At 73.8% G+C, this 43,119-nt stretch carries 41 protein-coding genes and 3 pseudogenes (1 of these 44 cut by a window edge); 21 read left to right on the forward strand and 23 right to left on the reverse strand.

Annotated features, from left to right (window positions below; genetic code table 11):
- Positions 1-232, reverse strand: partial view of a dioxygenase gene (locus tag ACFWP2_RS17380; protein ID WP_380451973.1) — the 5' portion only. It extends 551 nt beyond the left edge of the window; only the first 232 of its 783 coding nucleotides appear in the window; its start codon is at positions 230-232; its stop codon lies beyond the left edge, outside the window.
- Between the two features lie 127 nt (positions 233-359).
- Here ACFWP2_RS17380 and ACFWP2_RS17385 point away from each other — a divergent pair, with 127 nt between their 5' ends.
- Complete coding sequence (locus ACFWP2_RS17385; RefSeq protein WP_380452057.1) at positions 360-824, forward strand: MarR family winged helix-turn-helix transcriptional regulator; 465 nt, start codon at positions 360-362, stop codon at positions 822-824.
- Positions 825-882: 58 nt separating this feature from the next.
- Here the strand turns inward: ACFWP2_RS17385 and ACFWP2_RS17390 are convergent, their stop codons facing one another.
- Both ACFWP2_RS17390 and ACFWP2_RS17395 read right to left on the reverse strand, forming a co-directional pair.
- Positions 883-2,097 carry an RNA polymerase sigma factor gene (locus tag ACFWP2_RS17390; RefSeq protein WP_380451975.1) on the reverse strand — a complete coding sequence of 405 codons (1,215 nt, stop codon included), beginning with the start codon at positions 2,095-2,097 and terminating at the stop codon, positions 883-885.
- Positions 2,098-2,178: 81 nt separating this feature from the next.
- Positions 2,179-2,550 (reverse strand): YciI family protein, encoded by a 372-nt coding sequence (locus ACFWP2_RS17395; RefSeq protein WP_380451977.1) that lies wholly within the window; start codon positions 2,548-2,550, stop codon positions 2,179-2,181.
- Between the two features lie 306 nt (positions 2,551-2,856).
- Between ACFWP2_RS17395 and ACFWP2_RS17400 the strand changes: the two genes are divergently transcribed.
- Positions 2,857-3,318: a molybdopterin-dependent oxidoreductase gene (locus ACFWP2_RS17400; RefSeq protein ID WP_380451979.1), complete on the forward strand. Its 462-nt coding sequence runs from the start codon at positions 2,857-2,859 to the stop codon at positions 3,316-3,318.
- A gap of 127 nt (positions 3,319-3,445) precedes the next feature.
- Positions 3,446-3,964 carry a GNAT family N-acetyltransferase gene (locus ACFWP2_RS17405; RefSeq protein ID WP_380451981.1) on the forward strand — a complete coding sequence of 173 codons (519 nt, stop codon included), beginning with the start codon at positions 3,446-3,448 and terminating at the stop codon, positions 3,962-3,964.
- Positions 3,965-4,076: 112 nt separating this feature from the next.
- Here the strand turns inward: ACFWP2_RS17405 and ACFWP2_RS17410 are convergent, their stop codons facing one another.
- Positions 4,077-5,105, reverse strand: a complete 1,029-nt coding sequence (locus ACFWP2_RS17410) for a LacI family DNA-binding transcriptional regulator (protein ID WP_380451983.1) — start codon at positions 5,103-5,105, stop codon at positions 4,077-4,079.
- A gap of 230 nt (positions 5,106-5,335) precedes the next feature.
- Between ACFWP2_RS17410 and ACFWP2_RS17415 the strand changes: the two genes are divergently transcribed.
- Entirely contained in the window at positions 5,336-6,289 is a 954-nt protein-coding gene (locus ACFWP2_RS17415) for a DUF4436 family protein (RefSeq protein ID WP_380451985.1), read from the forward strand.
- 104 nt (positions 6,290-6,393) lie between these two features.
- Here the strand turns inward: ACFWP2_RS17415 and ACFWP2_RS17420 are convergent, their stop codons facing one another.
- From ACFWP2_RS17420 to ACFWP2_RS17440, 5 genes are all read right to left on the reverse strand, one after another.
- Entirely contained in the window at positions 6,394-7,155 is a 762-nt protein-coding gene (locus ACFWP2_RS17420) for a GNAT family N-acetyltransferase (RefSeq protein WP_380451987.1), read from the reverse strand.
- A 139-nt stretch (positions 7,156-7,294) separates the two neighbouring features.
- Positions 7,295-8,389 (reverse strand): WD40/YVTN/BNR-like repeat-containing protein, encoded by a 1,095-nt coding sequence (locus ACFWP2_RS17425; protein ID WP_380451989.1) that lies wholly within the window; start codon positions 8,387-8,389, stop codon positions 7,295-7,297.
- A gap of 150 nt (positions 8,390-8,539) precedes the next feature.
- Positions 8,540-9,982 (reverse strand): dihydrolipoyl dehydrogenase family protein, encoded by a 1,443-nt coding sequence (locus tag ACFWP2_RS17430; RefSeq protein ID WP_380451991.1) that lies wholly within the window; start codon positions 9,980-9,982, stop codon positions 8,540-8,542.
- Positions 9,979-10,317 carry a hypothetical protein gene (locus ACFWP2_RS17435; protein WP_380451993.1) on the reverse strand — a complete coding sequence of 113 codons (339 nt, stop codon included), beginning with the start codon at positions 10,315-10,317 and terminating at the stop codon, positions 9,979-9,981. The genes ACFWP2_RS17430 and ACFWP2_RS17435 overlap by 4 nt, the downstream gene beginning before the upstream one ends.
- Before the next feature lie 151 nt (positions 10,318-10,468).
- Positions 10,469-11,203 (reverse strand): alpha/beta fold hydrolase, encoded by a 735-nt coding sequence (locus ACFWP2_RS17440; protein ID WP_380451995.1) that lies wholly within the window; start codon positions 11,201-11,203, stop codon positions 10,469-10,471.
- A gap of 242 nt (positions 11,204-11,445) precedes the next feature.
- On the opposite strand from ACFWP2_RS17440, the gene ACFWP2_RS17445 reads away from it, so the two are divergent.
- On the forward strand, positions 11,446-12,408 hold the full coding sequence (locus ACFWP2_RS17445) for a helix-turn-helix transcriptional regulator (protein ID WP_380451997.1): 963 nt from the start codon (positions 11,446-11,448) through the stop codon (positions 12,406-12,408).
- A 90-nt stretch (positions 12,409-12,498) separates the two neighbouring features.
- On the opposite strand, the gene ACFWP2_RS17450 is transcribed toward ACFWP2_RS17445, so the two are convergent.
- Positions 12,499-12,888, reverse strand: coding sequence for a thioredoxin family protein (locus ACFWP2_RS17450; RefSeq protein WP_380451999.1), 390 nt, complete (start codon positions 12,886-12,888; stop codon positions 12,499-12,501).
- Between the two features lie 173 nt (positions 12,889-13,061).
- On the opposite strand from ACFWP2_RS17450, the gene ACFWP2_RS17455 reads away from it, so the two are divergent.
- Genes ACFWP2_RS17455 through ACFWP2_RS17465 form a run of 3 tightly spaced genes read left to right on the forward strand, consistent with a single transcriptional unit; the run spans position 13,062 to position 15,034 of the window.
- Entirely contained in the window at positions 13,062-13,637 is a 576-nt protein-coding gene (locus ACFWP2_RS17455; protein WP_380452001.1) for a hypothetical protein, read from the forward strand.
- 51 nt (positions 13,638-13,688) lie between these two features.
- The gene (locus ACFWP2_RS17460) at positions 13,689-14,246 is read left to right on the forward strand and encodes a sigma-70 family RNA polymerase sigma factor (protein WP_380452060.1); all 558 of its coding nucleotides are present in this window, start codon (positions 13,689-13,691) and stop codon (positions 14,244-14,246) included.
- Positions 14,243-15,034 carry a zf-HC2 domain-containing protein gene (locus ACFWP2_RS17465; protein WP_380452003.1) on the forward strand — a complete coding sequence of 264 codons (792 nt, stop codon included), beginning with the start codon at positions 14,243-14,245 and terminating at the stop codon, positions 15,032-15,034. The genes ACFWP2_RS17460 and ACFWP2_RS17465 overlap by 4 nt, the downstream gene beginning before the upstream one ends.
- On the opposite strand, the gene ACFWP2_RS17470 is transcribed toward ACFWP2_RS17465, so the two are convergent.
- The 4 genes and pseudogenes from ACFWP2_RS17470 to ACFWP2_RS17485 all read right to left on the reverse strand — a co-directional run bounded on the left by ACFWP2_RS17470 (position 15,002) and on the right by ACFWP2_RS17485 (position 18,138).
- Positions 15,002-15,733, reverse strand: a complete 732-nt coding sequence (locus ACFWP2_RS17470; RefSeq protein ID WP_380452005.1) for a hypothetical protein — start codon at positions 15,731-15,733, stop codon at positions 15,002-15,004. The genes ACFWP2_RS17465 and ACFWP2_RS17470 overlap by 33 nt on opposite strands.
- A complete protein-coding gene (locus ACFWP2_RS17475; RefSeq protein ID WP_380452007.1) occupies positions 15,730-16,395 on the reverse strand; it encodes a hypothetical protein in 666 nt (221 codons plus the stop codon). Before ACFWP2_RS17475 ends, ACFWP2_RS17470 begins: the two co-directional genes overlap by 4 nt.
- Positions 16,396-16,697: 302 nt before the next feature.
- Positions 16,698-17,209, reverse strand: a pseudogene (locus ACFWP2_RS17480) (DUF1990 family protein).
- Positions 17,206-18,138, reverse strand: coding sequence for a YndJ family protein (locus tag ACFWP2_RS17485; protein WP_380452009.1), 933 nt, complete (start codon positions 18,136-18,138; stop codon positions 17,206-17,208). Before ACFWP2_RS17485 ends, ACFWP2_RS17480 begins: the two are co-directional and overlap by 4 nt.
- 189 nt (positions 18,139-18,327) lie before the next feature.
- Here ACFWP2_RS17485 and ACFWP2_RS17490 point away from each other — a divergent pair, with 189 nt between their 5' ends.
- Positions 18,328-18,597, forward strand: a complete 270-nt coding sequence (locus ACFWP2_RS17490) for a DUF1876 domain-containing protein (RefSeq protein ID WP_380452011.1) — start codon at positions 18,328-18,330, stop codon at positions 18,595-18,597.
- 180 nt (positions 18,598-18,777) lie between these two features.
- Here ACFWP2_RS17490 and ACFWP2_RS17495 read toward each other — a convergent pair whose 3' ends face one another.
- The 4 genes from ACFWP2_RS17495 to ACFWP2_RS17510 all read right to left on the reverse strand — a co-directional run bounded on the left by ACFWP2_RS17495 (position 18,778) and on the right by ACFWP2_RS17510 (position 23,497).
- Positions 18,778-19,218 carry a PPOX class F420-dependent oxidoreductase gene (locus tag ACFWP2_RS17495; RefSeq protein ID WP_380452014.1) on the reverse strand — a complete coding sequence of 147 codons (441 nt, stop codon included), beginning with the start codon at positions 19,216-19,218 and terminating at the stop codon, positions 18,778-18,780.
- 31 nt (positions 19,219-19,249) lie between these two features.
- Positions 19,250-20,860 carry a cytochrome bc complex cytochrome b subunit gene (locus tag ACFWP2_RS17500; protein ID WP_380452016.1) on the reverse strand — a complete coding sequence of 537 codons (1,611 nt, stop codon included), beginning with the start codon at positions 20,858-20,860 and terminating at the stop codon, positions 19,250-19,252.
- A gap of 246 nt (positions 20,861-21,106) precedes the next feature.
- A complete protein-coding gene (locus ACFWP2_RS17505) occupies positions 21,107-22,636 on the reverse strand; it encodes an MFS transporter (RefSeq protein WP_380452019.1) in 1,530 nt (509 codons plus the stop codon).
- A gap of 183 nt (positions 22,637-22,819) precedes the next feature.
- Positions 22,820-23,497 carry a TetR/AcrR family transcriptional regulator gene (locus ACFWP2_RS17510; RefSeq protein WP_380452021.1) on the reverse strand — a complete coding sequence of 226 codons (678 nt, stop codon included), beginning with the start codon at positions 23,495-23,497 and terminating at the stop codon, positions 22,820-22,822.
- Positions 23,498-23,655: 158 nt separating this feature from the next.
- On the opposite strand from ACFWP2_RS17510, the pseudogene ACFWP2_RS17515 reads away from it, so the two are divergent.
- Both ACFWP2_RS17515 and ACFWP2_RS17520 read left to right on the forward strand, forming a co-directional pair.
- A pseudogene (locus ACFWP2_RS17515) lies at positions 23,656-23,889 on the forward strand (Uma2 family endonuclease); the annotation flags it as partial.
- Positions 23,890-24,011: 122 nt separating this feature from the next.
- Entirely contained in the window at positions 24,012-24,800 is a 789-nt protein-coding gene (locus ACFWP2_RS17520; RefSeq protein WP_380452023.1) for a VOC family protein, read from the forward strand.
- 51 nt (positions 24,801-24,851) lie between these two features.
- Here the strand turns inward: ACFWP2_RS17520 and ACFWP2_RS17525 are convergent, their stop codons facing one another.
- Together ACFWP2_RS17525 and ACFWP2_RS17530 are read right to left on the reverse strand one after the other, a co-directional pair.
- The gene (locus tag ACFWP2_RS17525; RefSeq protein ID WP_380452025.1) at positions 24,852-25,310 is read right to left on the reverse strand and encodes a hemerythrin domain-containing protein; all 459 of its coding nucleotides are present in this window, start codon (positions 25,308-25,310) and stop codon (positions 24,852-24,854) included.
- 162 nt (positions 25,311-25,472) lie between these two features.
- Positions 25,473-26,069, reverse strand: coding sequence for a TIGR03086 family metal-binding protein (locus ACFWP2_RS17530; protein WP_380452027.1), 597 nt, complete (start codon positions 26,067-26,069; stop codon positions 25,473-25,475).
- Positions 26,070-26,279: 210 nt separating this feature from the next.
- Between ACFWP2_RS17530 and ACFWP2_RS17535 the strand changes: the two genes are divergently transcribed.
- From ACFWP2_RS17535 to ACFWP2_RS17555, 5 genes are all read left to right on the forward strand, one after another.
- Positions 26,280-26,849, forward strand: a complete 570-nt coding sequence (locus ACFWP2_RS17535) for a DoxX family protein (RefSeq protein ID WP_380452029.1) — start codon at positions 26,280-26,282, stop codon at positions 26,847-26,849.
- A 283-nt stretch (positions 26,850-27,132) separates the two neighbouring features.
- Positions 27,133-29,415: a collagenase gene (locus tag ACFWP2_RS17540; protein ID WP_380452031.1), complete on the forward strand. Its 2,283-nt coding sequence runs from the start codon at positions 27,133-27,135 to the stop codon at positions 29,413-29,415.
- Between the two features lie 290 nt (positions 29,416-29,705).
- On the forward strand, positions 29,706-31,988 hold the full coding sequence (locus ACFWP2_RS17545; protein WP_380452033.1) for a collagenase: 2,283 nt from the start codon (positions 29,706-29,708) through the stop codon (positions 31,986-31,988).
- 217 nt (positions 31,989-32,205) lie between these two features.
- Complete coding sequence (locus tag ACFWP2_RS17550) at positions 32,206-33,312, forward strand: LLM class flavin-dependent oxidoreductase (protein ID WP_380452035.1); 1,107 nt, start codon at positions 32,206-32,208, stop codon at positions 33,310-33,312.
- Positions 33,309-33,932, forward strand: a complete 624-nt coding sequence (locus ACFWP2_RS17555) for an FMN reductase (protein ID WP_380452037.1) — start codon at positions 33,309-33,311, stop codon at positions 33,930-33,932. Before ACFWP2_RS17550 ends, ACFWP2_RS17555 begins: the two co-directional genes overlap by 4 nt.
- 134 nt (positions 33,933-34,066) lie before the next feature.
- Here the strand turns inward: ACFWP2_RS17555 and ACFWP2_RS17560 are convergent, their stop codons facing one another.
- On the reverse strand, positions 34,067-34,504 hold the full coding sequence (locus ACFWP2_RS17560) for a winged helix-turn-helix transcriptional regulator (protein ID WP_380452039.1): 438 nt from the start codon (positions 34,502-34,504) through the stop codon (positions 34,067-34,069).
- A 106-nt stretch (positions 34,505-34,610) separates the two neighbouring features.
- Between ACFWP2_RS17560 and ACFWP2_RS17565 the strand changes: the two genes are divergently transcribed.
- From ACFWP2_RS17565 to ACFWP2_RS17580, 4 genes are all read left to right on the forward strand, one after another.
- Positions 34,611-36,053 (forward strand): MFS transporter, encoded by a 1,443-nt coding sequence (locus ACFWP2_RS17565; RefSeq protein ID WP_380452041.1) that lies wholly within the window; start codon positions 34,611-34,613, stop codon positions 36,051-36,053.
- Between the two features lie 165 nt (positions 36,054-36,218).
- Entirely contained in the window at positions 36,219-37,268 is a 1,050-nt protein-coding gene (locus ACFWP2_RS17570; RefSeq protein WP_380452043.1) for a Dyp-type peroxidase, read from the forward strand.
- A 38-nt stretch (positions 37,269-37,306) separates the two neighbouring features.
- Positions 37,307-38,104: a family 1 encapsulin nanocompartment shell protein gene (locus ACFWP2_RS17575; protein WP_380452045.1), complete on the forward strand. Its 798-nt coding sequence runs from the start codon at positions 37,307-37,309 to the stop codon at positions 38,102-38,104.
- Between the two features lie 232 nt (positions 38,105-38,336).
- Positions 38,337-40,508, forward strand: a complete 2,172-nt coding sequence (locus tag ACFWP2_RS17580) for an ATP-binding protein (protein ID WP_380452047.1) — start codon at positions 38,337-38,339, stop codon at positions 40,506-40,508.
- Here the strand turns inward: ACFWP2_RS17580 and ACFWP2_RS17585 are convergent.
- Positions 40,477-41,163, reverse strand: coding sequence for a hypothetical protein (locus tag ACFWP2_RS17585; protein ID WP_380452049.1), 687 nt, complete (start codon positions 41,161-41,163; stop codon positions 40,477-40,479). The two genes, ACFWP2_RS17580 and ACFWP2_RS17585, sit on opposite strands and share 32 nt — an antisense overlap.
- Complete coding sequence (locus ACFWP2_RS17590) at positions 41,160-42,551, reverse strand: hypothetical protein (protein WP_380452051.1); 1,392 nt, start codon at positions 42,549-42,551, stop codon at positions 41,160-41,162. Before ACFWP2_RS17590 ends, ACFWP2_RS17585 begins: the two co-directional genes overlap by 4 nt.
- Positions 42,552-42,922: 371 nt before the next feature.
- On the opposite strand from ACFWP2_RS17590, the pseudogene ACFWP2_RS17595 reads away from it, so the two are divergent.
- A pseudogene (locus ACFWP2_RS17595) lies at positions 42,923-43,119 on the forward strand (DUF1967 domain-containing protein); the annotation flags it as partial.

Consider the following 43,119-nt stretch of genomic DNA (forward strand, 5'->3'; position numbering starts at 1 on the left):
AGTAGTGCTCGGGGAAGCCCCAGAAGTCGTACACCAGCGGGATGGTGGTGACGGCGCCGAGGGCGAGCGGGGCCTCCTCCCAGTGGGCGGAGACCATGAGGACGGCCTTGGGCCGGGGCAGGTCGGCCGACCAGGCGGCCAGCTCGCCCGGCCAGATCGGGTCGTCGGCCAGCGGCGGCGCGCCGTGCGACAGGTACAGGGCGGGCATGCGCTCGGGGGCCGCGGTGCTCATGGCGTCCTCCTCGGGACCGTTCGACCGATGGGTGATGCAGATAGTTCAAATTTGAACGTCTACTGGACCGACGGTACACCTTCGTTCGAATTTGAACAACAGGAGTAGGCTTCGTCCCATGTCCCCACTGAACGAACCCCGCTGGCTGGACCCGGACGAGGCCGCCGCCTGGCGGGGCTTCGTCACCGCGAGCAACCTGCTCAACCGGCGGCTGGAACGCCAGCTCAAGGAGGACTCCGGGCTCTCCCACCAGCAGTACGAGATCCTGGTGCACCTGTCCGCCGCCCCCGGCGGCTCGCTGCGGATGACCGAACTCGCCGACAAGCTGGTCACCTCCAAGAGCGGCCTCACCTACCAGGTCACCCAACTGGAGCGGGCGGGTCTGGTCGCCCGCCGCTCCTGCCCCAGCGACGTGCGCGGCGTCATCGCCGAACTCACCGAGCAGGGGCGGGAGGCGCTGCGCCAGGCCGCGCCCGGGCACGTCGCCCTGGTGCGCGAGCTGCTGATCGACGTGCTCACCCGCGAGCAGCTCACGGTGCTCGCCGAGGGCCTCGGCGCGGTCAGCGCCCGGCTGCGCCCGGAGGACGCCTAGCCTGTCCCCTCTGCCCCCCTGCCCCGCCCCCCGAATCCCGCCCTCGCTCCGCTCCGGTTCAGCCGAGCGCCGCCGCCCGCTCCAGCAGCAGCTTCCGCTCCCGCTCGTTGCGGGTCAGCCCCGCCGCCCGCTCGAACTCCGCCCGGGCCTCCGCCACCCGCCCCAGCCGGGCCAGCAGATCGCCCCGCACGCTCGGCAGCAGGTGGTAGCCGCGCAGCGCCGGTTCCGGCGCCAGCTCGTCGACCAGCTCCAGCGCCGCCGCCGGGCCCTGGGACATCGAGACCGCCACCGCCCGGTTCAGCGCCACCACCGGGGAGGGCGACAGCACCAGCAGCCGCTCGTACAGCGCGGCGATGGTCGCCCAGTCGGTGTCCGCGTAGCGCCGCGCCTTGGCGTGGCAGGCGGCGATCGCGGCCTGCACCGAGTACGGTCCGATGCCCGCCCGCTGCAGGGCGTCGAAGCCGCGGCGGATCAGCAGCCCGTCCCAGTGGGCCCGGTTCTGCTCGGCCAGCAGCAGGGGCCGCCCGTCCGGCCCGGTCCGGGCGGCCGTGCGCGAGGCCTGGAACTCCAGCAGCGCGGCCAGTCCGTGCGCCTCCGGTTCGGCCGGCATCAGCGCGGCCAGCACCCGGGCCAGCCGCAGCGCGTCCTCGCACAGCTGGGGGCGGACCAGGTCGTCCCCCGCGGTCGCCGAGTAGCCCTCGTTGAAGATCAGGTAGATGACCTCCAGCACCGAGGAGAGCCGCTGCGCCCGGTCCTCCCCGTACGGCACCTCGAACGGCACCTCCGCCTTCGCCAGCGTCCGCTTCGCCCGGACGATCCGCTGCGCCACCGTCGACTCGGGCACCAGGAAGGCGCGGGCGATCTCCGGCGTGGTGAGGCCGCCGAGCAGTCGGAGGGTGAGGGCGATCCGCGAGTCCGCCGGGAGCACCGGGTGGCAGGCGGTGAAGATCAGCCGCAGAAGGTCGTCGTCGATGTCGTCGGGCTCGGCCGGCTCCGGGGGCGGCACGTCCTGAGCCGACCGCCCCACCTCGGTGAGCTTGCGGGCGTAGACCTCCCGGCGGCGGACCAGGTCGATCGCCCGGTGCCTGGCGGCGACCGTCAGCCAGGCGCCCGGATTGTCGGGGACGCCCTCCCGCGGCCACTGCTCCAGCGCGGCCACCACCGCGTCCTGCGCCAGCTCCTCGGCGATGCCCACGTCCCGTACGATCCGGGCGACCCCGGCGATGATCCGCCCGGACTCGATCCGGAACACCGTCTCCACGGCCACCGCCACGGTTCTTCGGGTAACAGCCCTCTCCGTCACGGCCACCCATCAGAGCAGCCGACGGAGAGGGAGGCAATCACCGCCGCGGGGTTACTTCGGTGGCTCGGGCATCTCGTCGATCCGCCGGACCTCCGCCTCGACCGGCCAGTGCACGGGGTGGGCCTGGAGGAAGCGCCGGGTCCACTCCAGGGCCTCGGCGTGGTCCTTGCACTGGAGGATGGCGTAGCCGCCGACGACCTCCTTGGTCTCGGTGAACGGCCCGTCGGTACAGCCGATCTTCCCGTCGTTCCAGGTCAGCCGGGTGCCCTGGGAGGTCGGGGTGAGGCCGGCGGTCTCCAGCATCACGCCGGCCTTGGTGATCTCCTCGAACAGGGCCCCCATCCGCTGCTCGAAGCCCGGATCCGGTTCCCATCCGTCGCGGGCCTGCTCGTCGATGCGGATCAGCGTCATGAAGCGCGGCATGGTGACTCCTCGGTCGTGCGGGCGGGGCCTCTCCCCGCCCCTCACCCCTGCGTCGAACGGGCCGACGTGTGATCGACACCCGCTGCGGAGAATTCTTCCGGCTCCGGCCGCTCCATGCCCGCTCCGCGCCCGGTTCGCGACCGGTCCGGGATCGCTCCGCGACCGGTCTGCGACTGATCCACGACGGGGCCCCGCACCTGCGAGCTGAAGTCCATCCGATCCATCGCATCTGCGAATGCCGGGCCCGCCGCTCGGGTAGTCCTCCTCGCGGGCCGCGGCGCCGCGGCCCGCGAGGAGGGAGCACCCATGACCCCGCCGAGAGCCACCGTCCGACTCCACGGCCACCTCGACCGCCCCGCCGAGCTGACGGTGGCGCAACTGCGCGCCCTCCCCGCCCGCCGCGTCGAGGTCAGCTTCGACTGCCGGACCGCGGGCGAGCGGCGCCACGGCTACGAGGGCCCGGCGCTGCTGGACGTGCTGCGCGCCGCCCGTCACCGGATCGACTTCTCCGGCCGCAAGCAGCGGCTGAGCTTCCTGCTCTCCGTGGCCGGCGCCGACGGCCACCGGGTGGTGGTCTCCTGGGCCGAGATCGACCCGGACTTCGGCGGCCAGGAGATCCTGCTCGCCACCAGCATGGACGGCGCCCCGCTGGACGCGGCCGGCCCGCAGCTCGTCGTCCCCGACGACCGCTGCGGCGCCCGCTACGTCAGCTCCGTCACCGCCGTCTGGCTCGGCCCCCTCGGCGACCCGGCGCGCCCCGCCGTCTGACGCCCGGCCGCCCGGCCGCCCACCTCACGGACCCTGCCGTCCAGGCCCGGCGGCCGCACGCCGGAAGGGCCGGACGGCGGTCCGAAAACACTCGCCGGAGCCGGGTTTCCGTGCCAACATGCCCCATATGGGGACGATTCTGCACGGCACCTTGGTCACGCTCCGCCCGGCCACCGGCGACGACATCCCGGCGCTGGCGGCCATCCGCGGCACGCCCGAGGTGTTCTCCCGCTGGCGGGGCGGCGAGGACCTGGCCGGCGAGGTCGCCAACGACCTGGAATCGCCCGGCACCGAGACCTTCGCGATCGACCTCGGCGGCAAGGTGGTCGGCGCCATCCAGTGGTACGCCAACAACGACGACGAGTACCGGCACGCCGGGATGGACCTCTACCTCGACCCGACGGTGCACGGCCTGGGCCTGGGCACCGACGCCGTGCGCACCATGGCCCGGCACCTGGTGCACGACCACCACTACCACCGGCTGGTGATCGACCCGGCCGCGGACAACCTCGCCGCGATCCGCTGCTACACCAAGGTCGGCTTCCGTACCGTCGGCACCATGCGCCAGTACGAGCGCGGCCCGGACGGCACCTGGCACGACAACCTGCTGATGGATCTGCTCGCGGACGAGCTGCTCGAAGGCTGAGGGGCCCGGCCGGGCCTTCGCCCCCCGACTCCTTGCCCCGACTCCTTGCCCCGACTCCTTGCCCCGGGCCCCCTTGCCTCCGGCGTCAGGTCCCCCGCGTCAGGCCCCCGCGTCAGGCCCGGGCCGTGGCCGGCGGGCAGCCGCAGGAGCGCCGGACCACCAGCTCGGTCGGGAAGGTGCGGGTGCCCTGGGCGCGGCGCTCCGGCCCGCCGAGGACGAGTTCCAGCGCGGCGCGGGCCATCTCGTCCTGCGCCGTGGTGACGGTGGTCAGCGCGGGCCCGGCGATCACCGCCTCCGCGATGTCGTCGAAGCCGACCACCGCGAGGTCCTCCGGCACCCGGATGCCGAGGTCGTCGGCGGCCCGCAGCAGGCCGATCGCCTGGTCGTCCGTCGCACAGAACACGGCGGACGGCCGGTCGGGCCGGGCGAGCAGGACGAGCGCCTCGGCGTGCGCCCGGACCCGGTCGAACGGCGCCGGGAAGAGCCGCCCCTCGGTGGGCAGCCCGGCCTCCCTCAGCGCGGCGGCCCAGCCGGCCGTCCGCCCGGTGACCGGGTCGTGCGGGCTGAGCGCGAGGGTGCCGCCGAAGCAGTGCACCTCGGCGTGGCCGTGCCCGAGCAGGTGGCGGACCACCTCGCGGGCGCCGCCCTCGTCGTCCGCGACCACGGCGACGCCGCCGGCGCTCTCGGTCCGGTGGTGCAGCAGCACGACCGGGGTGCCGTCGGCCACGTCGAAGCCGGTCAGTCCGGGGGTGGCCGGGTCCTGGGTGACCAGGATCAGACCGTCCACCTGCATCCCGAGGAACGCGCGGATGTAGTGGGCCTCGCGCTCGTCGGCGTAGTCGGAGTTGCCGATCAGCAGCAGCCGGCCGTGCTCGGCGGCGGCCTGCTCGACGGCGTGAGCGAGCCCGGCGAAGAAGGGCTGGCGGGCGTCCGGCACCACCATCCCGAGCAGGTCGGTCCGCTGCCGGGCCATCGCCTGGGCGACCCGGTTCGGCCGGTAGCCGAGCTCCTCGACCGCCGCGAGCACCCGCGCCCGGGTCGCCGCCGCCACCGGCCGCGGCCCGTCGTTGATCACATAACTCACGACTGCCGTGGACGTCCCCGCCACCCGCGCCACATCGTCCCGTGTCACCCTCGCCATGACCGTTGAGCCTACACAGCCCCTCCGAGCGGCCTCTTTGCCGAGTCTCCGGCGGACTCCGCGGCCGGGTACCCGGCCGAGGCCCCGGCCGTGGTTCCCCGCCGGATTCCCGGCCGAGGCCCCGGCCGCCCCGATCGGCCCCGTGCGGTTGCGCCCCGGCCCCGGCCGCCCGGAGGGTGGCGGGACAGGTGGCGCCCGGAGCCGCCACCGCCGACCGTGGGAGCAGGCCGATGAGCGCGCCGCCGCACCGGCGGGCCGTCCGGAGCACGCGCCCGGCGGCCCGGCCACGGGTCCGCATCCACGCCCGGGTGCGGGCCGCGCGGGGCTCGGCGCCGGTGCCCAGGGTCGCCCCCTGGCGCCCGTACGCGGTGCTGGCGGCGATCCTGCTGTTCTGCGCGGCCGGGTTGCTGCTCTACCTCGACGAGCGCTCCAGCCGCGGCCACGCCCAGGTGGTGGGCGCCGCGCCCGGGCCGGACTTCCTGGAGGTCGACGTGACGCTGCAGCGGGTGGACGCGGCCGCGCAGACGCTCACCGCGAAGGTCCTGGTCCAGCCGCACGGCGCCCTGGGGCAGGCGGACAGCCTGCTGGTCCCGGCCGGGGACGTGGTGCTGGAGACCACCTCGCTGGAACAGACCACGCTCAGGTACCCGGCCGGCCAGCCGATCGGCTCCAGCGCGGTGGCCTTCAACCTCTTCGACGGGCGGGTCTCGGACTACCCGTTCGACCACTACAACGCGTTCGTCGGGTTCCAGGCCACCGTCGGCGGGCGGCCGGTCCCGGTGGTGATCGGCCTGATCGAGGCCGACCCCTCCTTCGTCTTCCGGCGGACCCGGGAGGCGAGCGAGGACAGCGGCATCGTGGTGACCGAGCGGATCAGCCGCTCGCGCAGCACCTTCATCCTGGCCTGGTTCATGATGGCCGCGATGTGGGCGCTGGCGCTGTCCGTGCTGGTGGCGGCCGGGCTGATCGTCCGGCAGCGGCGCGGCATCGTCTGGCCCGCCCTCGGCTGGATGGCGGCCACGCTGTTCGCCCTGGTCGGCATGCGCAACGCCGCACCCGGCAACCCGCCGATCGGCTCGCTGCTGGACTACGCGGCGTTCTTCTGGGCGGAACTGCTGGTCGCGGTCGGCCTGACCATGGTCGTGGTGCGCGGCGCCCGCGTCGAGGGCGGCCACAGGCCCTAGCGGGCGCCGTCCGCCACCGGGAGGCGTGGTGTGTCAGACACGCCTCAGTACGCGTACGCCGCGGTGACGTCGGCCGACAGGCCCCGCAGCCGACAGCTCCGCGGTCAGACCGCCTGGGCCGCGTCGGGCACGACCACCGTGAGCGAGGTCTCCCGGAGCAGGAAGTCGAGCGACTCGTAGAGCCGGCGGGCCGGGTTGCCCTCGGACACCACCAGCGTCACGTCGGCGTGTCCGCGCGCCGCGGCGTCCCCGAGGGTGCGGCGGAGCAGGTCGGCGCCGAGGCCGCGGTAGCCGCGCTCCGGGTGGCGGAAGACGTCGGCGACCCAGGGCAGGCCGTCCCGGTCGGTGAGCACCAGCCCGCCGACCACGCGGTCCTCGGCGTCCACCGCGAGCAGGCTGGACGGCAGCACCGGGCCGATGGTCTTCCCCGCGAGCAGCGGGGCGATCCGCTCGGCCAGCACCTGGGCGTCCTCGCCCGGGTAGAAGTCGACGTGGCCGGGGGCGAAGGCGGCCCGCCAGGCCTCGTACAGCTCCTCGGGCGCACGGTCGCAGGGCACCGCGCGCAGGCCCTCGCGCAGCGGCGTTCCGGCCCAGTCGGCGGGCGGGGGGTCGGCGCGCAGGTCGCGGCGGAAGGTGTGGGCGTGCCGCAGCACCCGCGCGCCGTGCGCCACCAGTTCCCGCCCGAGCGCGGGCGGTCCGGAGACCACCCACCCGGCCAGCTCGGCCCGGATGAAGCCGACGGCGTCCGCCGACTCGTCCAGGACCTCCAACAGGTCGGCCCAGGGCCGCCCCTCCCGCTCGTCCAGCAGGTAGCGCAGCACCGGCTCGCCGTCGGCACCCCGCCTGACCACCCAGTCCTCGGCCATGGCCCACCCCACAATCTCGCCCGTGGGTCTCGCCCACGATCCCGCCCACGATCCCGCCCACGATCCCGTTCACGATCCCGCGATCGTTCGTACGGCGGCCCATGCTCACCGAGGCGTCGCGGCCGGGCAACCGGTTATTTCAGGCCACCACCGCGGCCCGGACGCAGAGCACGTCCGGCAGGTGGGAGAGCAGCAGCGACCAGCTCTCGCCTTCGTCCCGGCTGCCGTACACGTCGCCGGTCCGGTTGCCGAAGTAGATGCCCGCCGGGTCGGCGTCATCGGTGCGCAGGGCGTCACGCAGCACGATGCCGTAGTGGTCCTCGCCGGGCAGGCCCTCGGCGAGCTGCTGCCAGCTGGTGCCGCCGTCGGTGGTGCGGAAGACCCGGCAGCGGCGGCCGGGCGGGATGCGGTCGTCCGCGCCGCCGAGCGGGAAGAGGTAGGCGGTGTCGGCCCGGCGCGGGTGGGCGGCCACCGCGAACCCGAACTCGGCGGGCAGCCCGTCCACGATCGAGCGCCAGCTGCCGCCCCAGTCGTCGCTGCGGTAGACGCCGCCGTGGTTCTGGAGGTAGAGCCGGTCCGGGTGGACGGGGTCCGGGGCGATCTTGTGCACGCACTGGCCGAACTCCGGGTACTGGCCCTCCTCCGGGAAGAACTCGGCGCGCAGGCCGGTGTTGGAGGGCTGCCAGCTGTCGCCGCCGTCCTTGCTGCGGTAGACGCCGCCGCTGGAGACGGCGACCAGCAGCCGTTGCGGGTCGCGCGGGTCGGTCAGGATGGTGTGCAGGCCCTGGCCGCCGTAGCCGGCGCCCCACTGCGGCCGCTGTGGGTGGTTCCAGAGCGGTTCGACCAGCGCGAAGCTCTCGCCGCCGTCGGTGGAGCGGAACAGCGCGGCCGGTTCGGTGCCCGCGTAGACGACGCCGGGGGCCTCCGCTCCGGCGGGATGGAGCTGCCAGACCCGGGTGAGCGAGGCGCCGGTGGACTCGGGGAAGCGGATGGCCGGCTGCGGCGGCTCGTACCAGGTGGCGCCGAGGTCGTCGGAGCGCCAGACCGACGGCCCCCAGTGGCTGCTGTCGGCGCCGACCAGGATCCTGGTCCGGCCGTCGCGGCGGTCGACGGAGACGGAGTAGATCGCGTTCATCGGGAAGTGCGGCCCGCTGAACTCCCACGTCAGCCGGTCGCGGCTACGGCCGAGAAAGAGGCCCTTCTCGGTTCCGACGGCCAACAGCACCTCGGTCATGCCTCACACCACCTGGTCACGTGCACGGCCCCCCGGGACGGCCCCCGACTGCCAGTGTCCCGCCGACCACCGGTGGTCACATCTCGCCGCGCCGGTCACCCGGGAGGCCGACGGGAACGTCGGCCTCCCGGGCGGCCACGTGCTGACGGGCTACCCCCGGCAGTCCTCCAGCAGCCGCAGCCAGACCTCGCTGATCGTCGGGTACGAGGGCACCGCGTGCCAGAGCCGGTCGATCGGCACCTCGCCGACCACCGCGACGGTCGCCGAGTGCAGCAGTTCGGCCACCCCGGGGCCGACGAGGCAGGCGCCGACGAGCACCTTCCGGTCCAGGTCGAAGATCACCCGGGCCCGGCCCCGGTAGTCGTCGCCGTAGAGCGAGGCCCCGGCGACGGAGCCGATCTCGTGGTCGACGGTCTTCACCCGCAGCCCGGCCGCCTCGGCGGCGGCCCGGGTGAGGCCGACGGCGGCGACCTCGGGCTGGGTGAACACCACCTGGGGCGCGCCCGCGAGGTCGGCGGACGCGGCGTGCGCGCCCCAGCGCGAGGTGTCCAGCGGGCGCCCCTGGGCGCGGGCGGCGATCGCGGCGCCGGTGATCCGGGCCTGGTACTTCCCCTGATGGGTGAGCAGCGCCCGGTGGTTGACGTCCCCGGCGGCGTAGAGCCACTCGCCGTCCACGCCGAGCACCGTGCAGCTGTCGTCCACCTCCAGCCAGTCGCCCGGCTTCAGGCCGACCTGCTCCAGCCCGACGTCGGCGGTGCGCGGGGCCCGGCCGGTCGCGTACAGCACCTCGTCGGCGGTCAGCGTCCCGCCGCCGTCGAGCGTGAGGGTCACCGGCCCGGAGCCGTCCGCCCGCTTCAGCGCGGTGACCTCGGTGCCGAAGCGGAGGTCCACCCCGGTGGCGCGCAGGCCCTCCGCGACCAGCTCGCCCGCGAACGGCTCCATCCGCGGCAGCAGCCGCTCGCCGCGCACCAGCAGCACCACCTCGGAGCCGAGCGCCCGCCAGGCGGCGGCCATCTCCACCCCGACCACGCCGCCGCCGATCACGGCCAGCCGCCCGGGGACGGTCTGCGAGCCGGTCGCCTCCCGGTTGGTCCACGGGTGGGCCTCGGCGAGCCCCGGGACGTGCGCGGGCAGCACCGGGCGGCTGCCGGTGCACACCGCGACGGCGTGCCGGGCGGTGAGCACCCGCTCGCTGCCGTCCTCGGCCTCCACCGTCACCGTCCGGACCCCGGCCAGCCGGCCGTGGCCGCGGACCAGCTCGATGCCGGTGTCCCGCAGCCACTTCACCTGGCCGTCGTCCTTCCAACCGGAGGTGAAGGAGTTCCGCCGGGCCAGCACCGCGGCCGGGTCCAGCCGCCCGTCGCCGACCGCCTCCCGGGAGCCGGCCACCGCGCGGGCCTCGGCCAGCGCGGCCACCGGCCGCAGCAGCGCCTTGCTGGGCATGCAGGCCCAGTACGAGCACTCGCCACCGACCAGCTCGGCCTCCACGATCACGGTGCGCAGCCCGGCGGCGACCGTCCGGTCCGCCACGTTCTCGCCGGTCGGGCCGGCCCCCAGGACGATGACGTCGTACTCCTCGGCGGTGCTGGTCATGCCCTGTCCTCCGTCGTCTCGATGGCCACCCCGGCCCGCGCGGCGGGGGTGACCGGCGTGCGGTCGCAGATGTCGAGCGGCCGGGCGCGCCGGTCCCGGCCGCCGGTCGGGGCGGCCCTGCGGGAGAGCGGGCCGCGGCCGCCTTCGGTTCCGTACCCGAGCCCGACCGGGAGCGCCCGCGGCGGCCACCGCTCGTGCCCGTCGCGCGTCCGCGGGGTGCCCGCGGTGCGGGAGCCGGGCACGACGCGCGGCGGGGCGGACCGCCCCGCGCCGCGGCCCGTCCGGAACTCCGGCACGGTGTCCGGTGGTTCGGTACGGCTGGGCTGCTCGCGCACGGGTGCTCGCTCTTCGCTCGGGTACGGCGTGGGCCCCATCCTGCCGGTCCGGGCGCGGTTGCGCGACGGACGGACACGCGGAGGGCGCCGTCGGGCACACCGTTGGGCACGGACGGGACAGGCCGGGGCCCGGGGCCGGCGAAGGGGCGGCTCAGAGCGCGGCGAGCTCCGCCAGCAGCGCCGCCGTGTCGGCCGGGCGGGAGAACATCGGCCAGTGCCCGGTGGGCAGTTCGCGCAGCTCCCAGTTCGGCCCGGACATCCCGGCGAAGTACGGGTGCCCGGCGGCGATCAGCTCGCGCACCTGGGAGAGCGGGAAGGAGCAGGAGACCAGCGCCTGCGGCAGCGCGGCCCCGGCGCCGGTCAGCCGCAGCCGGTCCCGGAACGCCCCGGCCGGGTGCGGGGTGGCGTGGGAGCGGATGCGCGCGAGGGTGGCCTCGTCCAGCCCCGCCACGCTCGCGCCGTGCTCGGCCAGGTACTCCCAGGACGGCATCGGGAGGCGGCCGTCGACCACCGAGGCCTCGGCCGTCTCCCGGTAGTCGGGCTGCCAGACGTCCTGGACCGCGGAGCCGTCGATCAGCGGGCCGCTGTCCAGGTAGACCACCCGGCGGATCCGCTCCGGCATCCGGTCGGCGAGCCCGCCCACCGGGGCGCAGGCGCCGCTGTGCCCGACCAGGACGACGTCCGACAGGTCCTCCCGGACCAGCAGCCCGGCGAGGTCCGCGATGTGGTCCTCCAGCCCGAACTCACCCGCCTCGACCGCGCGTTCGGCCACCCCGGGCAGGCTGACGGCGTACACGCGGTGCCCGGCCGCACGCAGCGGCGCGGCCACCTCGTCCCAGGCCCAGGCGCCGATCCAGAATCCGGGGACCAGTACGAACGTGCTCATGGCGGATCACTCCTTCGTCGGTGGGATGGCTGGGGAGGCCTCGACGGGCCGCGGAGGCGTCGACGGGCCCGTGGAAGGACCGCGCCGAGGTGGGGCCTCCTCCACCGCCGACTCTAGGATCGGATCCGGACAGAAGTCGCCCGGATTTCCTCCGCGTCGCCGTCGCGCCTCCGGAAGGGCGACACGGAGGCCGTACGGCGGAGGCCAGGAGAGCGGCGGCCAGGAGAGGGGAGGAGCGCACGGTGGAGCACCCGGTCAGCCGAATCCTCACCCTGCTGGAGCTGCTCCAGGACCGCCCCGGCCTGACCGGCGCCGAACTGGCCGCCCGGCTCGACGTGGACGAGCGCACCGTCCGCCGCTACGCCGCCCGGCTCGCCGAACTCGGCATCCCCGTCCAGGCCGACCGCGGCCGCTACGGCGGCTACCGCCTGCGGCCCGGCTACCGGCTGCCCCCGCTGATGCTCAACCCGGAGGAGGCCGCCTCCGTCGTGCTCGGCCTGCTGGCCGGCCGCAGCTCCGGCCTGGCGGTGGGGGAGGAGGCCACCGAGACCGCCCTCGCCAAGATCCAGCGAGTGCTGCCCCCACCGCTGCGCGACCGCGTCCGCGCCGTCGAACAGACCCTGGGCCTCACCGCCGTCCCGGCCACCGGCCCGGGCCCGGCCGCCGCCGCGCTGTTCACCCTGGCCGAGGCGGCCCGCCGACGGCGCCGGGTGCGGCTCGCCTACCGGGACCGCGAGGACCGGCCCAGCGAGCGCGAGTTCGACCCGTACGGGCTGGTCTTCCACTCCGGGCGCTGGTACACCACCGGACTCGACCACCGCAGCGGCGAGCCGCGCACCTTCCGGCTGGACCGGATCACCCGGGTGGAGCAGGGCGAGGCCGGCTTCGAGCCGCCCGAGGACTTCGACCCGGTCCAGCGGGTGGTGGAGTCACTGGCCGCCGCGCCCTGGCGGCACCGGGTGGAGGTGGAGCTGGAGCTCGGCCTCGCCGAGGCCCGCCGCCGGCTGCCGCCCGCCGTCGGCACGCTCACCGAACTCGCCGAGGACCGCGTGCTGCTGCGGGCCCGGGCGCAGAACCTCGACGGCGTCGCGGTGCTGCTGGCCGGTCTGGGCCGGCCGTTCACCGTCCGCGAGCCCGCCGCACTGCGCGCCGAGGTGCGGGCGCTCGCGGCCCGGCTCGCCGCCTGGGGCGCCGAGCCCGCCTGACCGGCCGCGGCCGGGGTACGGCGAGGGCCCGGGGAGACGGTGCTCCCCGGGCCCTCGGGCGTCCGGACCGGGCCCGGCCACGCGTCCTGATCAGGCCTGGCCGCCGGCCGCCTGCTCCTCGGCGACCTTGCGCTTCACATCGGCCATGTCCAGGCTGCGGGCCTGGTTGATCAGGTCCTCGAACACCGTCTCCGGCAGGGCGCCGGGCTGCGAGAAGACGAGCACGCCCTCGCGGATGATCGCCAGCGTCGGGATCGACTGGACCTCGAACGCGGCAGCCAGCTCGTGCTGCGCCTCGGTGTCCACCTTGGCGAAGACCAGGTCCGGGTGGCGCTCGGCCGCCTTCTCGAACACCGGGGCGAACTGGCGGCACGGCCCGCACCACCCGGCCCAGAAGTCGATGAAGACGAAGTCCTTGCCCTCCGGGCCCGGGACGATGTCGTCGAAGTTCTCCTTGGTCAGCTCGACCGTGCTGCTCATCTCGCGATTCCTTCCCTTCCGGAGGTGGCGGTTCAGACCGTTGCCCGCCACAACGGTCCCGGTCGGCGGGGTATTCCGGAGCCTTCGGCACCCGGGTTGAGCACTCGGCGGCCACCGCCCGTACGGAAGGGTGTCCGGTCCGTCCCGAACCCGTCCCCCGCGGGAGGCACCCCATGCCCAGCACACTCCGCACCCGCCGCCGGACCGTGGCGCTGACCGCCTCCGGCATCGCGGCGGCCGCCCTGATCGCCGGCTGCGGTTCGTCCGGCGGCTCCTCGCACCCGTCGAGCAGCCCGAGCGCCCCGGCGAGCGTCACCATGCAGACCGCCCAGGACCCGAAGCTGGGCACGATCGTCACCGACAGCGCCGGCTTCACGCTCTACCGCTTCGACCAGGACCGCAACAGCCCGCCGGAGTCCTCCTGCAACGGCAGCTGCGCCGTCATCTGGCCGCCCGAGCACGCCAACGGCGACGTCACGGTCAAGGGCATCGACAGCAAGCTGGTCGGCACCGTCACCCGCGCCGACGGCACCAAGCAGGTCACCCTGAACGGCTGGCCGGCCTACCGCTACTCGCCGGACACCAAGCCCGGCGACACCAAGGGCCAGGGCGTCGGCGGCACCTGGTTCGCGCTGACCCCGAGCGGCGGCAGGGCGGGCGCCACCGGCGGTTCCATGCCGATGCCCGGCACCCCCGCTCCGAGCACCCCGGCGCCCAGCAACCCGATGCCCAGCACCCCGGGCTACTGACCGGTCCCGACCGCCCTCGACCAGGAGGCCCGGGTGCGCAACGATGAAGTGGTGACCGAGGAGCACCCCGTCGGCCGCACCGGCGGCCACGGCACGGGGGCGACGCCGGACGAGGACCTGATGCGCGCCCTGTACCGGGAGCACGCCGGTCCGCTGTTCGGGTTCGTGCTCCACCTGGTCGCCGGGGACCGGCAGCGGGCCGAGGACGTCGTGCAGGAGACGCTGGTCCGCGCCTGGCGCAACATCCACCGGCTCGACCCGGAGGCCGGCTCGCTGCGGCCCTGGCTGGTCACGGTCGCCCGGCGGATCGTGATCGACGGCCACCGCAGCGCCCTGGCCCGGCCGCGCGAAGTGGACGCCGCGGTGCTGGAGCAGCTGCCCGCCGAGGACGAGATCGACCGGGCCCTGCGGATGATGACCGTCGCGGACGCGCTCGGAGACCTCTCGCCCGCGCACCGCGAGATCATCGTCGAGACCTATCTGAAGGGCCGCACGGCCGTCGAGGCGGCCGCCGAACTCGGCATCCCGGCCGGGACGGTGCGCTCGCGGGTGTTCTACGCGCTGCGCTCGCTCAGGCTCGCGCTGGAGGAACGGGGAGTGACATCGTGACCGGACACCCCGACCCCGACCCTGGCCGCGACCGGACGCCCGGCCTGCCGGACGGCACCTCCGGAGTGCCTCGCGAAGCCGCCGCCGGCCCGGAGCACGTGGACGCCGGCGCGTACGTCCTCGGCCTGCTGGAGCCCGCCGAGCAGGCCGCCTTCGAGCAGCACCTCGCCGACTGCCCGCAGTGTGCCGAGCAGGTGGCCGAACTCGCCACCGTGGAACCGCTGTTGGCCGAGTACGCGGCGACCGCGCGGGCCGCCGGAACGGACCCGGCCGGCCCCGCCCCGCAACCGGACCCGCGGCTGCTGGACCGCCTCGTCGCCGAGGTCGGCACCACCCGGCGGCGGGGCCGGATCCGGCGGCTGGTGCTGGCCCTGGCCGCGACCGCGATGGTGGCGGCCGGCCCCGCCGTCACCGCCGCCGTGCTCACCGCCGAGCAGACGCCCGCCGTGGTCGCGGTGGCCGAGCAGTTCAGCGCCACCGACCCGAGCACCGGCGCCCACGCCACCGTCGGCCTGAACGGCACCACCTGGGGCACCCAGGTCAGCCTGCAACTCTCCGGCGTCCAGGGCCCGTTGACCTGCCGGCTGGTCGCCGTCTCGCACACCGGCGAGCAGCAGACCGTCACCAGCTGGTCCGTCCCCGCGACCGGCTACGGGGCCGGGGGCGGGGGCGGCACCGTGCGCACCACCGGCGGCGCGGCCCTCCAGCCCGGGGACATCGACCACTTCGAGGTCCTCGTCCAGGACAGCGGCGCGCTACTGGTCACGGTCCCGGCGCACCACTCCTGACTCCCGCAGGACCGTGTAGGACTCCAGCCGCTCCACCCGGGCCGTCCCCCGTACACCAGGCCAGTGCGGGCTCGGCTCACCGGTACCGGTCATGTGCTCCCGCTGCCAGGTCCGGCTCCAGCCGACCCGCAGCGCGGGCTCGAAGCTGTGCCACCCCTCGCAGTCGCAGGGCGTCAGCACCCGGGCGCAGCTCCGGCACAGCTCGGCGCGGCCGTGTCCGGTCGGTAGCTCCACCGGCGGGCCCTGCTCCCCGCAGGCCGGGCAGCCGGGCAACTCGGCGCCGTCCAGCAGCGCGATCTGCCGCCGGACGTAGTCGGGCAGCCGCAACGAAGGGTGCAGGAACGGGTCGTGCTCCCAGGCCGCGTTCGGCGAGCCCCACCAGAGCCGGTGCCACCACGCCGTCTCCGGCGCTTTCCGCAGCCCGGCCCGCTTCTGCGCCCGGCGCCGCGCCGCGTACTCCTCGGCCCGGGCCCGCCACAGCTCGCGCGCCTCGTGCAGCTCGTCCACCGCGCGGACCAGCGCCTCCGGGTCGGCCTCCAGGAGGCGCGGCATCCGGGCGCTGACGGTGAGGTGGTGGTAGGTCGCCCGCAGGCCGTACGGCGCGAAGCGGGTCAGGCACGTGCGCAGCGCGGCGTGCCGCCGGTACACCGGGAGCGAGGAGTCGTGGACCAGGGCCCGGTGGGTGTGGAAGCTGGTCATGCCGGAGACTCCTGGGCCGGCTCCAGGTCCAGTGCCCGGGCGAGCGCGGCGGTGACGGCGGTGGCATGCTCGGGCAGCTGCCGCCGGGCCCAGCCCGCGGCCAGGTCGAGGAAGTCCCGCAGGTCCCGCTCGACTCCGGCGAGCAGCCGGCGCAGCTCGTCCACCGGCAGCTCGATCACCGGGCCCTCGCCGCTCTCGGCGCCCCCGCCGCTCTCGGCGTTCCGGGTCAGCCGGACGACCCGGCCGACGCACTCGGCCCGGGCGTCGGGATCGTGCCCGAACCAGGCGGTGCCGGAGCCGTCCGTGACGTCCAGCCACTCGCGCCAGTCCTCCAGGCCGTTGCAGCAGCCCGGCTCGAAGACGGCGCCGGTGGCCGGGTCGGTCACCACCAGCCCGCCGGGGGCGTACGGGTGCGACTCGGTGAGCAGCCCGTGCAGGAAGGCGCCCACCGGATCCGCCGGCCGGGGACCGCGCTCCTCGGCCTGACCGGGGTCGGGCTCGACGTCGTTGCGATCGGCCAGCAGCCACACCGCCGTCCCGACCTCGGCCGCCGTCAGCCGCCCGCTCAGCGCAAGGCTCCCGTACGGCCCGTGGCTGCCCGTCGGCCAGAGCGCGAAGCCCTCGGGGGTGGAGATCTCCAGGACCGCTCGCATCGACATCATCCGCCGATCATCCCGAACGCCCCACCATCGTGACCAGCGGATTGACGCCCCACGCCCGCCCGCCGTCGACCGCCCCGTGCCGCGTTCCGGGCCGGTCGGCGACGGCGACGGGGAGCCGACCCCGTCGCCGCCCGGCTCGTCCGACCGGCCTGCGCCGCGATCCGCACCAGGGCGGGCCGGCCCTGGGGGCGAGGTGCCGTTGGACGAGCGGAAGTGGCGGTCCGGGCGGTCCGGGCGGTCCGGGTGACGGGGTGGCGGGGTGACGGGGTGATGGCGATGGCGGAGCGTCGGCCTCCTTCGGCTCAACCGGCCTGGGCTGCGATCCGGGCCAGCACGCGTCCGCAGTGGCGGGCGAAGGCGCGCTGGGCGAGGGGGAGCAGCGGGCCGGCGAGGCGGGCGTACCAGGCGACCGGCCGGCTGAACGCGGTGACGGAGAACCGGACCCGGCCGTCCGGGGTCAGCTCGACCGGGAAGGTCTCCTCGCCCGGGCCAGGTGCCCGGTCCTGGTGCCGTAGGTGAAGCCGTACCGGTCGGGGCCGTCGAGCGCGGCCAGCACCCGGTTGGGGGCCTCGGCCCGGAGCGGGCCGAGGCCGATGGCGCACCGTACGGCGACGCCGGGGGCGGCGCGGTCGGCCGCCGCGTCGATCCGGACGCCGGCGAGCCGGTGCATCCGCCAGTCGAGCAGGGCGGCACCGGCGGCCTCCAGGGCGGGGCGGCCGTGGCCGATGAGTGCGCTGTGCCGCAGGTGGTTGTAGCCGGCGGGCAGCTCGCCGGTGCGGCTGGCGCCCAACTCGGGGTAGCTGTAGTCGTTCATCGAGCGGTCTCCGACGGGTCGATCCGGGTAGGGGAGGTCCGGTCCGTGGTGGTCCGGCCCCTGGCGGTTCGGTCCCTGGCGGCCCGGCCGACGACGGCCCGGTCCGCGGCGATCCGGCGCCAGGCGAGCAGGGCGCAGAGCGCGAAGCCGAGGGCGTTGCCGACGCCGTGGGTGGCGGCCATCCAGGTCAGGGTGGGGTGGGGGAGTCCGGCGGCCCGGCCGAGCGCCCACCACAGGGCGAGCAGCATGGTGAGCGCGAGGACGGCCGAGGAGGCGGCGAGCAGTCGCGCGGTGACGGGATCGCCGCTGCGGGGCCGCAGTTCGCGCCAGGTGACCAGGCCGACCAGCCACATGCCGGTGGTCAGTACGGCGGCTCCGGCGAACTGCCACCAGTCGCCGAGGAAGTACCCGGCCAGCACCAGCAGGGTGCCCGCCGGGACGCTGAGCGCCGCGCAGCGGGCCGCGGTCGAGTCCGGGCGGGCGGCGCGGCAGACCAGTCCGGCGACCAGGGCGGCGGTGAACCCGGCGTAGTGGAAGTGCGGGACGGTGAGCGCCAGGATGTGCGGCTCGAAGCCGAACAACGGGTAGCCGGAGCGTTCGGCGACGAGGGCGACCCCGGCCACCGAGGGCGCGGCGAGCGCGGTGAGCACCGCGATCTCGGCGGGCGCGAGTGAGCGGGTGCGGGTCAGCCGCAGTGGCGCGTGCAGGGCGACGGCCAGGGTGCCGAGGGCGTAGAGCAGGGCGCAGCCGGTGGCCGGGCCGCCGCGTGGCAGCCAGAGCGAGAGTGCGCCGGGTACGGCGGCGAGCGGCCAGAGCCGGCGGATCCGGGCGAGCCCGGGCTCGTCGACCAGGGCGAGGCCGAGCGGGACGACGGCGCCCATGCCGAGCAGGATCAGCAGGTCGACCAGTTCCGTGGTGCCTCTTCCCATCGCCGGCACACCCCCTTGAACGCGTTCAAATAGCTTGCGCCGCCGACTCTACGTGGCAAGTTGAACGTGTTCAACTTGCCCTCGGGAATCGCCGCGGCGCCGCCCCCGGAGCCGCCCCGGCCGGGCTGGCCTGGTGTTCACGGTGGGCGCGGCGCACTCTGGAGGGGTAACCGATGGAGGTGATCCGCCATGCAGACTCTGGTCGGTTGGCACATCGAGATGGAGTTTCGCGAAGAGGGGCCGCGGACCAGCGCCGCCGCGATGGTGCGGCTCGCCGACGGGACCGAACTGCGCGCCCACGGCTACAGCAGCCGTCACCCCTCCGACCCGGAACAGCTTCGGGTCGGCGAGGAGATCGCCGGCGCCCGCGCGCTCAACGAGCTCGCCTCACAGCTGCTCACCAAGGCCCACGGCGAGATCCAGGAGGTCAGTCCGGTCCCGACCCACCCGCTGTCCTGACCGTCCCTCGTCGTGGGCGGCTTCGGAAGCGCCGAGTGCCGGGGCGACCCTCTCCGGGGCCCCGGCACTCCGTGGGGATCGACGGTCCGCCGGATGGCACGGACCCGCGCGGACCCGCCGGATGGCACGGACCCGCGCGGACCCGCCGGATGGCACGGGTCCGCCGGTTGACACGGTCCGTCAGTTGACGCAGTAGCTGCCCGGCGGCTGCCACTCCGGTCCGACCAGCCGCTGCTCCAGTTCGTTCGGCGTGATCCGGATGCCGACCGTCCCGGCCAGCCCCACCCGGAACCGGCTGCGGGCCAGCGCGACCAGCGCCGTCAGGCCGTACTTGTTGATCAGCGAGGTGCGGTAGCGGGCGGTGTCGTCGGCGTCGCAGAGCCGCGCCCGGGCCGGGACCTGGCGGCCGGTGGGGCGCCCGTGGGCGTCGCAGGGGCCGATCAGTACCCGGGGGTGGCGGCGGATCCGTTCGGCCTCGCCGGAGTGGGCCGGGGTCCAGACCCCGAGGGCGGTGCCGTCCTGCACCACCCAGAGCTGCGATTCCATCCGGCTGCCGTCCTCGCCGAAGGTGGTGAGCAGGAGGTACCTGCTGTCGGCGAGCCGGTCGGTTGGGTCGTGCACCTGTCCTCCCTGTGCCGTCGGGGGGTGCGGGTCAGTGCCCGTGGCCCTCGGTGATCTCGCGGTACTCCTCGGCGGTGGGCTTGGGGATCCGGCCGCCCTCGCCGTGGAATCCGCGGGAGAGCCGGGTCCGGGTGCGGGTGAGCGCCCCCGCCGGGCGGGCCACTCCATTCTCGTCCAGCGGGGCGGGCAGTTCGAGGGGGCGGGGCTGTTCGTGCGCCGTGAGCCGGTGCAGTTCCCGCTGCGGGAGCGGGGCGTGCGCCTCGGTGAACTCGCCGTGCGGCAGGCGCTTGATCACACCGGTCTCGCGCCCGTGCAGCACCTTGTCGCGGTCCCGGCGCTGGAGGCCCAGGCACCAGCGCTTGGTGACGACGAAGACGACCACCGGGACGACGAAGACGCCGACGCGGGCGGCGTACGTGATGCTGTTGAGCGACAGGTGCAGGTGGGTGGCGATCAGGTCGTTGCCGCCGGCCGCCAGGGCGACCAGGTACACGCTGATCCAGGCCGCGCCGAGCGCGGTGCGGACGGGCGCGTTGCGCGGCCGGTCGAGCAGGTGGTGCTCCCGCTTGTCGTCGATCACCCAGCCCTCGATGAACGGGTAGACCGCGATGGCGCCCAGGACCAGCGGGAACAGCGCGAACGGGATGAGCACCCCGAGGTTGAGGGTGTGGCCCCACAGGCCGATCTCCCAGCCGGGCATGATCCGGATCAGGCCCTCGGCGAAGCCCATGTACCAGTCCGGCTGGGCGTCGGTGGAGACCTGGTCCGGCCGGTACGGGCCGTACGCCCAGATCGGGTTGACGGTCGCGATCGCCGAGACCAGCGCGATGATGCCGAAGACGAGGAAGAAGAACCCGCCGGCCTTGGCCATGTAGACCGGCATCAGCGGCATGCCGACGACGTTCTTCTCGGTCCGTCCGGGCCCGGCCCACTGGGTGTGCTTGTGGTAGAAGACCAGGATCAGGTGGGCCACCAGCAGACCGAGCATGATGCCCGGGATCAGCAGTACGTGGATGGTGAAGAACCGCGGCACGATGTCGTGGCCGGGGAACTCCCCGCCGAAGAGGAACATCTGGATGTACGTGCCGACCAGCGGCACGGCGAGGATCGAGCCCTCGATGAACCGGATGCCGGTGCCGGAGAGCAGGTCGTCCGGCAGGGAGTAGCCGAAGAAGCCGTCCAGCATGCCGAGGAAGAGCAGCAGGAAGCCGAAGACCCAGTTGATCTCGCGCGGCTTGCGGAAGGCGCCGGTGAAGAACACCCGCATCATGTGGACGAACATGGCGGCGACGAAGACGATCGCCGCCCAGTGGTGGATCTGCCGGATCAGCAGTCCGCCGCGCACCTCGAAGCTGATGTCGACCGTGGAGGCGTAGGCCTCCGACATCGGGACGCCCTTGAGCGGCACGTACGAGCCGGCGTAGACCACCTCGCCCATGCTGGGCTTGAAGAACAGCGTCAGCCAGACACCGGTCAGGATGATGATCAGGAAGGTGTAGAGGCAGATCTCGCCCAGCATGAAGGACCAGTGGTCCGGGAAGATCTTCCGCAGGTTCGCCCTGGCCAGGGAGTAGATCCCCAGCCGGCCGTCCGCCCAGTCGGCGGCCCGCTGCCCCCGCCCAGGGCTCTGATTCCGGGTCATGTGCACGCACCTCGGTCCGAAGGAAACGGGGAGGAGTCCCCGATTCGCACTGAGGGCCACCATAATCGGGGAGTGATCCCCACTTCTACCCCGGGGGGTCCCCGTGGCCCGGTAAACCCGGGAACCCGGGTTCCGCTGTCCGGGAAGCCCGGGCGGTCCCCGCGGTCCCGGAAACGGCGAGCGGCCCGCCCGGTGTCGTGGAAGACACCGGACGGGCCGCGTACGCACCCGAGCGACCCCTGGCCGTCAGTGCACCAGCACCGGCACGTCGTTCTCCTTCGCCGCGCCCTGGCCGGAGCCCGCCGCGGCACCCGGCCGGCCGGCGTTGATGAAGGTGAAGGCGACCGCGGCGGCCGCCACCAGGATCCCGAAGGACACCCAGATCGCGGTCGAGAAGCCGTGCACCATGCCCTGGAACTGGAGCGCCTTGGCGGCCTCCGGCGAGACGGCCGCCGCCGCGGTGGCGTGCGAGGCCAGCCACCCGGTGGTCGCGCTGGCCGCGATGGTGTTCAGCAGCGCGGTGCCGATGGCGCCGCCGACCTGCTGCGAGGTGTTGACCATCGCCGAGGCCACGCCCGCGTCGCGCGGCTGGACGCCGTGCGTGGCGAGGCTCATGGCCGGCATGAACGCGGTGCCCATGCCGAGGCCCATCAGGACCAGGCCGGGCAGGATCAGCGCCGGGTACGAGGTGTCCAGGTCGATGTGGGTCAGCAGGAACATGCCGGCCGAGGCGACCAGGAAGCCGGGCGCCATCAGGTAGCGGGCCGGGACCCTGGTCATCAGCCGGGCGCCGATCTGGGTCGAGCCGGTGATCATGCCCGCCACCATCGGCAGGAAGGCCACGCCGGTCAGCACCGGGCTGTAGCCGAGCACGATCTGCATGTAGTAGGTCAGGAAGAGGAACAGGCCGAACATGCCGATCACGGCCATGCCCAGCGACAGGTACACCCCGCCGCGGTTGCGGTCCAGCACCACGCGCAGCGGCAGCAGCGGGGCCTTGACCCGGCGCTCCACCAGCACGAAGGCGGCCAGCAGCACGGCGGCCGCGACGAACAGCCCCACGGTGGTGCCGGACGACCAGCCGTCCGACTCGGCGCGGGTGAAGCCGTAGACCAGCGCGACCAGGCCGGTGGTCACCAGCAGCACGCCCGGGACGTCCAGCCGGTTGCGGTTGCGGCCCTCGGCGGGCTCGCGGATCACCAGCACGGCGCCGACGGCGGCCGCGATGGCGAACGGGATGTTGACGAAGAAGGTCCAGCGCCAGTTCATGTACTCGGTGAGCAGGCCGCCGAGGATCAGACCGATGGCGCCACCGCCACCGGCGATCGCACCGAAGATGCCGAAGGCCTTGGCCCGCTCGCGCGCCTCGGTGAAGGTCACGGCGAGCAGCGACAGCGCGGCCGGCGCGAGCAGCGCGCCGAACACGCCCTGGAGCGCGCGGGCGCCGAGCAGCATCGCCGTGTTGGCCGCGGCGCCGCCGAGTGCCGAGGCGAGGGCGAAGCCGGTCAGGCCGACGATGAAGGTCCGCTTGCGTCCCCAGAGGTCCGCGATCCGGCCGCCGAACAGCAGCAGGCCGCCGAAGGCCAGCGCGTAGGCGGTGATCACCCACTGGCGGTTGCCGTCGGAGATGCCCAGGTCGTGCTGCGCGGACGGCAGGGCGATGTTCACGATGGTCGCGTCGAGGACGACCATCAGCTGGGCGAGGCCGATGAATATCAGCGCCTTCCAGCGCCGGGGATCGGGAAGCGTCGCCGGGTGGGCGTCGGTTTGAGGCATGGGGGTACTCACTTCACGGTGCGTGTGGTGTGCGTGAACGGTCGAGCGCCGGACGGCAACGGTCAACTGCCGTACGGGAAAGGGTGGTTCGCCGCACGGGAAACGTACGGCGGAAGGGCGTGCGGTGAAAGGGCGTGCGGAGGCGCGGCAGGGCGCCGGAGGGCGGTCGGTACGGTGGGTCGGTCAGTTCTGGGGCTGGAAGTCCTCGAAGGTCGCGGCCCGGCCGGGCAGGACCGAAGCGGCCGGCGCGCGCAGGCCGTCCAGGAAGATCTGCAGGTGCCGGTGGACGAACTCGTCGAGCAGTCGGCAGGAGGTGTTCGGCAGCGGCCGGGTCAACTGGCTCATCGCGATGAACAGATCACCGGGGTCGACGTCCGACCGCAGCTCGCCCGCGGTCCGGGCGCGCTCCATCAGACCGCCCACGGCGGCCTGCAGGCGTTCCCGGATCTCGGTCAACTCCGGGTCGAACGGGTCGACATGGTTGCTGAACAGGGTGCACAGGCCGCCGATCTTCTCCCCGACGGACGCGTGCGCGAACCGCTGGAGGGCGTCGAACGGGCCGTTGCCGTCAGGAGCGTCCGCCTCCGCCGTCGCCGTCTCGGCGAGGGCCAGGATGCGGTTCTTGACGAGCAACGCCACCTCGTGGATCAGCGCCACCCGGTCCGGGAAGTTCCGGTACAGCGTGGCATTGCCGACCCCCGCCCGCTTCGCGATCTCGTCCAGCGGCGCGTCCGCACCGTGCTCGACGAACGCGTCCCGGGCCGCCAGCACGATCCGCTCCCGGTTCCGGCTCGCGTCCGCACGCAACTTCGGCGTACGCGCGCTCCCGGCGGGACGGACCGACTCGGCGGTGGTGGTCACGACGACTGCTCCTCATCAGGATACCGGGGAAATTCTCCCCGCTTCTTCCAACGTACTCGGAAACGGGGAATCCCTCCCCGGAATTTCCCCCTCGGGTGTGACCTGAGTCACATGATGTTTCCCGTTCCCGTTCCCGTTCCCGTTCCCGTTCCCGGGCCGAAGCCGATGCCGACCGCCGCGCCCGGGTCGAGAAGCCCCGCGCCTACGCCGAGAGCGGCATCCCGGTCTACCTGCTGATCGATCGGGACGGTGCCGAGTTGTCGGTGTTCAGCCGGCCCGACGGGGTCCGCTACGAGACCGTCCGGACCCTTCCCTTCGGCAAGGCCGTCCACCTCCCCGATCCGGTGGGCATCGCGCTGGACACCGAGCCGCTCAAGAACTGGGTGCGCTGATCCCGGGCATGGCTTCCCCGGGGCGGTGCGGGTGGCGGCCTAGGCTGTGGGCGTCCCGGGCGGCCGGTGGGCCGTCGGAGTCGGGAGGGCCCCGGCGGTCGGGCGGGTGGAGGAGGTTCGCGATGGGCAGCGGTGAGACGGTCGCCAGGGTGCGCTGTGTGGCGGCCGTGCCGTGCTGGGTGAGCCTGATGGCCCGGGACCTGGATGACGCCGAGGAGTTCTACGGGCCCCTGCTCGGCTGGGAGTTCGAGCGGGGGCCGGACCGCTTCGGCCCCTACGTGCACGCGGTGACCGGCGGGGAGGCGGTGGCCGGGCTGGGCGTCGCCGGCGTCGGGGCGGTCCCGCTCGCGTGGACCAGCTACTTCGGGACGGAGAGCGCCGACGCCGCCGCCGACGCGGTGCGCGAGCGCGGCGCGACCCTGGCGGTCGGCCCGCTGGCCTTCGACGCCGGACGGGTGGCCTTCGCGGCGGACCCGGCGGGCGCGGTGTTCGGCATCTGGGAGGGCCCGCTGGGCCGGGCCCGGAAGCTGGACCTGCCCGGCGCGCCGGTCTGGATCGAGCTGCGCACCCCGGACCCGTTCGCGGCGGCCCTGTTCTACGGCGAGGTGTTCCGCTGGGACGGCCGCGACCCGGAGCGCTTCGACGTCCGCTGGGAGCACGACCGGGTGGTGCTGCGCGCCGAGGGCCACAGCGTCGCGGCGCTGGCCAAGGAGCAGGCGGGCGGCCCGGCGGGGACGCCGCCGCACTGGGAGGTCTCGTTCGCCGTCCCGGACACCGACGGGGCGCTGGCCCGGGCCGTGGAGCTGGGCGGCGGGGCGCTCGGGCCGACCTTCGACTCCCCGTACGGGCGGGTGGCCCGGCTGCGGGACCGCGAGGGCGCCCGGTTCGCGGTGATCGGCCCGAAGGCCTGACCGGCCGGAAGGGCTGACCGGCCCGAAGGCCTGACCGGCCGGAAGGCCTGATCAGCCCGGGGCTTCCAGCTCGGCCCGCTCCGCCCGCAGCCGGTCGCCCAGTGCGGTGCGGGCGGCTGCCGGCAGGGCCTTGCGGGCGGCCGGGAAGAGCTGCTCCTCCTCGCCGCGCAGGTGGCGTCGCAGGGTTTCGGCGAGGCCGCGCAGCAGGGTGTCGAAGGCCGGGTCGGCCGGTCCGAGCCCCTGGAGGTCGGCGAGGTACTGCCCGATCGCCAGGTGGTCGTGGATGCTGCGGAAGACCAGCGCCCCGCCGTCGGGCACGTCGTGCTGCACCGCCGGGAAGAGGTGTTCCTCCTCGGCGGCGCAGTGGGTGAACAGCAGGTCGGTCAGCCGGGCGACCAGCTCGCCGCGTCCGGGGTCGTCGGCCGGTGCGGCCTCGATCCGGTCGAGCAGCCCGGTGGCCGCCCGGTGGTCGGCGGTGAACTCGCCGAGGATGTCAGGCCTGCGGCTCATGGGCCCGCCCGCCTCTCGCACGGAAGACTTCCCCCGTCGCCTTCCAGTATCCGGCGCCGGGCCCGTTCACCCGGGGGCGCGCCCGCTCACCCTCCGTCCACTCCTCGGAACGGCCGCCGCCCGATCACCCTCCGCCCGCCCTTCGGATCCGCGGCCGCCCGCTCACCCCGCGTCCCGCCGCCCCGTGAGGGCGAGCAGCCGGGTCTGCGGTGGGGCGTCCTCCGCCACCGGTACGGGCGGGTCGAAGAACCCGCTGCCGGAGAGGTCCCCGTACCCGGCGAACTCGCCGAGCGCGAACTCGACGAGCGCCTCCGGGAGCCGGGTGAGCCGTCCGATGCCCTCGGCGAGGTCCCAGGAGTGGATCACCAGGTCGGTGGTGAGCTGGTCCAGGTAGTACTGGCCGGAGGTGTCCCCGAAGGAGAGGTGGACGGTCAGCTCGGTGGCGCCCGGGACGGCCCAGGCCTCCCGGGCGGCCTGGGCGGCGTCGCTCCAGGCGGCGACCGGGTCGGTGCCGAGCACGTCGCCGTCGAAGCGCCCGCCGATCTCGCCGGTGGTGGCGCCCATCAGCAGCTCGGGCACCCAGAGCTGCTCGCCGGTGAGGTGGTTGACCAGGTCGCGGACGGACCAGTCGCTGCACGGGGTGGGGGAGTCCCACTGGTCGGGGGTGATCAGTCGGACGCGCTCGCCGAAGGCGTCCAGCGCCTCGGGGTACGGGGTGCCGGTGCGCGCCTCCCGTCGGTGTCGCCTGTGTTGGGCCATGCCTCCACCCTCTCCGGCCCGGACGGGCCCCGCGAGTCGCCGACGGCCCGTCAGTTGTTCAAATTCGAACTTCGGGGTACGGTCGAAGAGCGGCGGTTCAAATTTGAACAATGGCAGCCGGTGACGACCCCTGCCTGCCGCATCACCACGACCCATGACCGTGTCCGGCCACGCCGGACGACGACCGAACCCCGATCGATGGAGACGCGCATGCCGAGCAGCAGCCCGAGCACGACCGCCGCCACCACCACCGTCAGCCCGGCCCGGGACACCGCCGGGTCCGCGACGACCTCTCCGCACGCCTACGACGCCGGCCTCCTGCTCCTGCGCCTCGCCCTCGGCCTGACCATGGCCGCGCACGGCAGCCAGAAGCTGTTCGGCTGGTTCGGCGGCGGCGGGATCGACGGCACCGGTCAGTTCTTCACCATGAGCGGCTACCCGGCCGGCGACGCCATGGCGGTGGTGGCCGGCCTCACCGAGACGCTGGGCGGACTCGCCCTGGCCGTCGGCCTGCTGACCCCGCTGGCGGGTGCCGCGATCGTCGGCACGATGGTCAACGCGATCGCCGTCACCTGGGGCGGTGGCTTCTTCGCCCCGAAGGGCAGCGAGTACGAGCTGCTGCTGACGGCCGGTGCCGCGGCGCTGGCCCTGACCGGCCCCGGCCGCTACGCCGTGGACCGCTTCCTGCCGGTGCTGCGGGCGCACCGCCTGGCGTACGGCGTGGCCGCCGTCGTGGTCGGTCTGGTGACGGCGGGCGTGATCCTGCTGCTCCGCAAGTAACGGCGCCAACGGCGTGAAGGGCATGGCGACGACCCGTCGCCATGCCCTTCGCGGTGTTTCGGATGGGTGGATCCCACGTAAAGGTCTTCACAATGTTGTGTGATGTGTGCAATGGTACATGTCACATCCCCACCGTTTCCACGCCGGACCCGCCCCACGCGGTTCCGGCGTCGACGGACCTCGCTCCACCGCAGGCCGCGCCCCAAACCGCGGCCTACGACGGCCCGGAGGCCCCCACGTGAATGGCCAGCGCTTACTGCGAGTCCCGCAGTCGGCAAGACTGTTGACGTTCGTCCTGTCCCTGTTCCTGGCGGTCGGCCTGTTCGCCCCGCAGTCCCAGGCCGCCGCCCCCGCCACCCCCGTCACCGGCGGCGGCACCCCCACCGGCACGGCACCCACCCGGCTGGCGCCGCCGTCGTCCTCGCTCGAGAGTCCGGCCGACAAGGCCCCGGCGAAGGCCGACGGAGGGCGGGAGTCCGCCTCCTCGCAGCCGCTGCCCGAGCCGCTGCCGCCCCAGGTGACCGGCCTGCCGCAGACGCGCCGGCCGGAGGCCAAGACCCTCGGCCAGGGCGCGGAGGCGGCCGCGAAGCCCTGCAATGTCGGCGACTTCACCAGCCGCACCGGCAGCGCCCTGGTCCAGCAGATCAAGGCGAGCGACTACTCGTGCATCGACACGCTGTTCCGGATCGGCCGCGGCGACGCCGCCAACGCGTTCCGCGAGTCCCAGATGGTCACCGTCGCGTACGCGGCGCGCGATGCCGCGAACGCCTACCAGGGCAACGACAGCGGCGCGATCACCGAGCTGATGTACTACCTGCAGGCCGGCTACTACGTCCAGTTCTACAACGAGGACGTCGTCGGCCCCTACGGTGACGCCCTGCTCACCGCCGGCCGTGCCGCCCTGGACGCGTTCTACGCCAACCCCCGTTCGCGGGACGTCACTCCCGACAACGCGCGCCCGCTGAGCGGAGCGACCACGCTGATCGACAGCACCCAGGACGCCGCCCACTACCTGCCCGTCCTCCGGCGCCTGCTGAACGAGTACGACAGCGCCGCCTGGAGCAGGGCCGACATGGCCTGGGCGGTGAACCCGGTCTTCTTCTCGCTCTCCCGCGGCCCCGGCCAGGCCGGGTACCGCGAGGCCGTCAACGCCGACCCGGGCGTGATGGACGCCCTGTTCACCTTCGCGAGCCGCAACCGCGACCTGATCGGCACCAACCTCGGGACGATGGTCTACAACGCGGCCACCGAGCTGGGCCGGTTCATGGACTACCCGGAGTTCCTGCCCAAGCTGCGCCCGTACGTGAGCGCCCTGATCGCGCAGTCCTCGCCGAGCGGTCCCAGCATGTACGAGCGCGGGGCCCTGACCTGGGCGGCGCTCCACTACGACAAGGGCAACTGCGCGTACTACGGCGTCTGTGACGACCCGGCGAAGTTCAAGGCCGCCAACCTGACCGTGAAGCACGCCTGCAGCCCGAGCATCACGATCGTCGCCCAGGCGCTGGACGCCACCCAGCTCGGCACCGCCTGCGCCAGCCTGAACGGCCAGGACGCGTTCTTCCACGCGGTCGCCAAGGACAGCGGCCCGGTCAAGGACGACAACAACGGCACGATCGAGGTGGTGGTCTTCCACACCGACTTCGATTACAAGGTGCTCGCGGCGGTCATCTTCGACATCGGCACCAACAACGGCGGCATGTACCTGGAGGGCAACCCGGCCGCGGCCGGCAACCAGCCGCGCTTCGTCTGCTTCGAGAACAAGTGGGCCTCGTCCTTCGAGATCTGGAACCTCAACCACGAGTACACCCACTACCTCGACGGCCGGTTCAACGTGTACGGCGACTACGACGCCGGCCAGGTCCAGCCGATCGACTGGTGGGTCGAGGGCTTCGCGGAGTTCGTCTCCTGGTCGTACCGCAAGACCGTCAACACCGACGCCATCGCGGTGGCCTCGCGGCACACCTACAAGCTGAGCGAGCTCTTCGACACGGTCTACGCGAGGAGCAGCCAGGACCGGGTGTACCGCTGGGGCTACCTGGCCGTGCGCTACATGCTGGAGCAGCACCGTTCCGACGTGGACGCGGTCCTGGCCAAGTACCGGGCGGGTGACTGGGACGGCGCCCGCGCCATCCTGAAGACCACCATCGGCACCCGCTACGACGCCGACTTCGACAGCTGGCTGACCAGGTGCGCCGCCGGCGCCTGCGCCACCGACACGCCGGGCCAGCCGCAGCTGCCGGAGTGCGCCGGGGGTGACGTCCGGAAGCTGGACGCCAACTGCGTGCGCAGCAACGTCGCGGCGAGCACCGGCAACTACGCGCACTTCTACCTGACCGTGCCGGCCGGCACCAAGCAGGTGAAGATCACCACCAGCGGCGGCACCGGCAACGGCGACCTCTACTACAACCCGGGCAGCTGGGCGTACACCAACGCCCACGTCTTCCGGTCGACCAACCCGGACAACTCCGAGACGCTGACCGTCACCAACCCGCCGGCCGGCTACGTCTTCTTCAGCCTCTACGCCCAGCAGGGCTTCAGCGGGGTGAGCGTCACGAGCGAGATGTGAGCCGAGTACGGCGAACCCCAGACAGGTGACCGCCCCGGGCGGAGCGCTACGGCGCCCCGCCCGGGGCAGGTCTTTTGACGGATCGTCACCACGAGCCCTCCGGGAAATCCCCGCAAACCGCGCACAACGCCCCGGGTTCCCAAGGCCATGTGAGATGTGCCATGGTACATGTCACACCCCCCACCGTGCCCGACGGAACCGCCCCCACGCGGCGCCGTCATCAGCGGTCCTCGCCCACCCCCACCGGCCGCGCCCCACGTCGCGGCCGACGACGGCCCGGAGGCCCCCACGTGAGTCCCTCACGTCCGCTGCGAATCCCGCAGCTGGCACGATTGCTGACGCTCGTCCTGTCCCTGTTCCTGGCGGTCGGCCTGTTCGCCCCGCAGTCCCAGGCCGCTCCCGCCACCCCCACCCCCGGCGGCACGCCCGCGCCCGTCCCCACCGGGCCGGCCCCGCAGCCCGCCACCGGCGCCCCCGAACGAGCCGACAGCGGGCAGCAGTTGGCCTCGGTCGACCAGCGCGCCCCGCTCCCGGTCGACACCCGGCCGGCCGAGGTCAGGCCGGCCGCCAAGGCCCTGCGCCTCGGCGCGGCGGCCGACAAGCCGTGTACCGTCGGCGACTTCTCCGGCCGGACCGGCAGCGACCTGGTCCAGCACATCAAGGACGCCGACATCCAGTGCGTCAACAGCCTGTTCCAGCTCACCGGCGGCGACGCGCGCGGCGCGTTCCGCGAGGAGCAGATGAGCACGGTGGCCTACGCGCTGCGCGACGCGGCGGCCAACTACCCCGGTGACAACAGCACTTCGGTCGAGCAGCTGGTGCTCTACCTGCGCGCCGGCTACTTCGTGCAGTGGTACCACAAGCAGGACGTCGGCGAGTACGGCGCCGGCCTCAAGACCGCGATCCAGTCCGGACTGGACGCCTTCTTCAACAGCGCGCACTCGCGGGACGTCGCCGCGGGCAACGGGCCCATCCTGGGCGAGGCCGTCACCCTGATCGACAGCGCCCAGGAGAACGTCCGCTACCTGCCGGTCGTCAAGCGGCTGCTGGGCGACTACAAGGCCGACACCTGGAACCCGGCCGGCATGGCGTGGGCGGTCAACCCGGTCTTCACCGTGCTGTTCCGCGGCCACCAGGTGCCCGGCTTCGACGCCGCCGTCGAGGCCGACCCGAGCGTGCTGGACGCGCTGTCCGACTTCGCGACCCGCAACAACGCCCTGCTCGGCGACACCTACGGCGTCCTGGTCTACAACGCGACCAAGGAGCTCACCCGCTTCCTGAAGGACACCGCCCTCCAGGCCAAGGTCCGCCCGCTCGCCAAGGGGCTGACCGCCACCTCGGAGCCGAAGGGCCGCACCGTCTACCAGTGGGCGGCGGTCGCCGAGGGCGTCGACTACTACGACGCCGGCAACTGCTCGTACTACGGCACCTGCAACAAGGCCGACCAGCTCAAGGCCGGCGTGCTGACCGTGAAGCACACCTGCAGCCCGAGCATCACCGTCCTCGCCCAGGCGCTGGACGCCACCCAGGTCGGCACCGCCTGCACCAGCCTGAACGGCCAGGACGCGTTCTTCCACACGGTGGCCAAGGACAGCGGCCCGGTCAAGGACGACAACAACGGCACGATCGAGGTCGTGGTCTTCCACTCCTCGCTCGACTACCAGGTGCTCGCCGCCGCGATCTACGGCATCGACACCAACAACGGCGGCATGTACCTGGAGGGCAACCCGGCGGCGGCCGGCAACCAGCCGCGCTTCCTCTGCTACGAGGCCGAGTGGGCCCGCCCGTCCTTCGAGATCTGGAACCTCAACCACGAGTACACCCACTACCTCGACGGCCGCTTCGACATGTACGGCGACTTCAACGCCGGCATGAAGACCCCGACCATCTGGTGGGTGGAGGGCTTCGCCGAGTACGTCTCCTACTCGTACCGCAAGGTCACCAACGACGCCGCCATCGCCGCCGCGGGCCGGCACACCTACAAGCTGAGCGACCTCTTCGACACCGCCTACGGCGACCAGGACCGGGTGTACCGCTGGGGCTACCTGGCCGTGCGCTACATGCTGGAGCAGCACCGCTCCGACGTGGACGCGGTCCTGGCCAAGTACCGGGCGGGTGACTGGGACGGCGCCCGCGCCATCCTGAAGACCACCATCGGCACCCGCTACGACGCCGACTTCGACAGCTGGCTGACCAGGTGCGCCGCCGGCGCCTGCGCCACCACCCCGACGGTGCCCCAGGTGCCCGAGTGCACCGCCGCCGACACCCGGCAGCTGGACGCCAACTGCGCCCGCAGCAACGTCGCGGCCACCACGGGCAACTACGCGCACTTCTACCTGACCGTGCCGGCCGGCACCAAGCAGGTGAAGATCACCACCAGCGGCGGCACCGGCAACGGCGACCTCTACTACAACCCGGCCGGCTGGGCGTACACCAACGCGAACACCGCGCGCTCGGCGGGCCCGGACAACTCCGAGACGCTGACCGTCACCGACCCGCCGGCCGGCTACGTCTTCTTCAGCCTCTACGCCCAGCAGGGCTTCAGCGGGGTGAGCGTCACGAGCGAAATGTGAGCCGAGTACGGCTACTGGACAGGTGACCGCCCCGGGCGGAGCGCTACGGCGCCCCGCCCGGGGCGGGTCCGCGTTCCACGGTCCGCCTGCCACGGTCCGCCTGCCACGGCCCGCCTGCCGCGGGCTGCCGGCACTGGTGAGGAACCGGGGGGAATAACGATCCGCACCCAGGTGCTAGAGTGGTTGAAAGTTGGACTACCTGGGACGGGTGAGCAGCATGCAGTTCGGAATCTTCTCCGTCGGCGACGTGACGACCGACCCCACCACCGGCCGCACCCCCACCGAGCACGAGCGGATCAAGGCCATGGTGGCCATCGCCCGCAAGGCCGAGGAGGTCGGCCTGGACGTCTTCGCGACCGGCGAGCACCACAACCCGCCGTTCGTCCCGTCCTCGCCGACGACCATGCTCGGCTACATCGCCGCGCAGACCGACCGCATCATCCTCTCCACCTCGACCACGCTGATCACCACCAACGACCCGGTGAAGATCGCCGAGGACTTCGCGATGCTCCAGCACCTCGCCGAGGGCAGGGTGGACGTCATGATGGGCCGCGGCAACACCGGCCCGGTCTACCCGTGGTTCGGGAAGGACATCCGCCAGGGCATCCCGCTCGCGATCGAGAACTACGCGCTGCTGCACGAGCTGTGGCGCGAGGAGGTCGTGGACTGGCAGGGCCGCTTCCGCACCCCGCTGCAGGGCTTCACCTCCACCCCGCGTCCGCTGGACGACGTCCCGCCGTTCGTCTGGCACGGCTCGATCCGCAGCCCCGAGATCGCCGAGCAGGCCGCCTACTACGGCGACGGCTTCTTCGCGAACAACATCTTCTGGCCCAAGGAGCACTTCCAGAAGCTGATCAACCTCTACCGCGAGCGCTACGCCCATTACGGCCACGGCACGCCCGAGCAGGCGATCGTCGGCCTCGGCGGGCAGGTGTTCATGCGGAAGAACTCCCAGGACGCGGTGCGCGAGTTCCGTCCGTACTTCGACAACGCGCCGGTGTACGGGCACGGGCCCTCGCTGGAGGAGTTCACCGAGCAGACCCCGCTGACCGTGGGCAGCCCGCAGGAGGTCATCGAGAAGACCCTGACCTTCCGCGAGACCTTCGGCGACTACCAGCGCCAGCTGTTCCTGATGGACCACGCCGGCCTGCCGCTGAAGACGGTGCTGGAGCAGCTGGACCTGCTCGGCGAGGAGGTCGTGCCGGTGCTGCGCGAGGAGTTCGCCAAGGGCCGCCCGGACGCGGTGCCGGACGGGCCGACCCACGCCGCGCTGGTCGCGGCCCGGGACGCGCGGGAGAACGAGAAGACGGAGGTGGCCAAGTGACCGCGTTCAAGCTGGTGGTGGTGAGTGCCGGACTGAGCAAGCCGTCCTCGACGCGGCTGCTGGCGGACCGGCTCACCGACTCGACCGTGCGCCGACTCGCCCTGGAAGGGCGCGAGGTGGACGTCACCGTGGTCGAACTGCGGGACCTGGCGGTGGAGATAGCCAACAACTTCGTCACCGGCTTCCCCGGCGCCGGGCTGCGCGCGGCGATCGAGGCGGTGACGGCGGCGGACGCCCTGATCGCGGTGACACCGATCTTCACCGCCTCGTACAGTGGCCTGTTCAAGTCCTTCTTCGACGTGATCGACAACGACGCGCTCACCGGCAAGCCGGTGCTGATCGCCGCCACCGGCGGCACGCCCCGGCACTCGCTCGCCCTGGAGCACGCCGTCCGCCCGCTGTTCAGCTACCTGCGCGCGGTGGTGCTGCCGACCGCCGTCTACGCGGCCACCGACGACTGGGGCACGGCGGGGGACGGGCTCACCGACGGCCTGCCGCGCCGGATCGACCGGGCGGCCGGGGAGCTGGCGGCCCTGCTGGGCGGGCGGGCCCCGGCGACGCCGGAGCTGCCCGAGCAGGTGGTGCCGTTCGCCGAGCAGCTCGCGGCACTGCGGGTCTGAACGACCCCGGCCGGGAGGGGCGGGCGCGCGAGCAGGAGGAGCGGGTGTCCGAAGTGAGGGGCGGGTGTCCGGGGGCGGGTGTCGGGAGGCGAGGGGCGGGTGCGCGAGGCGGCGCACCCGCCCCTCGTCGCTGTTCAGGACGCCCCTTCCCGGACCTCCTCCCGGGCGTCGTACGCGGCCCGCGCGGTCGCGATCTCCCGCTGGTGCTCCTCGGTCCAGGTGACCAGTGACTGGATGGTGGCGTGCAGCGTCCGCCCGAGCGGGGTCAGCGCGTAGTCCACCCGGGGCGGCACCACCGGGTGCACCGTCCGCTCGACCAGGCCGTCCCGTTCCAGCTGGCGCAGGGTGACGGTGAGCATCCGCTGGCTGACCCCGTCGATCGCCCGGCGCAGCTCGGTGAAGCGCAGCGACCGCCGGTCCAGCAGGGCGATCACCAGCAGTGACCACTTGTCGGCGATCCGGTCCAGGATCTGCCGCACCTCGCAGTCCTCCCGGACGTCCCACTGGAGGACGTCGTAGCCGTCCTCGGTACCCGCGCAGTGCGTCGGTTCCTTCGAAGTGCCTTCTTCCACGATCCCCGATGCTGCCCCAGGATGACGGGTGGTTACAAGAGGGAACCGACCGGACGGATGAGAACCGTCCGGGGCCCTCGCCACCCCCCTTCCCGAGGAGCCTCAGGTGTCCGTGTCATCAGCCCTGCCCGAAAACAGCCGGGAAACCGCCCCGGCACCCGAGGAGCCCCCGACGGGCCTCGGTGGCCGGTCCGCCGCCGTCCTGGCCGTGCTCTGCGGCGCGATCTTCCTGGAGGGCATCGACGTCGCGATGCTCAACGTGGCGCTGCCCTCGATCCGCGCCGACCTGGGGATGTCCACCGGCGCGCTGTCCTGGGTGCTGAGCGCCTACGTGCTCGGCTACGGCGGGTTCATGCTGCTCGGCGGCCGGACGGCGGACCTGCTGGGCCGGCGCCGGATGTTCCTGCTCTGGCTGACCGTCTTCGTCGTCTTCTCCGGCCTCGGCGGGCTGGCCACCGAGGGCTGGGTGCTGATCCTGGCCCGGTTTGTCACCGGCCTGTCGGCGGCCTTCATGACCCCGGCCGGCCTGTCGATCATCACCACCGCCTTTCCCGAGGGCCCGCGGCGCAACCGGGCGCTGCTGGTGTACGCGGGGACGGCCGCGGCGGGCTTCTCGCTCGGCCTGGTGGTCGGCGGCCTGCTGACGGCGGTCAGCTGGCGCTGGGTGTTCTTCGCCCCGGTGCTGCTGGCCGGCGCGCTGCTGGCGGCGGCCGTCCCGCTGATCCCGCGCGAGGCCGCGCCCTCGCCGAAGGCGTCCGGCGGGCGCTTCGACCTGGCCGGGGCCGCCACCGTGACCGGGGCCATGCTGCTGCTGGTGTACGGCGTGGTGCGGATCGGCGAGCCGGGCGCGGGGGCCGCCACGACCGCCGCCGTGCTGGCCGGCGGACTCGTCCTGCTGGCGGTGTTCACGGTGGTCGAACGGCGCTCGTCCGCGCCGCTGGTGCGCCCGGGCATCCTGCGCTCCGGGCCGCTGCTGCGGGCCAACCTGGGCGCGGTGCTGTTCGCCGGCTCGTTCTTCGGCTTCCAGTTCGTCGCCACCCTCTACCTCCAGGACCTGCGCGGCTGGTCCCCGCTCCAGACCGGCCTCGCGCTGCTCGCGATCGGGGTGGACTCGGTGCTGGCGCCGACCCTCACCCCGAAGCTGGTGGAGCGCTTCGGCAACGCCTGGGTGATCCTCGGCGGCTTCCTGCTGGCCGCGCTCTCGTACGGGCTGTTCCTGCCGGTGGGCGCCGACTGGACGTACCCGATGATGTTCCCGACCATGCTGCTGACCGGCCTCGCCTTCGCCCTCGCCTACGGGCCGCTGACCATCGCGGCCACCGAGGGGATCGCGGAGGAGGAGCAGGGGCTGGCCGGCGGGCTGCTCAACACCTCGTTCCAGTTCGGCGCGGCCCTCGGACTCTCGGTCGTGACCACGGTGAACCTGGCCGCGCTGGGGTCGGGGGCCACCGCGCTGGAGGGCTTCCGGGCGGCGCTGGTGGTGCCGGTCGTCTCGGCGGCACTGGGGGCCGCGGTGGCCGCCACCGGCGCCGGGCGGCGGCGCGCCTGAGGGCTGGCGCGGGAGGGCGGGGCCGCCTGCGGGGGGAGGGCCGCCCGCGCGGGAGGGCCGACCGGCCGCCCCGCTCGAATGGCCCCGTCGGAACGGCTTCCGACGGGGCCGTTCGGATGCGTGTCAGCCGCGCCGGATTGTCCGCTTTGCGGTGTAATCATTCCCATGATCAGAACAGCGCCGCAAGCCGTGCTCTCCCCGCTGACCAGTGCGGCCGTCTTCCTGGTCCTCACCGTCGAACCCGGCCGCGAGGACGCCGTCCGGGACCTGCTGCCCGACCTCGCCGGACTGCGCCGCGCCGTCGGCTTCCGCGCCCCCGCAGGGGCTCTCACCTGCGTCACCGGCATCGGATCCGACCTCTGGGACCGCCTCTTCGCCGGCCCCCGCCCGGCTTCCCTGCACCCCTTCCAGGAGGTGGCCGGCCCCCGCCACCGGGCCCCGGCCACCCCCGGCGACCTGCTGCTGCACCTGCGGGCGGAGCGGATGGACCTCTGTTTCGAGCTGGCCGCGAAGCTCACCGAACGGCTCGCCGGGGCCGCCACTGTCGTCGACTCCGTCCAGGGCTTCAAGTACTTCGAGGACCGGGACCTGCTCGGCTTCGTCGACGGCACCGAGAACCCGGAGGGCCGGGCCGCCGAACGGGCGGCCCTGATCGGCGCCGAGGACCCGGAGTTCGCCGGCGGCAGCTATGTCGTCGTGCAGCGGTACGTGCACGCCATGGACAAGTGGAACGCGCTGAGCGTCGAGGAGCAGGAGGGGGCGGTCGGCCGCACCAAGCTCGACGACATCGAACTGGCCGACGACGTCAAACCCGCCGACTCGCACGTGGCACTCACCGTGATCACCGGACCGGACGGCGAGGAACGGAAGATCGTCCGTTTCAACATGCCGTACGGCACCTTCGGCTCCGCCGGCCGCGGCGGCGAGGTCGGCACCTACTTCATCGGCTACGCGGCCGACCCCGGGGTGACCGAGGAGATGCTGCGCAACATGTTCGTCGGCAACCCGCCCGGCACCACCGACCGACTGCTCGACTTCTCCACCGCCGTCACCGGCGGGCTGTTCTTCGTCCCGACCGCCGACTTCCTCGACTCCCCGCCCCCGCCCCCGCCCCCGGCGCCGTCGGAGGCCTCCACCGCCGCCTCCGCTCCCATTCCGGTCTCCGGCGCCGGGGGCGACTCGCTCGGCATCGGCAGCCTCAAGCAGACGACCTGAAGGACCACCTGACGGACCACCTGAACAGGACCTCGCACATGAACAACCTCCACCGGGACCTCGCCCCGATCTCCGCCGCCGCGTGGGAGGAGATCGAGGAGGAGGCCCGCCAGACCTTCAAGCTCCACATCGCCGGCCGCCGGGTGGTCGACCTCAACGGCCCCGCGGGCGCCACCCTCGCCGCCGTCGGCACCGGCCACCTGACCGCCATCGACCCCCCGACGGACGGCATCCAGGCCCGCGCCCGCGCCGCCCAGCCGGTGGTCGAGTTGCGCGTCCCCTTCACCCTCCGCCGCGACGCCGTGGACGACGTCGAACGCGGCTCCCGGGACTCGGACTGGCAGCCCGTCAAGGACGCCGGCCGCAAGCTCGCCCTGGCCGAGGACCGCGCCGTCTTCGAGGGCTACCGCGCCGCCTCCATCGACGGCATCCGCGCCGCCTCCACCAACCCGCCGGTCCAACTCCCCGACGACGTAAGGGAATACCCGGAGGCCGTCAGCCGCGGACTCACCGCCCTCCGCCTCGCCGGCGTCGGCGGCCCCTACTCACTCCTGCTCGGCGCGGACGCCTTCACCGCCGTCAACGAGACCAGCGACCACGGCTACCCCATCCACAACCACATCGCCCGCCTCCTCGACGGCGACATCATCTGGGCCCCGGCCATCGAAGGCGCCTACCTGCTCTCCGCCCGCGGCGGGGACTTCGAACTCTTCCTCGGCCAGGACGCCTCGGTCGGCTACCTCTCCCACGACGCAGAAACGATTCGCCTGTACCTACAGGAGACCCTGACGTTCCGGGTGTACACGGGAGAGGCAGCCGTCGTCCTACGTGGCTAGCGGGAGATGGAACCCCGTCTGACGCCCCCGCCGGTTGGCTGCCGGCTCGCCGGCTCGCCGTGTCGCGGGTGAGCATCGCATGCGCGTGAGGTGATCGGCCATACCACCGCAGGGTTCGGTGTCCATGCCTTTGGGAATTGTCTCGACATGACGATGCGTCATGTGATAGCGCCACAGGGGTAATTCGTCCGAGGCCGGGGGAGCCAGTGACAGGATCGACCGTGGTCGGCGGGTGCCGGTGAACGGCGTCAACCCGCCGTACGGAGTGGTGCGGAACTCGCTGGCCGGCGCCGCGACGGTCTCCGGTCCGGTGGTGCAGGCCGGCACGATCCAGGGCGGGTTGCATCTGCACGGGGGCTCCGCTCTGCCCACGCCCAGGCAACTCCCGCCCTGTCCGCGGCGGTTGATCGGGCGGGAGGCCGACCTGGCCGCCCTGGACGGCTCCCTGGCCGCCGACGCCGGCGCGGCGGACGTCACCCTCGTGGTGACCGGCCCCGCCGGGGTCGGCAAGACGGCCCTGGCCGCGCAGTGGCTGCGCGGCCAGGCCGCCCGCTTCCCGGACGGCCAGCTCTACGCCGATCTGCGCGGCTACGCGCCCGGCGGCCCCGCCGACCCGGCCGAGGCCCTCGGCGGCTTCCTGCGGGCCTTCGGGATCTCCCCGGTGCCCGGGAGCCTGGAGGAGGGCGCCGCGCTCTGGCGCTCGCTGGCGGCGGAGCGGCGGATCGCGGTGCTGCTGGACAACGCCTCGACGGCCGCCCAGGTGCGGCCGCTGCTGCCCGGTTCGGACCACACGGTGGTCGTGGTGACCAGCCGCCGTCGGCTCACCGGGCTGGGCATCGACGGTGCGGTGTTCCGGCCGCTGGGACCGCTCGCCCGGGAGGCCTCCACCGAGATCCTCGCCGCGCGGGTCGGCCGGCACCGGGTGCTCGACGAGCGCGCCGCCGCGGCCGAGGTGGTGGACGCCTGTGCCGGGCTGCCGTTGGCGATCTGCCTGGCGGCGGCCCGCATCGCGGCGCGCCCGGCCCAGTCGCTCGCGGCGACCGCCGAGATGCTCGGGCGCGGTACCGACCGGCTGGCGGCGCTGAACGTGGAGGGGGAGACGGTGCGGGATCTGCTGGACGCGTCCTACGGCGTGCTGGAGGAGGAGGCCGCCCGGCTCTACGGGCTGCTGGGCCTGCTGCCCTTCGCCGAGTTCACCCTGGAGAACGCCGCCGTGCTGGCGGACGTGGACGTGGCCGGGGCCGATCGGCTGCTGGACGCCCTGATGGACGTGCACCTGCTGGAGGAGCGCGGGCCGGAGCGGTTCCGGTTCCACGACCTGGTGAAGCTGCACGCCCGGGCGCACGGGGCGCGGGTCCGGGCCGACGGGCCCACCGGGGCCGCGCTCGACCGGCTCGTCGACTGGTACCTCGCCTCGGCCACGGCCGCCGAGGCGGTCGTCTCGCCGACCCACCGCACCCTCGCCCGTGACTACCGCACCCGCTCCGTCCACCCGGCCCGCGAGTTCACGGGCGACGTGCCGGCGCTGGAGTGGTACGACGCGGAACGCGACCGGCTCGCGGGCGTCCTGCGCTGGTGCGAGGAGCTGGAGCGGCCCACGGCCGCGTGGCAACTCGCCGACGCCATGTGGCCGTTGTTCCTGCGGCTGCGCCCGGCCCGGCTGTGGGTCGAGGCCACCCGGATCGGTCTGGACGCGGCCCGGGCGGCCGGCTCCCGCAGCGGCGAGCTGCGGATGCTCACCGACGGCGGCAACGGGCTGCGGAACGCGGGGGAGGGGGCGGAGGCGGCGCGTTGGTTCACCGAAGCCCTCGTCCTCGCCCGGGAGTCGGACCGCCCGCTGGTGCAGGCGGACGCGCTGTACGGGCTCAGCCAGACCCACCGGATGGCCGGCCGGCTGGACGAGGCCGCCGAGTGCCTGCACGAGGTGGTCCGGCTCCGTGAGGCCGAGGACTACCTGCGCGGTTCGGCGCTGGCCCGGCTGGCGTACGGCGAGGTACTGCTGCTGGCGGGCCGGGCGGCCGAGGCGGTGGAGCCGATCGGGCGGGCGGGCCGCGAACTGGCCTCGATCGGGGACGACTACGAGGCGGCCCGCGCGATGGCCTTCCTGGGCCTGGCGCACGGCCGGCTGGGTGCCTACGAGCGTGCCGAGGCCCACCTGGAGGAGGCACTCGCGGGCTTCCGGGCCCGGCTGTCCGCGCACTGGGAGGCGCGGGCGCTGGAGTTCGCCGGGCAGGTCGAGGAACTGCGCGGCCGACCGGACGCGGCGCGCGCCCGGTACGAGCGGTCCAGGGCCCGGTACCTGGAGGTCGGTGCCGCGGCCGAGGCGGCCAGACTGGCCGACCGCCTCGCCGCGTACGGTGTGGATCCCGCCGTCACCCCCCGTCCGGACGAACCGGAGGCGTGAGCACCGGCGCGAGCACCGGCGTGGGCGCACACGCGGCGGAAGGTGCGAGCGCGGGCCTGAGCCGGCTCCACCCGGAGCCCGGGGCACGGCACCCGGCGGCACTGACCCGGTCGAGTTCGCCCAGCGCCCGACCGGCCGCCAGCCAGGCGTGCGCCAGCGAGCCGAGGGCCGGCGGCGGGACCGGCTCGCCGGCCGGACCGGAGGCCGGACCGGAGGCCCGCAGGACGAGCCGCGCCCCGGACTGGGCGAGCACCAGCACCGCCCCCGGACGGTGCTCGGCCGTGGCCACCGCGCACCCGGGGTGCGCGGCCAGCAGTTCCGCGAGCCGCGCGTCGGCGTCCGCCGCCGGCACCGGACCGAGGTGCAGCACGTCGGCGTGCCGGCGCCAGCGCAGGCCTCCGGGCTCGGTGAGGTCGAGGACGAGGTGCTCGTCCACGAATCCGGGCCCCGGCCGCTCCGCCGCCGCCGTGGCCGGCGGGTCCGCGGCCAGCAGTCCGTGGTGGACACCGGCGGTGGACGTCACCCGGGCCTCGAACAGCGCGGCCGCCGAACCGCCGCGCGCGCCGGGGCTGCCGGGGCCGGAGCCGCCCGCGCCGGGGCCGCCCGCGCCGGAGCCGACCGGAACCAGGCGCACCGTGTGCAGCGCGGCGGTCACCCGGCCCACCGCGGCCCGGCCGCCGCCGCAGTCGTCCCCAGCGCCCCGGCCGCCGCGGTCACGTCCAGCGCCCCGGCCGCCCCTGCCGCCGCGGTCGTTCCCAGCGGTTCGGGCAGCGGGAGCGGCTCCGGATCCGGGGTGTGCGCCGGCTGCCCCAGCCCGAGGACCCGGTACAGCAGCCGACGGGCGTTCCGGTCGAAGCGGCCCGGCTCGGAGCTGATCCGGTCGGCGATCGCCGCGTAGTCCTCCGGGCGGTACTGCTCGGCGGCGTACGCGAGCTGGTCGGTGAGCGGGTGGCCGGGGGCGAGCGCGGGTGCGGTCCGGGCGAGCTGCGCGGCCGGCGAGCGCGGGTTGACGTGCCGGTGCGGGTACTCGGCGAGCAGGACGGGGGCGCCGGTCATCGCGCCGTACAGGGTGACCGAGCCGTGGTCCCCGATGACGAAGTCGGCGGCGACCAGCAGCGGCCGCCAGTCCGTCTCGGGCGGGATCACCGTGACGGCCCCGCGGGCGGTGGCCCTCGCCCAGGAGCGCACCGCGTAGGCCGAGTGCTGGGCCGCGATGTTGGGGTGGGGCAGCAGGACGGTCCGGTAGCCGTGCCGGGGCAGTTCGGCGGTCAGTCTGGGCAGCACGGCGTCGAGCCGGGTGAAGAGCGAGCCGTCGCCCCAGGTGGAGGAGACCAGCACCAGCTTCTCCTCCGGCCGCAGCCCGAGCGCGCTCCGGTAGGCCTCCCGGTGCGGCAGTGCCGCGCGGATGCGGTCGTAGCACGGGTCGCCGACCACCTCGGCGATCGGCACGGCCTCCGGGCAGCTGCGCCGGAGTTCGAGCAGTTCCTCCTCGTGGGCCAGCGCGAAGGAGGTGGGGACGAGCCGTCCCTCCCAGTAGAGGTAGTCCCGGCCGAGCCCGATGGCGGGCCGCTCGCCGTCCGGGGCGCCGCGCCGGGCCAGCTTGATGTTTCCGGCCCCGTGCGGCAGCCGGACGACCGGGCCGCGCAACTGCTCGATCCCCTGGGAACCGGCGGCCAGGATGAGGTCGAACTCGCGCCGGACGGCCTGCTCCCACGGCAGTACGGTGCCGCCCAGCGCCCGGAGGATCTCGGCGGCGCCCCCGTTGAACATGTGCGGTGCCACCGTGAACTGCACGTGGACCCGCAGGTCCGGGGCGAGCAGCGAGTAGAAGTCGTGCAGCCGCTTCGCGTAGACCATGGTCTGCGCGACCACGAGTACTTCCTTGCGGTCCCGCAGGGTTTCCCACGGGCCGTTGTTGCTCCAGGGCGCCGTCGTCCGGCGCGTTCCGTCGGCCGTCGTGATGTCCCGTTCCCCGAGCGTGTCCTGTTCCCCGAGCGTGTCCCGTTCCCCGTGCATGTCCTGTTCCCCGTGCACCAAGGTCATCCTTCTCCCCCTCCTTGATCCCAGGTTCGGGGCCGTCCGCGGGCCCCGGAGTCGATGCTCCCCGGGGCGTCTGGCGGATTCCATGACGTGAGCTGGTCCGTGCTTGCGGAAACCTTGTGTCCGCTTGCCGTGCCGCCGCCGGGCCGTCGGAGCCGGGAAGGGTACTGAGTTCCTTTACCAGGGGTACTGAGTGCCGTATTCTCTCCCTGGAGCCTCTGACGCCAGTCGAAGAGAGCCGACACGGTATGCCGGTCCAGGTGGCACTTGCGGTGCGCGGGTCGCGCCCGGGCCGGACTTGGCACTCAGTACCCCCGGCATGCCTGAGGCCATGGATCCAGTGCATCCGTGCACCCGTGACAGGAGAACCGCTCATGAGCTTGAGGATCGTCGTCTGTGTGAAGTACGTCCCGGACGCGACGGGTGACCGTCGTTTCGCGGACGACCACACCACCGACCGGGAGGGCGTGGACGGCCTCCTGTCGGAGCTGGACGAGTACGGCGTGGAGCAGGCGCTGCGGATCGCGGAGGCGAACGAGGGCGCCGAGGTGACGGTGCTGACGGTCGGGCC

Source organism: Kitasatospora sp. NPDC058444, assembly GCF_042721415.1.
Lineage (GTDB): Bacteria > Actinomycetota > Actinomycetes > Streptomycetales > Streptomycetaceae > Kitasatospora.

What these genes read in the sequence shown, in the direction of transcription:
- ACFWP2_RS17405 (WP_380451981.1), top strand. Translation starts at nt 3,446, where the DNA reads ATGGGGACGATTCTGCACGGCACCTTGGTCACGCTCCGCCCGGCCACC.
- ACFWP2_RS17520 (WP_380452023.1), top strand. Translation starts at nt 24,012, where the DNA reads ATGGGCAGCGGTGAGACGGTCGCCAGGGTGCGCTGTGTGGCGGCCGTG.
- ACFWP2_RS17475 (WP_380452007.1), bottom strand. Translation starts at nt 16,395, where the DNA reads ATGATGTCGATGCGAGCGGTCCTGGAGATCTCCACCCCCGAGGGCTTC.
- ACFWP2_RS17455 (WP_380452001.1), top strand. Translation starts at nt 13,062, where the DNA reads ATGCCCAGCACACTCCGCACCCGCCGCCGGACCGTGGCGCTGACCGCC.
- ACFWP2_RS17550 (WP_380452035.1), top strand. Translation starts at nt 32,206, where the DNA reads ATGCAGTTCGGAATCTTCTCCGTCGGCGACGTGACGACCGACCCCACC.
- ACFWP2_RS17570 (WP_380452043.1), top strand. Translation starts at nt 36,219, where the DNA reads ATGATCAGAACAGCGCCGCAAGCCGTGCTCTCCCCGCTGACCAGTGCG.
- ACFWP2_RS17490 (WP_380452011.1), top strand. Translation starts at nt 18,328, where the DNA reads ATGCAGACTCTGGTCGGTTGGCACATCGAGATGGAGTTTCGCGAAGAG.
- ACFWP2_RS17415 (WP_380451985.1), top strand. Translation starts at nt 5,336, where the DNA reads ATGAGCGCGCCGCCGCACCGGCGGGCCGTCCGGAGCACGCGCCCGGCG.
- ACFWP2_RS17575 (WP_380452045.1), top strand. Translation starts at nt 37,307, where the DNA reads ATGAACAACCTCCACCGGGACCTCGCCCCGATCTCCGCCGCCGCGTGG.
- ACFWP2_RS17400 (WP_380451979.1), top strand. Translation starts at nt 2,857, where the DNA reads ATGACCCCGCCGAGAGCCACCGTCCGACTCCACGGCCACCTCGACCGC.
- ACFWP2_RS17430 (WP_380451991.1), bottom strand. Translation starts at nt 9,982, where the DNA reads ATGACCAGCACCGCCGAGGAGTACGACGTCATCGTCCTGGGGGCCGGC.
- ACFWP2_RS17535 (WP_380452029.1), top strand. Translation starts at nt 26,280, where the DNA reads ATGCCGAGCAGCAGCCCGAGCACGACCGCCGCCACCACCACCGTCAGC.
- ACFWP2_RS17425 (WP_380451989.1), bottom strand. Translation starts at nt 8,389, where the DNA reads ATGACCGAGGTGCTGTTGGCCGTCGGAACCGAGAAGGGCCTCTTTCTC.
- ACFWP2_RS17395 (WP_380451977.1), bottom strand. Translation starts at nt 2,550, where the DNA reads ATGCCGCGCTTCATGACGCTGATCCGCATCGACGAGCAGGCCCGCGAC.
- ACFWP2_RS17525 (WP_380452025.1), bottom strand. Translation starts at nt 25,310, where the DNA reads ATGAGCCGCAGGCCTGACATCCTCGGCGAGTTCACCGCCGACCACCGG.
- ACFWP2_RS17420 (WP_380451987.1), bottom strand. Translation starts at nt 7,155, where the DNA reads ATGGCCGAGGACTGGGTGGTCAGGCGGGGTGCCGACGGCGAGCCGGTG.
- ACFWP2_RS17485 (WP_380452009.1), bottom strand. Translation starts at nt 18,138, where the DNA reads ATGGGAAGAGGCACCACGGAACTGGTCGACCTGCTGATCCTGCTCGGC.
- ACFWP2_RS17440 (WP_380451995.1), bottom strand. Translation starts at nt 11,203, where the DNA reads ATGAGCACGTTCGTACTGGTCCCCGGATTCTGGATCGGCGCCTGGGCC.
- ACFWP2_RS17530 (WP_380452027.1), bottom strand. Translation starts at nt 26,069, where the DNA reads ATGGCCCAACACAGGCGACACCGACGGGAGGCGCGCACCGGCACCCCG.
- ACFWP2_RS17505 (WP_380452019.1), bottom strand. Translation starts at nt 22,636, where the DNA reads ATGCCTCAAACCGACGCCCACCCGGCGACGCTTCCCGATCCCCGGCGC.
- ACFWP2_RS17500 (WP_380452016.1), bottom strand. Translation starts at nt 20,860, where the DNA reads ATGACCCGGAATCAGAGCCCTGGGCGGGGGCAGCGGGCCGCCGACTGG.
- ACFWP2_RS17470 (WP_380452005.1), bottom strand. Translation starts at nt 15,733, where the DNA reads ATGACCAGCTTCCACACCCACCGGGCCCTGGTCCACGACTCCTCGCTC.
- ACFWP2_RS17450 (WP_380451999.1), bottom strand. Translation starts at nt 12,888, where the DNA reads ATGAGCAGCACGGTCGAGCTGACCAAGGAGAACTTCGACGACATCGTC.
- ACFWP2_RS17590 (WP_380452051.1), bottom strand. Translation starts at nt 42,551, where the DNA reads ATGACCTTGGTGCACGGGGAACAGGACATGCACGGGGAACGGGACACG.
- ACFWP2_RS17410 (WP_380451983.1), bottom strand. Translation starts at nt 5,105, where the DNA reads ATGGCGAGGGTGACACGGGACGATGTGGCGCGGGTGGCGGGGACGTCC.